The 57,671-nt window shown below is 28.4% G+C and carries 43 protein-coding genes (2 of these 43 cut by a window edge); 4 read left to right on the top strand and 39 right to left on the bottom strand.

All coding sequences use genetic code 11. The features are described from left to right. Positions 1-1,090: the 5' portion of a non-hydrolyzing UDP-N-acetylglucosamine 2-epimerase gene (wecB, locus tag LQE93_RS11205; protein ID WP_331000422.1), read on the bottom strand. 38 nt of this gene lie to the left of the window's left edge; the window shows 1,090 of its 1,128 coding nt (coding positions 1-1,090); the start codon lies at positions 1,088-1,090; its stop codon lies off the left edge, out of view. A 374-nt stretch (positions 1,091-1,464) separates the two neighbouring features. Here wecB and brnQ point away from each other — a divergent pair, with 374 nt between their 5' ends. Beyond that, the gene (gene brnQ, locus LQE93_RS11200; RefSeq protein WP_231073678.1) at positions 1,465-2,742 is read left to right on the top strand and encodes a branched-chain amino acid transport system II carrier protein; all 1,278 of its coding nucleotides are present in this window, start codon (positions 1,465-1,467) and stop codon (positions 2,740-2,742) included. A gap of 68 nt (positions 2,743-2,810) precedes the next feature. On the opposite strand, the gene LQE93_RS11195 is transcribed toward brnQ, so the two are convergent. The 5 genes from LQE93_RS11195 to LQE93_RS16895 all read right to left on the bottom strand — a co-directional run bounded on the left by LQE93_RS11195 (position 2,811) and on the right by LQE93_RS16895 (position 8,229). Continuing rightward, positions 2,811-5,108, bottom strand: coding sequence for a CotH kinase family protein (locus tag LQE93_RS11195; protein ID WP_231073676.1), 2,298 nt, complete (start codon positions 5,106-5,108; stop codon positions 2,811-2,813). 258 nt (positions 5,109-5,366) lie between these two features. Continuing rightward, a complete protein-coding gene (gene galU / locus LQE93_RS11190) occupies positions 5,367-6,245 on the bottom strand; it encodes a UTP--glucose-1-phosphate uridylyltransferase GalU (protein ID WP_231073674.1) in 879 nt (292 codons plus the stop codon). Between the two features lie 100 nt (positions 6,246-6,345). Next, on the bottom strand, positions 6,346-6,711 hold the full coding sequence (locus tag LQE93_RS11185) for a hypothetical protein (RefSeq protein WP_231073673.1): 366 nt from the start codon (positions 6,709-6,711) through the stop codon (positions 6,346-6,348). Positions 6,712-6,835: 124 nt separating this feature from the next. Next, positions 6,836-7,414, bottom strand: coding sequence for a toxin-antitoxin system YwqK family antitoxin (locus LQE93_RS11180; RefSeq protein ID WP_231073671.1), 579 nt, complete (start codon positions 7,412-7,414; stop codon positions 6,836-6,838). 155 nt (positions 7,415-7,569) lie between these two features. Then, entirely contained in the window at positions 7,570-8,229 is a 660-nt protein-coding gene (locus LQE93_RS16895) for a glucosaminidase domain-containing protein (protein ID WP_231073669.1), read from the bottom strand. A 183-nt stretch (positions 8,230-8,412) separates the two neighbouring features. On the opposite strand from LQE93_RS16895, the gene tpx reads away from it, so the two are divergent. Together tpx and LQE93_RS11165 are read left to right on the top strand one after the other, a co-directional pair. Continuing rightward, the gene (gene tpx, locus LQE93_RS11170; RefSeq protein WP_231073667.1) at positions 8,413-8,898 is read left to right on the top strand and encodes a thiol peroxidase; all 486 of its coding nucleotides are present in this window, start codon (positions 8,413-8,415) and stop codon (positions 8,896-8,898) included. A 212-nt stretch (positions 8,899-9,110) separates the two neighbouring features. Next, a complete protein-coding gene (locus LQE93_RS11165; RefSeq protein WP_231073665.1) occupies positions 9,111-9,248 on the top strand; it encodes a hypothetical protein in 138 nt (45 codons plus the stop codon). Positions 9,249-9,521: 273 nt separating this feature from the next. Here the strand turns inward: LQE93_RS11165 and LQE93_RS11160 are convergent, their stop codons facing one another. The 12 genes from LQE93_RS11160 to LQE93_RS11105 all read right to left on the bottom strand — a co-directional run bounded on the left by LQE93_RS11160 (position 9,522) and on the right by LQE93_RS11105 (position 33,074). Continuing rightward, a complete protein-coding gene (locus tag LQE93_RS11160) occupies positions 9,522-9,914 on the bottom strand; it encodes a hypothetical protein (RefSeq protein ID WP_231073663.1) in 393 nt (130 codons plus the stop codon). 128 nt (positions 9,915-10,042) lie between these two features. Beyond that, complete coding sequence (locus LQE93_RS11155) at positions 10,043-12,037, bottom strand: immunoglobulin-like domain-containing protein (RefSeq protein ID WP_231073661.1); 1,995 nt, start codon at positions 12,035-12,037, stop codon at positions 10,043-10,045. A 16-nt stretch (positions 12,038-12,053) separates the two neighbouring features. Next, positions 12,054-18,041: a fibronectin type III domain-containing protein gene (locus LQE93_RS11150; RefSeq protein WP_231073659.1), complete on the bottom strand. Its 5,988-nt coding sequence runs from the start codon at positions 18,039-18,041 to the stop codon at positions 12,054-12,056. Between the two features lie 365 nt (positions 18,042-18,406). Beyond that, positions 18,407-25,375, bottom strand: a complete 6,969-nt coding sequence (locus LQE93_RS11145; protein WP_231073658.1) for an immunoglobulin-like domain-containing protein — start codon at positions 25,373-25,375, stop codon at positions 18,407-18,409. 12 nt (positions 25,376-25,387) lie between these two features. Then, on the bottom strand, positions 25,388-28,024 hold the full coding sequence (locus LQE93_RS11140) for a hypothetical protein (RefSeq protein ID WP_231073656.1): 2,637 nt from the start codon (positions 28,022-28,024) through the stop codon (positions 25,388-25,390). Positions 28,025-28,268: 244 nt separating this feature from the next. After that, positions 28,269-28,817, bottom strand: a complete 549-nt coding sequence (locus LQE93_RS11135) for a DUF5011 domain-containing protein (RefSeq protein ID WP_231073655.1) — start codon at positions 28,815-28,817, stop codon at positions 28,269-28,271. 181 nt (positions 28,818-28,998) lie between these two features. Continuing rightward, positions 28,999-30,273 carry an RNA polymerase sigma factor gene (locus tag LQE93_RS11130; protein ID WP_231073653.1) on the bottom strand — a complete coding sequence of 425 codons (1,275 nt, stop codon included), beginning with the start codon at positions 30,271-30,273 and terminating at the stop codon, positions 28,999-29,001. 260 nt (positions 30,274-30,533) lie between these two features. Continuing rightward, the gene (locus LQE93_RS11125) at positions 30,534-31,337 is read right to left on the bottom strand and encodes a glucosaminidase domain-containing protein (RefSeq protein ID WP_231073651.1); all 804 of its coding nucleotides are present in this window, start codon (positions 31,335-31,337) and stop codon (positions 30,534-30,536) included. 582 nt (positions 31,338-31,919) lie between these two features. Continuing rightward, positions 31,920-32,315, bottom strand: a complete 396-nt coding sequence (locus tag LQE93_RS11120; protein WP_186838304.1) for a nucleotidyltransferase substrate binding protein — start codon at positions 32,313-32,315, stop codon at positions 31,920-31,922. Then, positions 32,302-32,592: a nucleotidyltransferase domain-containing protein gene (locus LQE93_RS11115; protein ID WP_231073649.1), complete on the bottom strand. Its 291-nt coding sequence runs from the start codon at positions 32,590-32,592 to the stop codon at positions 32,302-32,304. The genes LQE93_RS11120 and LQE93_RS11115 overlap by 14 nt, the downstream gene beginning before the upstream one ends. A 68-nt stretch (positions 32,593-32,660) precedes the next feature. Next, the gene (locus LQE93_RS11110; RefSeq protein ID WP_231073647.1) at positions 32,661-32,813 is read right to left on the bottom strand and encodes a hypothetical protein; all 153 of its coding nucleotides are present in this window, start codon (positions 32,811-32,813) and stop codon (positions 32,661-32,663) included. A 78-nt stretch (positions 32,814-32,891) separates the two neighbouring features. Next, entirely contained in the window at positions 32,892-33,074 is a 183-nt protein-coding gene (locus LQE93_RS11105; RefSeq protein ID WP_231073646.1) for a hypothetical protein, read from the bottom strand. Between the two features lie 299 nt (positions 33,075-33,373). Between LQE93_RS11105 and LQE93_RS11100 the strand changes: the two genes are divergently transcribed. After that, on the top strand, positions 33,374-33,607 hold the full coding sequence (locus tag LQE93_RS11100) for a hypothetical protein (RefSeq protein WP_186838305.1): 234 nt from the start codon (positions 33,374-33,376) through the stop codon (positions 33,605-33,607). A 154-nt stretch (positions 33,608-33,761) separates the two neighbouring features. On the opposite strand, the gene LQE93_RS11095 is transcribed toward LQE93_RS11100, so the two are convergent. From LQE93_RS11095 to LQE93_RS10995, 21 genes are all read right to left on the bottom strand, one after another. After that, a complete protein-coding gene (locus LQE93_RS11095; protein ID WP_055265420.1) occupies positions 33,762-33,977 on the bottom strand; it encodes a DUF2922 domain-containing protein in 216 nt (71 codons plus the stop codon). 172 nt (positions 33,978-34,149) lie between these two features. Beyond that, positions 34,150-34,374, bottom strand: coding sequence for a DUF1659 domain-containing protein (locus LQE93_RS11090; protein WP_231073644.1), 225 nt, complete (start codon positions 34,372-34,374; stop codon positions 34,150-34,152). Positions 34,375-34,440: 66 nt separating this feature from the next. After that, positions 34,441-34,632 carry a YvrJ family protein gene (locus LQE93_RS11085; RefSeq protein ID WP_055265424.1) on the bottom strand — a complete coding sequence of 64 codons (192 nt, stop codon included), beginning with the start codon at positions 34,630-34,632 and terminating at the stop codon, positions 34,441-34,443. Positions 34,633-34,941: 309 nt separating this feature from the next. Then, positions 34,942-40,365, bottom strand: a complete 5,424-nt coding sequence (locus LQE93_RS11080) for an Ig-like domain-containing protein (protein WP_231073642.1) — start codon at positions 40,363-40,365, stop codon at positions 34,942-34,944. Positions 40,366-40,395: 30 nt separating this feature from the next. Beyond that, positions 40,396-40,785, bottom strand: a complete 390-nt coding sequence (locus LQE93_RS11075) for a DUF3592 domain-containing protein (RefSeq protein ID WP_231073640.1) — start codon at positions 40,783-40,785, stop codon at positions 40,396-40,398. Between the two features lie 484 nt (positions 40,786-41,269). After that, positions 41,270-42,862: an LPXTG cell wall anchor domain-containing protein gene (locus LQE93_RS11070; RefSeq protein WP_231073638.1), complete on the bottom strand. Its 1,593-nt coding sequence runs from the start codon at positions 42,860-42,862 to the stop codon at positions 41,270-41,272. Positions 42,863-42,977: 115 nt separating this feature from the next. Continuing rightward, positions 42,978-44,300, bottom strand: a complete 1,323-nt coding sequence (locus tag LQE93_RS11065) for a replicative DNA helicase (protein WP_231073637.1) — start codon at positions 44,298-44,300, stop codon at positions 42,978-42,980. A 72-nt stretch (positions 44,301-44,372) separates the two neighbouring features. Continuing rightward, positions 44,373-45,248, bottom strand: coding sequence for a helix-turn-helix domain-containing protein (locus LQE93_RS11060; RefSeq protein ID WP_231073636.1), 876 nt, complete (start codon positions 45,246-45,248; stop codon positions 44,373-44,375). Between the two features lie 22 nt (positions 45,249-45,270). Further along, entirely contained in the window at positions 45,271-45,801 is a 531-nt protein-coding gene (locus LQE93_RS11055; protein ID WP_055265436.1) for a hypothetical protein, read from the bottom strand. A 199-nt stretch (positions 45,802-46,000) separates the two neighbouring features. Continuing rightward, complete coding sequence (locus tag LQE93_RS11050; RefSeq protein ID WP_055265438.1) at positions 46,001-46,339, bottom strand: winged helix-turn-helix domain-containing protein; 339 nt, start codon at positions 46,337-46,339, stop codon at positions 46,001-46,003. Between the two features lie 219 nt (positions 46,340-46,558). Further along, positions 46,559-47,026, bottom strand: coding sequence for a hypothetical protein (locus tag LQE93_RS11045; RefSeq protein ID WP_231073633.1), 468 nt, complete (start codon positions 47,024-47,026; stop codon positions 46,559-46,561). A gap of 2 nt (positions 47,027-47,028) precedes the next feature. After that, entirely contained in the window at positions 47,029-47,463 is a 435-nt protein-coding gene (locus LQE93_RS11040; RefSeq protein WP_231073632.1) for a hypothetical protein, read from the bottom strand. 13 nt (positions 47,464-47,476) lie between these two features. Beyond that, positions 47,477-47,821 carry a hypothetical protein gene (locus LQE93_RS11035; protein WP_231073630.1) on the bottom strand — a complete coding sequence of 115 codons (345 nt, stop codon included), beginning with the start codon at positions 47,819-47,821 and terminating at the stop codon, positions 47,477-47,479. Further along, positions 47,818-48,780 (bottom strand): ATP-binding protein, encoded by a 963-nt coding sequence (locus LQE93_RS11030; RefSeq protein WP_231073629.1) that lies wholly within the window; start codon positions 48,778-48,780, stop codon positions 47,818-47,820. The genes LQE93_RS11035 and LQE93_RS11030 overlap by 4 nt, the downstream gene beginning before the upstream one ends. Positions 48,781-49,440: 660 nt before the next feature. Further along, the gene (locus LQE93_RS11025; RefSeq protein WP_231073627.1) at positions 49,441-50,433 is read right to left on the bottom strand and encodes an acyltransferase family protein; all 993 of its coding nucleotides are present in this window, start codon (positions 50,431-50,433) and stop codon (positions 49,441-49,443) included. Positions 50,434-50,483: 50 nt separating this feature from the next. Further along, entirely contained in the window at positions 50,484-51,395 is a 912-nt protein-coding gene (locus tag LQE93_RS11020) for a hypothetical protein (RefSeq protein WP_231073626.1), read from the bottom strand. A 279-nt stretch (positions 51,396-51,674) separates the two neighbouring features. Continuing rightward, complete coding sequence (locus tag LQE93_RS11015; RefSeq protein ID WP_231073624.1) at positions 51,675-52,952, bottom strand: oligosaccharide flippase family protein; 1,278 nt, start codon at positions 52,950-52,952, stop codon at positions 51,675-51,677. Then, entirely contained in the window at positions 52,930-54,687 is a 1,758-nt protein-coding gene (locus LQE93_RS11010) for a hypothetical protein (protein ID WP_231073623.1), read from the bottom strand. Before LQE93_RS11010 ends, LQE93_RS11015 begins: the two co-directional genes overlap by 23 nt. A 14-nt stretch (positions 54,688-54,701) precedes the next feature. Next, positions 54,702-55,934, bottom strand: coding sequence for a glycosyltransferase (locus LQE93_RS11005; protein ID WP_231073621.1), 1,233 nt, complete (start codon positions 55,932-55,934; stop codon positions 54,702-54,704). An 18-nt stretch (positions 55,935-55,952) separates the two neighbouring features. Then, positions 55,953-57,104: a glycosyltransferase gene (locus LQE93_RS11000; protein WP_231073619.1), complete on the bottom strand. Its 1,152-nt coding sequence runs from the start codon at positions 57,102-57,104 to the stop codon at positions 55,953-55,955. Positions 57,105-57,154: 50 nt separating this feature from the next. Continuing rightward, positions 57,155-57,671: the 3' end of a glycosyltransferase family 4 protein gene (locus LQE93_RS10995; protein ID WP_231073617.1), read on the bottom strand. It continues 521 nt past the right edge of the window; the window shows 517 of its 1,038 coding nt (coding positions 522-1,038); the start codon falls outside the window, past its right edge; its stop codon occupies positions 57,155-57,157.

Here is a 57,671-nt window from a genome sequence, read left to right as displayed (position 1 = left end):
CGATTTTTGCACAAGCTTCTCCATCTCCATATGGATTCGCTGCATGAGCCATTTTTTCGTAAGCTTCTTTATCATTAATTAGTTCATTAGCTATATTAAATATTGTTTCTTTATTAATCCCTGCAAGTTTTACTGTACCTGCTTCTACAGCTTCTGGTCTTTCTGTTTCTGTTCTTAAAACCATAACAGGCTTACCTAGTGCTGGTGCTTCTTCTTGAATTCCACCTGAATCTGTCATTATTAAATAGCATTTTGACATGAGATTTGCAAAGTCTACATATTCTAAAGGCTCAATTAAGTGTATCTTCTCTTCAATGCCTTCAAAACTACTTTTTGCAAGTTCTCTTATCAATGGATTTCTATGCATTGGGAAAATTATTTGTACTTCTTCATTTTCTTCTGCAAGATGTCTAACAGCTGCAAATATATCTTTCATTGGTTCTCCCCAATTTTCACGTCTATGTGCTGTTAAAAGTACAACCTTATTATTTGTAAAATCTATATTATTTAACGTATCATCTTGGAATTCATGATTTTTATCTATTACGCTTAAAAGTGCATCTATTACAGTATTTCCTGTTATGTAAACATTCTTTGTAATATTTTCTTTTTCTAAATTTCTTCTATTACTTTCTGTAGGTGCAAAATGTAAAGTTGTTATTGCCCCTGTTAGTTTTCTGTTAGCTTCTTCTGGGAATGGAGAGTATATATCCCCTGTTCTTAATCCAGCTTCTACATGTCCTATAGGTACTTGATTATAAAAAGCAGCTAAGGCTCCATTTAAAGTAGTTGATGTATCTCCATGTACTAGCACTATATCTGGTTTACTTTCTTTTATTACTTTATCAACTCCAGTTAATACTTTATTTGCTACATCTATAATAGTTTGACCATGTGACATTATATTTAAGTCATATTGTGGCTTTACATTAAATATTTCTAAAACAGCATCTAACATTTCTCTATGTTGTGCTGTTACACATACTATTGACTCAAATCTATCATCTTTCTCTAATAACTTTACTAAAGGACACATTTTTATTGCCTCTGGTCTAGTTCCAAAGACACTTAATACTTTGATTCTTTCCACGGTATTTCCTCCACAAACTTCAATTTATTTTAATTATATCATTGTCTTAGTATTTTATATATAACTTAACTTCTATCCCCTACAGGTAATTTTATAATTTTTACATATATTATAATATTTTATCAACTTTCATATCTATTATATAATTTTATTTCTACTTAATTATTATATTATTTAATCAACCTGAAACCTATATTTATTGTTAACGTTTTTATATAACATAAGTTAATTTCTAACATTATTTAAACAGGTACCTATTTTATTATTACCATTGATGAAATCCATATATCATGATATTATTAACACAATTATGCTAAAAAACAAGCAATTATTTTTAATTATTAATCAATTTTTAAGAAAAGGATGTTATACAAATGAAAAAAAGCACAAAAGATTCAATTGTAATAGGTTTTGCGCTATTCTCTATGTTTTTTGGCGCAGGAAACCTAATTTTCCCTGGATTTTTAGGCAATGGCTTAGGTTCAGACTTTTTACTTGGAACTGTTGGCTTTGTAGTAACTGGAGTTGGACTTCCATTACTAGCAATAGTAGCTTGTTCTAAAGGTGATGGAACTCTAGAAAGTATAGGAAATAGAATAGATCGTAAATTTATATTAATATTCACTACTGTTCTTTTCTTAGCTATAGGTCCACTTATGGCGGTACCAAGAACAGCTGCAACAACATTCGAGCTTTCAGTTAATCCATTTTTACCTAGTGTTCCTGCAATAGTAGCAATCACTGTTTACTTTGCAATTAACTTATTCTTCGTATTAAAACAATCTTCAATTGTTGATACTATAGGTAAATTTTTAACACCAGCATTACTGATTTTATTAATAGTACTTATAGTTAAAGGAATCATTTCTCCAATAGGTGAAATAATAGATACTAATGCTATATCAGTCCTTTCATCTTCTTTAATTGAAGGATATCAAACTATGGATGCCTTAGGAGCACTTCTATTTGCATCAATAGTCACTACTTCTTTAAAAGATAAAGGTTATAAAGGTAAAGAAATGCCTAAGATGATACTTAAGTCAAGCTTAGTTGCAACTATCGGACTTGCTTTTATATATGGAGGATTAATATACATAGGAGCTCAAACTTCAGGTTTAGTATCTCAAGAAATTGGTACAACTGGACTTTTACTTCTTATATCTGAAAGTGTTCTAGGAAAAGTTGGTCCAGCTATAATCGGTTTAGCAATGGGATTAGCTTGTTTAAGTACATCAATAGGTCTTGTAAGTGTAGGAGCTTCATTCTTTGAGAAGATTTCAAACGGCAAGTTATCATATACTCTAAATGCTATAGTTATTACTATAATAAGCTTAGCTGTAGCAACACTTGGTGTTGACAAAATTGTAGCATTATCTGGACCAGTCCTTAACTTACTATATCCTGTTTCAATAACAATAATAGTTACAACACTTATGTCAAAATACTTAAAGAATATGAAGGCTGTAAGACTTGGTATATATACATCACTTATATTCTCATTGTTATTATTAATACCAGGACTAAACCTATCATTTTTACCTTTAGTAGACCTAGGTTTTGGATGGGTAATACCTACTATATTAGCAATAGTAATTGGGTTATTTATTTTTAAAGAAAAAAATGTAATATCAGAATATAAAAAAACTGCATAAAATAAGAGCCTCCTGAATCAAATGATATTTTAATCATTATTTCAGGGTGCTCTTATCTTTACTATATACTACTTAACTATTTCTAATAATCTTTGTATTCCATCTTCTAATATTCCTCCACCAACTTGTGTAATCCTTACAGTTGACATTGGTTGTAGCACTTGTTCTTGTTCATAACTTAAATTATTATCCATTAATATAACTGGCACACCATCTAATGCAGCAGTAACTCCAGATGTTAATCCATCTACTAGTGTTAATCCTTTTGCAAGGTACATTGAGTCCACATACCCATCAAAAAATCTATCAATAACTCTTGCATTAGTATCATATCTATCCTTACCACCTAATCTGTTATTACTTATATCTTCTTTAGTAATAGAATTAATTCTTGATAAAACACCTTCTGATACTACTCCATCTCCACCTATTATATATGCATTTTGCAGTTCTTTAGATTTAAGCCAATCATACATTTCATTATTGATCTTATCTTTTTCTACTAATAAAACTGGCATTCTATCTCTTCCAGAAACTGATGAAATAGACATTGCATCTGCTTCTCCTAATCCATTAGCAATAACAATATTACTTATGCTATAACAATTATTATCTATATATTTTGCTATTTCAAAAGATGTTAAGTATCTATTAACTCCTGCTAGTCTTTCAACATTTGAAATACCTATATTTCTTAATTGATTTGTTACGCTTTCAGATACAACTCCTGTTCCACCTGCGATAATTGCTTTAGTTGCTCCTAATCTTTGTATCTCTTTTACTGTTTCTTCTGGAATATTATCATTCCCAACTAACAATATTGGAGCCTTCATATAAGTAGCTAATGCTGTAACACTTAATCCATCCGCAATTGCTCCTCCGTTAACAATTATTACAGTTTCAGATTTTTCTATTTTACTTTCACTTAACATTGTAGCTGTTTGATATCTATCGCTTCCTATAATTCTAAATAGTTCTACTTCTTGTTCTACTGGCTCTTCTGGTTGTACCGGTTTCTCTGGTTGTACTGGCTCCTCTGGATCCTCTATCAATTCAAAGTTATTATAAATCCAACTAACTCTATCATTTAGAAAGTTTTTTAAATAATTTATTTCACCTTCGTAAGTATAATTATTAACATGAGGCCACAATGAGTTTGTCCCAATTATCTTCCATCTTTCAAAATTCTTAATTCTAGATTCTTCTATCGAATTAGAAATGCTATCTATTTTTGAATTTAAACTTCTTAATGTTCCTTCAACCTCTTTAAATCTTTCCTCAACTTTTTGTGCAAATATTGGATCCTTGAATAAGCAAGAATACCATTGCCCTTGTCTAATATACCAATTCGAAGGATCTTTGCATTCATTATCATCAGAATTTCCTCCGCTAAGATCAAAATCCCACACTGGCCCCATTCCAAGCTTTCCATTTCTATCTTTATATAAATATATACTTGAGAAAGATTGAGCATCTTTATTTTTCATTACTTCTTGTACTATATAAAAATTAATAAAAGAATCTACATCAATATATTCACTATAATGTTTACCATTGTATGAAAAATTATCAGAATTTATAGCTTTTTCAAATTCATCAATGTAGTTTGTTATATAATTATATTGAACATCATTAGGTACTTCAGGATTTTTAAATGATATGGGTACCTTCATCATATTAGTAGTCCAATTAGTTTCCTCATCTAATCGAGCATTTATCTCTAATAAATATCCTCCAGTAATGTTATTTTCATCACTTTCTTCAGATGTTAATTCTGGAATAGTTACACGTGAGTTTTTTGATATCTCTACTTGTTCACATAAAAGATAATTTCCTAAATATTCTCCATTTAATACAACATCAACGAACCTTGAATCTGGAGTATACTTAACACCAATCTCATTAGCTAAATCAAATGCCAATTTATTTCTAACTAAAGTTTTATCGTAATGATTAGCTAAAAGCACCCAATCTTTTTCAGCCTCCATACCAAGAATACTACTTTTTGAATCAAGCTTTATTCTATAAGGCTTCTTTTCTCCAATCCATGTAGAATTTCCTCTTCCTTTTATCTTCATAGATAATGATTGTACGTTTTCATATGAGTCAGTTATTATTATTTCCCCCTGTATATATGACTCTTTTGTTATAGTACCATTATCCTTAGTAGTTATCTCAACTAATGGAATCCCATTATTATTAAATTTTGTATCAATACCATCCTCTATAGGCACACTTTCTTCATTATCTAAATATTGTTCTTCTTTAATTTCATCATTTGCAGTTTCTAAAGTCAAAGTACTAGCATATGCTATGTTTTGATTTAGAAAACATAAAGTTAATACTGTAGTTAATAATTTTCTCATCTCTCACCCTCCTTAATTTATTTTACATGAAATACAATGTTTGAAACTTTCTTCCTCCTCACTCTTTATAGTTATTTTGATTATATAATAATATTTCAGCTCTTTACTGAATATTACACACAACCCAAATGTAAATAAATGGTTAAATTTTTACAAAATTATTATACATTGTTATTTTATTACATTTCAATACATAAAAAAGACTATTAATCTTTCTATATAAGATTAATAGTCTTTTTCAGGTAATTAGTAAGTTTTCTAAAACTCCTCCGATAGAGATCTTAAGTATTCAATAAATCCTTCTCTTAATTCAGGCTTTCTTAAAGCATATTCTACAGTTGCTTGTAAGAATCCTAACTTATCTCCAACGTCGTATCTTCTACCTTCGAAATCATAAGCATACATAGCCTCTTCTTTTACTAATTGAAGAAGTGCATCTGTAAGTTGGATTTCTCCACCTTTTCCTGGTTTAGTTTCTTCTAATATTTCAAATATTCTTGGTGTTATTATGTATCTTCCAAGAATAGCAACATTTGATGGCGCATCTTCTATAGATGGTTTTTCAACTAAATCTTTAACTTTATAAACTCTATCTTCTATATGGATTCCACCAACTATTCCATACTTATTTACATCTTTAGGATCTACAGTTTGAACACCAAGTACAGATGTCTTGTATTCTCCATAACAATCTATAAGTTGCTTTAAGCATGGCTTCTCATCATTATAAACAACATCATCTCCAAGAAGAACTGCAAACGGTTCATTCCCAACGAAAGTCTTTGCACAAAGAATTGCATGCCCTAATCCTCTTGGCTCTTTTTGTCTTATAAAGTGGATATTAACCATATCTGATATTTCTCTTACCATTTGAAGCATTTCTTGCTTTCCTGATTTTTCAAGCTCCATTTCAAGCTCTACAGATCTATCAAAGTGGTCTTCTATACTCTTTTTATTTCTTCCTGTTATTATAAGTATTTCCTCAATCCCTGATGCTACACATTCTTCTATTATGTACTGTAAAGTCGGCTTATCTACTATCGGTAGCATCTCTTTTGGTTGTGCCTTTGTAGCTGGTAAGAATCTTGTTCCTAATCCTGCTGCTGGTATAATGGCCTTTCTTATCTTATTACCCACGTTATTACCCCCTAAATTATATATTCTTTCTATTATGACAAATACTATTATATTATACTTGTTTATTTTTATAAATACTTATTTAATCTTCCAATTAATTTTATTGTAATATTTTAACTCTAGATATTATTGTAAATATTAGTAATGCTACTCCAAATACAATCAATACTAGTTTCCATTCTATAATATCATAATTATTATTAAGTAATAGCTCTTTATTATACTTTTCAAATTTATCTATATATTCATCAAGGACATTATTTTTTTCATTATTACTAATGTTTAAATCACTTTTAGTATCCAAGTTACTATCTATTTCATTATTAAATATATTTTCATTTATATTTGTATCATTTTCAGTATCACTTATCACAATTTCATTCTCATCTAAATTATTAATATCCTCAAATATCTCTGCAACATTTATAGTATAATTACTATCTTTATAATTTGAATATATTTGCATTAATGAATTAGCAACACCTTCATATAAAATATTATCAGTATTCTTATCAATTAATGATATACTTAAATCACTTAAATTAGCAACTAAAAAAGAAACCTAAAGGGAGTTACCCCTCTGGTTTCTTCTACTTCATATATTTTATAGGTTTACCCATCCAATCAAAATCTCCGCAGTGAATTAACTTTCCTTCTTTATCATAATACTTGCCGTATTTTATCCTTCCTCTTCTATCAACATATCCCAAGGAAGATTTCCATAGTTTAAAAACTTCTATTCCAACAACTGCTTGAAAGTTTCCTTTCCATCTCAACTGACCATTTTCGTAAAAATATTTTCCATATCCATGTGGGCTTCCATAAACAAAATTACCTTCATATTCTAATTTTCCATTGTCATAATAAGATCTACCATATCCATGTGCATACCATTTATCCGAATAACATCCCTTACCTTGAATATATTCTCCTTCATATATAAGTTCTCCATCTTCGTAAATTCTACCATTTAGTGATTCAGTATTAATATTTATAAGTCCTATATCCCTTTCAATTTGATATCTCAATTGCTTTTCAATTTTCCTACTTTTTAAAACATCAATCTCATAAAATGAATCTTCATCAGTTTTTATACTTTTCTTATCTACTTTAACCTTTTTTTCTATAGGATCCTTAAGTATGCTTTTTGGTGCAATTGATAATCCCATTGAAATCATCTCCATTCATTTTAAAAATAATTAAACAATCTCCGAACCGCTTGTCTATATTTAAATAATTAACACTTTTACTATTTTATAAACATTATTTTCAAAAAAATAAATTAATTTTAAACTTAAAAAATAGGCTCAAAATGAGCCTATTTTTAAAAGCTGTGCATTATCATAACATTTGTATTAGTATTTGTATTAGGCTCTACTTTTGCAAGTAATTCATCAGCTAAAACATTTAAGTTATCAGCCCAATTAGTACCCACGCAATACTTAACATTTACTCCGTAAATACTTGTACCATTATAATAACTACCTGTTTCTGATAAATACATTTCATCTATCAGATTAGCTATATATTCTAAGCAATGAGACCAGCTTTCGAAACTTGCATAGCCACCATTTCTTGACTTAATACCACCTAAGTTATTATTATATACTGCTAAAGAAGATCTTCCATGACCTGATTCTTCCATATTAAGTGCCATTAAAAATATAGCGTTAACATTATACTTTTGTTCCATCTCATAATAATCTTCTGCTAAGGCTTGAAGGTTGTTTCCTTCTAGCATTTTATAAATTTGCTCCTTAGATAAATTACTTATTTCTCTTAAGTTATCTGGATTATATGTTACTTCTTTTATTTTTTCTTTTATTATTATTTCTTCTGGGACTTTAATTTCATTTTGGAAATACCTTAAATAATCTTCATAATATCCTGGTATAATTTTCATAGCTGCTGATACTGATAATTCATTTATTCCTAAAAACATAATAGCTATGAACATACATGATAAACACTTTAATAATCTCACTATTTTCAATCCTTCCTTATATTATTATTCAATACCTATTTTTAAGTATTACCACCAATTTTAATATTAATCATTTCATTGTAAACTTTTTCCTAAAGTTTTTTAACTTATCATTAATTATTTATATCTATAATAGGAAATACTACTTTTTGAAACTAATCTAATTTTTATGGAGGTACAATTATGAAAATAACTTTTAATGGCGATCCAATCACCTTAGTTGGGAATCCCTTAAATGTAGGTGATGATGCTCCTGACTTTTTAGTAGTTGATAATACTTTGAAAAACGTAACTTTGAAAGATACCTCTGGAAAGAGAATATTTGTTGTAGTTCCTTCTATCGATACTTCAGTCTGTGATATGGAGGTTCGTAAATTTAATGAAAAGGCAGCAAGTCTTGACGATGTTACTGTATATGTAATATCTATGGATTTACCATTTGCTCAAGTTAGATGGTGTGGCGCTGCAGGAATAGATAGAGTTATAACTCTTTCTGATTATAAGCAAAAAAGCTTTGGTAAAAACTATGGAACATTAATAGAGGAATTTTGTTTCTTAACTAGAGCAATATTTGTAGTAGATGAAAATAATAAGATTACATATGTAGAATATTGTAAAGATGTTATAGATGAGCCTGATTACGAATCAGCTTTAAATGCAGTTAAATAACTTTTATATTTGATGTAATTATGAGTATCAAAGAAAAATTTCATGAATTTGAAGAACATCATCACAAAAAAAATTAGCCCATGAAATTGATAGGTCTATAAAAAAAGATTTAAAAGAAAGATAAAGACTTGCAGAAGCAGCTTTTCCTGATTTGAAAAAAGAAATAAAACATGATTACAAAGAAACTAAACATAAGTATAAAGATCTTAAGCATGAATATAAAGACGACGAAAAAGAAAACATGTGGTAAAGAAATAAATAAAGAAATACATCGCGCTGAAAAAGAAGAAAGAAGAGAAGAAAAAGCATTTGCTAAAGAACTAAAAAAACAAATGGAACACGAAGAATAGAAAGAAAGTGCGAAGCACTTTGGTGAAAAGTTTGACTTCGTCAAAGGAGAAAAGGTCACTCGCGTGACAATTAAAATATTGCCTATAGCAATAGTGAAAGGTGTTTATATCAATGCCTTTCACTTTAAATTTAGTTAAACTTTCACATAGATGGAGCAACAGTATCTGCATATGGCATAACTTTAACTTTAGTTAAAGTTTCACCACTACAATAGTAGCCTTTTAACTTCTACGTAGTCGACCTTTCACCTGTGAGCTTCGCTCATACTTTATTTATATTCCTAATCCAACTAGTTCATCATATAAGTGCTTATTTAATGTATTTTCATCAATTCTATATGTCATATACTCTGTTATACATGTACTAATATTCATTAATGCTGACTTTACTTTTACTATATCACTTGCTGGAATTTCATTGTGATTTATAGCTCTAAAAAGTGCATAATTAAAGATAGCTGCATTAGTCAATATCTCATTTTTCTCAATATCTGCTAATTCTTTAGCCTTATGATCTATTCTCATTAAATCATACTTAGTACATACATTAAGGTTAATATTAAAGTGAATTGCAGCAATTATAAAATCGTGTTTTATTTCATCTGGTACATTTTTTTCTAAAAAACCTTCTACTATTTTTTCTAAGTTCTCTGATAAATACTTCATATTTATACCCCTTTAAAATCATTATAAGTATATTATATACTTTGTTATCAAAAATAAAAATATGCCTTCGGAGTTATTTTTATCTTCCGAAGGCATATTCATATTGATGTATTTTTTATAAAATAGAATTATTTTTTCTTTTTAGAAAACATAAATATTCCACTACCAATTATTATAATCCCAATTATAATTGTTATTCCAAAATAAACACCTTGTCCTGTTGTTGGTAAATCATTCTTTCCACTATTGTCTAATCCATTTGATCCTTCTGATGGTTTTTCTGTGTTTTCAGATTGTCCTGGAATTTCTGGATTAACTGGTGTTCCTGGTTTATTTTCATCAACTGGTGGTTGTGAATCCACATTAATTTCATTTACAATAACTGTAATAACTAATTCTTTAGCTTTATTTCCACTTTCATCTTCAGCAGTATATGTTATTGTATATTTACCTGATTTAGTTGTATCTATCTTTTCTATAACTTTACCATTGCTATCCATTATAACAACTTTTACTGTTACATCTATATCTAAGTTATCTTTAGCAGTAACTTCTGGAACTTCAAAGTTTGCCCCATTTTCAAGTGTTATATTTAACTGTCCATTATACTCTATTACTGGTGCTTCTTTATCATCTTTATCTAATTTAGAGAATACATTATTAAATTCATCAGTATTAGGAACTATAATGTCAATATAGTAAGTATTTGTTCTTCCAAATAACCTAGCTATAATTCCCTTTTCCTCTAATCTAATAGAATACTTTTGTGTTCCATTAGCTAAGATTGTTCTACTTGTTACTACCGCTTTAAATTTATTTTGTGCTTGTTCAACAAACTTATTTAAAGATACTATATTTTCTGTTTCATATGTCATTGGTGATTCTTCTGTTCCATTACCACCAACATTAATTATATCATCTGGTAAAGATATTTCAGGCTTTTCTGGATTTTCCGGAACCTCTGGAACATCTGGCTCACTTGGATTCCCTGGATTTCCTGGGTTCTCTGGTTCACCTGGAATCTCTGGTTTTTCTGGTTCTACTGGCACTTCAGGTTTTTCCTCTACTACTAAAGTTGCTGTTACTTCATCTGCTTTATTACCAAATCTATCAGTAGCATTATATTGTATTGTGTAAGTTCCAGCTTTATTAAAGTCATAATCTCCACTTACTTCTACTTGAATTTCTCTACCTAAATAATCAAGAGCACTAACTCCCTCTAATAAATCAACCTCTTCACCAAGAGTAGTATTAATAGTTTTATTAGTTGCTTTTATTACTGGCTTTTGAACATCTGCCGTTGGTTTTGCCTCAACAATTACAGTTGTATCTAATGTTGCTACTTCACCTTCACTATCCTCTACTGAATAGCTTATATTATATGAACCAACTTTATCAGTCTTAACTTCATTCTTAGTTACATTAATTCTAGATTTATCTATTTCACCCTCTTCATCATCAGTTGCTATAACATAGTCAAGAGGTTCGAAGTTATCATCTTTAGATATTACTATCTTACCTTCAATAACAGATGGATGATTTGCAAGCACTAGTTTAGGTGCAGAATTTAAAGTTAATATATTATTATCTATATTTACTATATCATTGCCACTTACTTGCTTGTTAGTATCATTTAATAAATAACTATAAGCTATTCCATTTTCATCGCTACTAGGAGTGATTTTATATTTTAAAGATCCTCCTTCAACTTTATTCATATCAATTTCTAATATTTCTAATTTCCCAGCCTCTTTGTCTAAAGCTTCAGTAGAAACTACAAAAATATCCATAGATTTCTTATCGCTACTTATCTTAACATTACTCTTTAAATCTTTATCGTCAGAAGATACTAACCACTTTATAGTATCTTCCGCAAAAGTTACATCTCCATCAATCTTAACTCCCAGTTGTAATGATTTTACAACTGGTACTAAGTTATCTAATGAAATCTTAACTGTATCTTTATCAACTTTTTCAACATTCAGATTTACAGAAGCATTAGCCTGATCTTGATCAGAATTTGCATTTGCTAAACTACTTTTTGTATATATAAATGCTCCTATAACAGCAATAACTGCTACAAATAAAGATATAATCTTTTTCTTACTACTTATCTTTCTCATGCTATTCTCCTTATAATTATCTCTTATCTGTAATTCTATTTAATACAGCCTCATCAAGTTCTATTGCTCTCATATTTTTAGAAGTTAGTGTTCTCGTACTATTTCCACCACTTAAGCTTATTTCCGGTAATACATCTGGTACTTCTAATTTGAAGGTATCACTTACCAATCTTTGTCCACCTTCAGTTGCATCTGCACTATCAGTTCTGTAAAGTTCTGCAAATATCTTTTCATTATCATTCATAAATGTCGTTGCATCTTGTAGCTCTACCCAATAAATCCAAGTTCCTTCAGCTATTTCTTCTAAGTCACCATTATCAGGTACCTCAGCCATAAGTATTCCATTATAATTATCTGCAATATGCTCTTCATTTTGATTTAAAACTAAAGGCACATTAAATGCAGGATTTCCTCTATACTCACCAGTTATTATTATTGAACCTGCTGGTATTGATTTTTCTTCATTTTCATCAGTATCTGGATTATCAACTACATAAACAAATTTTTCTTTTAATATTCCAATACCATTTTCGTAATTAATGTTATCTTTAGATACTCCAATTTCTATGTTGTCCCCTGGAGGAGTTAGAAGTTCTAATTCAGCTGCAGATATATTCTTAGTTCCTAAAGCAGTAATCTTAACATATCTTGCATTATATGAATTAAGCTGATTTCCACCAGTAACCCCTTCTTTATCAAAGTATATTGTAGCTGTAGGGTTATCTACACTTAAGCTTAAAGTTCCTTCTTTAGCTGTTGTCCAGTTAACTCCATCTTTACTTACTTCAATCTTATATTTATTTAAAGCCGAATCTGCTATTGCATTTTTCTTAAATATGAAACCTGATGTAGTTGTAGGAGCTGTATATTTAATACCAACTAAAGTCTTAATTTCTGTAGTATCTAATATTAAATACGGATTGTTATTTGGATTCATTTCAACTCCGTGAACAGAATTATTATACTCTGATTTACTTAACATTCTACCTTCGTAAGCAGTAGTATTATCGTCATCTAAAGCAAGTCTTAAATCTTCATTTCCTTCACATGAATGAATATCATTATGTGCTTCATCTATACTTATAGTATTAGTAGTTAATATAGTATTAGACTTAGCAATTCCACCATCATGTCTTACCTTAACAGTTCCTAATTCTACAGTATTTGTTGGATTTAAGTTATAGTCATAAGCTATTGCTGAATAAGTAACTACTCTGTTATTAATATTATCAACAACATCAGTATAGATAGTTTCCTTATTATCTTTATCTCTTAGAATAAATCCACACGGTTTACCATTTCTATAAATTTCATATCCTAGAATATTATCATCACTCTTATCTACGGATAAGTTTATAGTAACATTTTTATCATTTACATAAGAACCATCTGTAATTAGATTGCCCTTAGAATCTGTTCCAAACTCTGCTGAAAGTGTAGTTCCTCGAGCCATATCTGCAGTTCCTGCCATTCTTCTTCTTCTAGCTTCATCATTAATATATTGAATCTTTCTAGTCTCTTTAGGGAATTGAGCTACATATTGTAAAGTTGTCGCATTTGCTACTATTCCATGAGCTTCATAGAAGTCAGTTAAATCTTTTCCTACAGCTTTTGAAGACATTCTTATTAACCATTGGTCTCTATCTCCATTGGCTCTTTCTTCTGGTGTCATTTCTCTGTATGCTCTATTTAATTTTGCATAGTATGAGTCATTACTTAAATCTGCATCATTATCTGTAAATAACATCTTATAAGTACTGTCATCCTCATATGCTAAATATGGTTGCCATAGCATGTTTACTACAACAGTTCTATCAGTAGATAATCCTAAAGTATTTGAAGTTACCTTTTTATATAAATCATCCATTGCTGAAGCATATGGACTATCTTCATCTAACATAGTTCCTGTTATTGCTGTCATTAAGTTATTACTTGTTTCTGGATAAAGTCTATCTCCAATATCCATACAGTGACCCATTTCATGGCCTATTAACCCTCCATAAAGCTTAGCTTCATCAGCATTTATAACATTTCCTGCATCATCAAATTTGTAAGGAACACCTTGAATATAGTGTGCTGAACCAAATCCAACACCGATATGATGGCTTGATGCATATGCCGCTGCCCCCATCATCATTCTTTGATATTTAATATTTAATCTTGTAAGTGGTGCTCTGTGCTTTCTGAAGTATGCTTTATCTTCCTCATCAATTGTGCCATTTCCATTGAAGTCCTGAACTTCTTCAAATACACCTTTCTTAGCAAAACCAACTTGTACTTCTTGTTCCCAAGCTAAAAGTGCATTGTAAACTCTCTCTACTTGAGCTTCTGTATTACCTTCTAAGCCACTTTCTATACCCTTTAATATTTCTGATGCCGGTAAAGTAAGAGTGAATCTATCTCCTTCAATATCTGTTGTGTTTAAAGGTGATGTTTGCTCATCATAAAGATATATATTCTTTACCTTATCTTCATCACTAACTTGTGTCGGATAAAGAGTCTTAATATCTGACATATATGTTTTTAATTCTGAAATATAAGTTCTAATTTTATCCTTAACTTCATTTTCTTTAGAAGTATCATTTATTAAGTTATTAACATTTAAATGAGGAATTTCAGTAACTCCACTTAAACGTATCTGTACATCTGCAGTTGTAGAACCTTGAGTAACTCTAGCCATAACTTGTCCACCTTTTTCTACATCAGCAGTACTAATTGTCGGAATAGTTATTTCAGTTCTACCTGGAGATATTGTGTATACCTTACTTATATATTCTCCTGGTTGTCCATAATTTTGTAAGAATACTATATCAACCTTTGTATTAGGGTCAGACGAACCCATGTATACTGTTATTTGCTTAGCTGTTCCATCATCATCAACTGAAGGTCTTGCAACACTTCCTAAAGATTGATAACTATTTTCCATTCCTAAAGATGGACCTTCATTATCAGTTCTAATACTTGCATCAAGTATTGTTATTTTTTCTGATACTCCCTTATCATTAAATAACTTTTGTGCAATATCTAATTCTTTTTCTAAAACAGACTTCTCTGGATGATATTCACCACATATAGGGTCTGGAGTATTTAATCTCTCTGCTAGCTCATCTAACATATCTTGAGTAACAGTGTCTTTAAGAACTAATCTTAAATCATCTTCGTATAAATCTTTTATATCATCTGCTAAACTATCATACTCATAGAATTTAAGTTCTGATATTCTTTGTATACTTCCAGCATATCCAGATGTATCTACCTTTATTTTATTTGTAGTTATTGGTTCTTTTAATTTTACAATATAATAATTATGTCCATTAGAAGACTTTTCAGTTACTGATTCTGTATAAACTACTTGTTTATCACCATTTTCATCCCAATAAGTAACCTTAACTTTATATAAGCCCATATAATTGCCTTTTTCTAAAGTTCGTCCTATTCCTATTGATCCTATTGTATAAGTATCATCAAATGTAATCTCTGAACCTCTATCAGCCCAATAGCTAGCTCCTGTATCCCAGTCATTAACTTTCCATTCAGTAGTAAAATCTCCATCAACTAATGCATACTCAGAATCATACTGTAAAGCTGAATCACTACTTGCCCATCCATCAGCATCTAGCTTATTACGTACATCAATAATATGAGTAGTACCAATTTCATTTTCATCTGTAGGTCTATTTATAAGCTTGTACCCTGTCATTTCTGGTGGAGTCGTAGTAACTGTACTTGCTATATATGTATCAGACATCTTACTAGTTCCTAAATGGTTTGTAGCCGTAACTCTCACTTCATAAGCTGTGTTATCTTCAAGTCCATTAATTACGTAACTATGACTTCTAACTAATTTACTTTTATCTGGATTAGTAACTTCAGGACTATTTTCTGTTACCTCTATTCTATCCTCATTTGCCTTTATCCAATTCTTATTTGTATCACCAACTTTTCTATAATAAATATCAAAGTCTCTAGCTTGAGGATGATTTTCCCATGATACAGTAAAAGATTTAAATCCTTGTTCTGTAGTTAAATTTCTTGGTTTTTCTGGTGCCTGTATAGGAACAACTCTTATCTCAGATACTGTACCTTTATCTCCATTGTAGTAACTATCAATTAGATTAAAATCAGCATCAACATTATCAGCTATTCCATCAAATGCAGGATGTCCTTGAGCTTCTGGTTTACCTGTTTCAGCTTCATAACCACTTTCCCAATCACCATTTAATGATTGGATACTAACTCTATATAAATCATAAGGCTTGATATCCTTATCTAATATATTCAAACTAGTTTTGTTAGTTTGTAATTTTTTAGTTTGAGTTACATTTCCATTTTCATCTAGTTTTTCATACTTAACCTCATATGAAGTTACATTTGGTTGTGGTTCCCATGTTAAAGTTATTCTTTCATCATGTAGGTTTGTACAAGTTTCAACAGTCTTTATTTGAGGTCTATTCATATCTGGCTTAGGTATTTCTTTATAAACATTATTTAAGAATTCTATCTTAGCAATCTCTGATATATTTTTATTTCCTCTGTTTTCTGTTACATTAATAGATATTTTCTTAACAGCAACTTGTTTTCCAAGATCTATGACTATATCTCCATTTTCTGAAGTAGTAGCTCTAGCTTGACTTTCTTCTATTCCATATGACGCTATCTGAACTTCATTATCTCCAAATGGTATTTGTTCCTCATTTCCATTAGCATCAATATAAGTAATCCAACCCTTAGACGGAGCTCCCGCATTTTCATTGTTAGAAACCTTAGGGGCTTTTATTACTACTTGCTCCATATCAATAGTGCCACTATTTCTAGAAACACTAGATAAATCAAAATCTAACTTTAATGGATTTTTCTCCGATATAGGCCCATTAGCACTTTCTATAGCTATAGGTTTATCAGTATCAACTAATATTTCTTTAATATCCCCACCATCTGGTAGTAAAATATTTTCTCCAGTTATTATTATATTTTCCGGATTTATTATCGCATCTGTATCTACAACTATTGCCGCTCCTTGAATAGCACCAATGTTTTCATTAACATAAGTTAAATCAGCAATGTCTATATAACCATCTTTATTTAAGTCATATACAGCTTTGGCATTTGAATCAGCTTTTCCTAGGTTTTCAAATACTAGATTATAGTCTCCCATATCTATTATTCCATCACCGTTTACATCACCAATTAAAAATACTCCATTATAACTTGAAGATGATTTGCTACCACTTCCTAAGATAACTCTCTTAGAGTAGTTAATTATCTCTATATTATCTACCTTAGTATCTATGTAACCTTCACCATTTATTTCTGCACTATAAACTCCTAGTTCTAAACCTTCTATTATTACATGTAAGAAATAAACATCATTTTGTCCATCCCCTAATGGTTGCTTTTTGGAGTTTAATTTTTCAATTTTATAAGATGCTCCATTATCAAATGTTCCATTTATATCATTTATTTTTGATATATTTCCAACTTTAGTTCCTTCTTTAAAGATAGTAAAACTAATGTCACTTTCTGTATTGGCCTTGATAGGCATTGGAAAATTAATATCAAATTCAATTTTCCCCAAAGATTTTGGAGTGCTTTTAGAAGCAACCTTCTCAGTAATTGTTTCATTTGACTCAACTGCTTTAATTTCCTCAACTAATTCATTTGACTCAACTGCTTTAATTTCCTCAACTAATTCATTTGACTCAACTGTTTCATCTGTTTCAATAACTGAAGTTTCTTCTTCTAGAGGAGTTACTATTTCTTCTAAAGAGTTTTCAATGTCTTGTTTTCCCTCTTCTTCTGTTATAGAATCTTCAAAGTTGGTATCTTCACCAATTACATCTGTTTCTTCAATAGTAACTTCAACTTGATTTTCAGCAGTAATATCAGCATTAACCGTATCAGCATTGTTATCAAATGCATGAACAGCTTGAGCAGATAAAGTAGCTAAATTGGTCGTTGCTAATGCAGTCGCAATAGTTTTAGATATTATCTTCTTCTTATTCATTATTTTCCCCATTCTCCTAAAATATACTAAAAAATTTATCGTATCATTTCATATTTTATAATTTTTTGATGTTATTCTCAATAATTTTCAGTAATTATTAGCTAAAATTATTATTTAATTAAATTTTTTCTTCAAACTTATCTTTTTATTTAAAATTAAATCTGTAAATAGTTTATATGTTTTTTTATTTTATTAAGTCCTTCAATATCATTCTACTTATAATACAAAGAGTAGATTTTTAGGTAAAAGTAGGGCCATTACTGACCCTAAACATTTATAAAATTTCTTTATAAAATATAAAAATGAAATTTAAATTATAAAATACAAAATTTTATTTTATAAATACTTAAGTAAATATATAACTTTTATTCTTTTTTACCTTTTCTATTTTTAACTAATCCTATTGCAGATGCCATAGCTATAAGTAAATATGATAACACACCTTTATCACCAGTATTAGGATTATCTACATTTCCTTCTGTCACTGGTCTTTGTACATTTTCTTCAACAACTTCATCTACTTCAACATCTGGTATTTCTATTTCAGATTTATTTGCTTTTTCTACTACTACTTTTCTCTTAATAGTAATTAAGTTTCCATCAATATCTACTACAGTATATTCTATGTCATGTTCTCCAACTGGCAGCTTACTTAAATCTACTGTTGGTATTATTACCTTATCTGTAATATCTCCATCTTCCATATCAGTTACAGTTACTCCAGCCATTAAATTAACTGTTTCACCTTCTTTTATTACTATATCATTTAGGCCTTCAATTACTGGTTCGTAGTTTGTTACTCTTACTACTCTATTTAATGTTATAGTATTTCCATCTGTATCTGTAACAGATATTAATAAGTTGAATCTCTTTTCTCGTCCAGTCGCTGGCTTACTTATCTTATCTACGATTTGTCCACTTTCTACATCTGTTATTACTACATCTATTGTAATATCCTCTAATGTATCATGGTCATCATTTATTTCTAAGTCAGCTATAGGATCAAAGTTTTCTATCTCTGATGGCTTTAAAGTTATATCTCCCCCACCTATTATTATAGGAGAATCATTTGTTACTACTTTTACTATTCTATTTAGTGTAGTTACGTTTCCTGCAGAATCTTTTACTGTATATGTTACTGTATACTCTCCTAGTGTATTTACATCAACTGTATCTCCACTTACTTCTACTGTTAGGTTAGTATCTTCTTTATCTTCTACAGTTACACCATCTAATAGATTAAATTGACTACCCTTTCTAATGATTAGATCTCCCTTAATATTTATTACTGGTGCCCCATCTACTATTACAACTCTTTCTACTGTAACTTCGTTTCCGGCACTATCTTTAACTGTATAAGTTACTTCGTACTTTCCTGCTGTATCATTATCTACATCCTGTCCACCAATTACAATACTGTTTATTAAATCCTTATCTTCTTCATCTTCTACAGTTACACCCTTTAAATAATCAATTGTGTCACCTTTTTTAACGATTAAGTCTCCTGCAATATTTATTACTGGCGCTCCATCTACTATTATAATTCTTTCCTTTTCAGCTTTATTTCCTGCAGCATCTTCAACTGTATATTTCATTCTATATCTTCCAGCTTTTTTTAGGTCTAATCCATCTAAGTCTTCTACTTTTATATCTTTTGTTAAGCTTATACCAAGACTATCTTCAGCACTTACTCCATATAACTTATCAAAATCACTACCTACTTTAAGTATTACTTCATCACTTGCAGTTATTGTAGGTGTTCCATATACCTTTACTATTCTTACCTTTTCAGCTACATTTCCAGCAGCATCTGTTACTGTATATTTTACTGGATACTCTCCTTGATTTTGTATATCTACCTTATCTGCACTTTCTACATTTATTTGTAGTTCTGTACCAAAACTATCTTTAGCAGTTGCTTCCTTTAATGCCTCAAATGTCTCTCCTACCTTAAGTATCACTTCATCTGTTGCATCTATTACTGGAGTTCCATATACCTTAATTACTCTCTCTTCTATAACCTTGTTTCCAGCAGCATCTTCAGCTATATACTTTATTGTATATTTCCCAGACTTTTGTAGATCTAATTTATCTAAGCCTTCTACTGTTATACCTTGTAGTAAGCTTACTCCAAAGCTATCTTCAGCATTTACTCCATCTAACTCATCAAAAGTGCCACCTACTTTAAGTATTACTTCATCAGTTCCGTCTATTACTGGAGTTCCATATACTTTTACAATTCTTTCTTTTGTAGCTTCATTTCCAGCGGCATCTCTTACTGTATATCTTACTGGATATTGCCCTGGCTTTTGTACATTTACCTTATCTGCATCTTCTACATTTATTTGTAGATTTGTATCAAAGCTATCTTTAGCAGTTACTTCCTTTAATGCATCAAACTTTTCTCCTACTTTAAGTATTAATTCATCTGTTGCATCTATTACTGGAGTTCCATATACCTTGATTACTCTCTCTTCTATAACCTTGTTTCCAGCAGCATCTTCAACTATATACTTTATTGTATATTTTCCAGACTTTTGTAGATCTAATTTATCTAAGCCTTCTACTGTTATACTTTGTAGTAAGCTTACTCCAAAGCTATCTTCAGCATTTACTCCATCTAGCTCATCAAAAGTGCCACCTACTTTAAGTATTTCTTCATCAATTCCGTCTATTACTGGTAATCCATATACTTTTACTATTCTTTCTACTGTAACTTCATTTCCATCATTATCTCTTACTGTATATGTTACTCTATATTGACCTGGCTTATTTACATCTACTTTATCTCCACCTACTACAATATTTGTTATAGGTCCATCTTCTTTATCTGTTGCTGTTACGTTGTCTAATGGTTCAAAGTTATCTCCAACCTTAATTGCTACATTATCAGCACCATTTATCTCTGGTACTCCATTAGTAACAACTATTACAGTTCTCTCTACTGTAACTTCGTTTCCTGCAGCATCTTTTACTGTATATGTTACTTTATATTGACCTGGATTATTTATATCTACATCATCTGCACCTGATACTTTTATGCTTGATGTTAAATCTACACCAAAACTATCTTTTGCTGTTACTCCATCTAACTTATTAAAAGTCTCACCTATTTTAAGTGTTAGTGTATTAGCTCCATCTATCACCGGAGTTCCATATACTTTAATCACTCTATATTCTATAGCTTTGTTTCCTGCAGCATCTTCAACTATATACTTTATTGTATATTTCCCAGCTTTTTGTAAGTTTAATTTATCTAAGCCTTCTACTGTTATACCTTGTGTTAAGCTTACACCAAAGCTATCCTTAGCAGTTACTCCTTTTAACTCATCAAATGTTGCACCTGCTTTAATTATTGCTTCATTAGTTCCATCTATTACTGGAGTTCCATATACTTTTACAATTCTTTCCTTAGTAACTTCGTTTCCAGCAGCATCTCTTACTGTATATCTTACTGGGTATTGCCCTACATTTTGTACATCTACCTTATCTGCATCTTTTACATCTATTGATAGACTTACGTTAAAGCTATCTTTAGCAGTTACTTCCTTCAATGGCTCAAATGTTTCTCCTACTTTAAGTATTACTTCATCTGTTGCATCTATTATAGGATCTCCATATACTTTTACAATTCTTTCTTTCGTAACTTCATTTCCAGCAGCATCTCTTGCTGTATATATTACTGGATATTGCCCTGGCTTTTGTACATTTACCTTGTCTGCATTTTTTACATTTATTTGTAGACTTGTACCAAAGCTGTCCTTAGCAATTACTTCTTTTAATGGCTCAAATGTTTCTCCTACCTTAAGTATCACTTCGTCAGTTCCATCTATTACAGGAGTTCCATATACCTTTACTACCCTGTTCTCTGTAGCTTCGTTTCCTGCTGCATCTCTTACTGTATACGTTACTGTATATTGCCCTGGATTACTTACATCTACCTTATCTGCATCTGTTACTTTTATGCTTGATGTTAAATCCTCACCTAAACTATCTTCAGCAGTTACCCCTTTTGACTCATCAAAAGTACCGCCTACTTTAAGTATTACTTCATCAGTTCCATCTATTACAGGAGTTCCATATACCTTTACAACTCTTTCCTTAGTAACTACATTTCCAGCATCATCTCTTACTGTATATATTACTGGATATTTTCCTGGATTTTGTACATCTACCTTATCTGCATCTTGTACATTTATTTGTAGATTTACATTAAAGCTATCCTTAGCTGTTACTTCCTTTAATGGCTCAAATGTTTCTCCTACTTTAAGTATTACTTCATCTGTTGCGTCTATTGTAGGGTTTCCATATACTTTTACAATTCTTTCCTTAGTAACTACATTTCCAGCATCATCTCTTGCTATGTATCTTACTGTATATTTTCCTGAGTTTTGTACATCTACCTTATCTGCATCTTCTACATCTATCGGTAAACTTACATTAAAGCTATCTTTAGCTGTTACTCCCTTTAGTTCTTCAAATGTTTCTCCTACTTTAAGTATTACTTCATCAGTTGCATCTATTGTAGGATCTCCATATACTTTTACAATTCTTTCTTTCGTAACTTCATTTCCTGCAGCATCTCTTACTGTATATCTTACTGGATATTGCCCTGGATTTTGTACATCTACCTTATCTGCATCTTGTACATTTATTTGTAGATTTACATTAAAGCTATCCTTAGCTGTTACTTCCTTTAATGCCTCAAAATTTTCTCCTACTTTAAGTATTACTTCATCTGTTGCATCTATTGTAGGATCTCCATATACTTTTACTATTCTTTCTTTCGTAGCTTCATTTCCAGCATCATCTCTTACTGTGTATATTACTGGATATTGACCTGGTTTTTGTACATTTACCTGGTCTGCATTTTTTACATCTATTTGTAGACTTGTACCAAAGCTATCCTCAGCAGTTACTTCCTTCAATGGCTCAAATGTTTCTCCTACTTTAAGTATCACTTCATCAGTTGCCTTTATTGTAGGTGCTTCATATACCTTTACTGTTCTTTCCTTTATAACTACATTTCCAGCAGCATCTTTCGCTATGTATCTTACTGTATATTTTCCTGGATTCTGTATATCTACCTTGTCTGCATCCTCTACATCTATTTGTAAACTTACATCAAAGCTATCTTTAGCAGTTACTTCCTTTAATGGCTCAAAATTTTCTCCTACCTTAAGTATCACTTCATCAGTTGCATCTATTGTAGGATTTCCATATACTTTTACAATTCTTTCTTTCGTAACTACATTTCCAGCATCATCTTTTACTGTATATATTACTGGATATTTTCCTGAGTTTTGTATATCTACCTTATCTGCATCTTTTACATCTATTGGTAGACTTACATTAAAGCTATCTTCAGCAGTTACTTCCTTTAATGGCTCAAATGTTTCTCCTATTTTAAGTATTACTTCATCAGTTGCATTTATTGTAGGTGCTTCATATACTTTTACTATTCTTTCTTTTGTAACTTCATTTCCAGCAGCATCTCTTACTGTATATTTTACTGGATATTTTCCTGCATTTTGTACATCTACCTTGTCTGCATCTTTTACATCTATTTGTAAATCTACATTAAAGCTATCCCTAGCAGTTACTCCCTTTAGTTCTTCAAATGTTTCTCCTGCTTTAAGTATTACTTCATCAGTTGCATTTATTGTAGGTAACCCATATACCTTTACTACTCTATCTACTGTAATTTCATTTCCAGCAACATCTCTTACTGTATATTTCACTATATATTTTCCAGCGCTATTAACATTTACTTTGTCTGCATCTGTTACGTTTATGCTTGAAGTTAAATCTACACCAAATGTATCCCTAGCAGTTACTCCTTGTGACTTATCAAATGTTCCGCCTTCTTTAATTATTACTTCATCAGTTCCTTCTATTATAGGAGCTCCATATACCTTTACTATTCTCTCTTTAGTAACTACGTTTCCTGCACTATCTGTTACAGTGTAAGTTACTCTATATTGCCCTGGTCTATCCTTATCTACTGTTTCTCCTCCAGTTACAATATTTGTTATAGTTATATCTTCTTTATCTGTTACATTTACACCATCTAAAAGATTAACTGTACTACCTTCTTTAATGATTAAGTCACCTGCAATATTTATTACTGGAGCTTCATCCCATACTGCATAAAGAGTTAAATCAGCAGCTTCCATTCTATCAGTATCTGTTATTTTTTCAGTTCCATCTTGCTTTTTAGCCCATCCTACAAATGAATAACCGTCTCTTGTTGGCTTCTCATCATCTGTTAATAAATCTAATGATTCCTTTATTAATCCATCAAAAAGTATAGTCTTTTCTACTGTACTTCCTGGATTACCTCCATTAGCATTAAGAGTTACCTTAAATAACTTCTTTTCAAAGTTAGCTTTTATAGTAATATTTGAATCTATTTGACTTGGGAAAGTAAATACTTTTCCAGTATCTTCATTTGTGTAATTAACAAATGTATATCCGGTATTTGCTACAACTTTTTCTGGCTCCTCTATATTAGTAAAAGGCCAAGCCTTATAGATTCCTGAATTTTTACCACTTACCGTTCCATTTCCATCATCTTTCACCTCAACAGTAACAGGCTCAACAAATCCAATATTCATATAATCATTCACATCATAAAAGTATGATGTAGTCGGTATACTAACAGATATCACACCATCTATATTGTTTGTACTTACAACATCTGAGTCATTTTTATATGACTCTCCCGAAAGTGCTGTCTGCTTTGTAAATCTTCTAGCCCCTGTTTTATTTATATCATAGCCTCCAGCCTCATTATTTATTCTTACCTCATATTCTCCATTATCTAAGCCTTCAAATTTATATTCACCTAGATTATTAGTAGTAGTATATATACTCTTATTTGTATTTTTATTATATAGTTCAACTTCTACCCCACTTAAAGGTTCATCTATTCCTTGCTTATATAATCCATCATTATCTTTATCTAAAAATGCTATTCCTTTAACTTGTCCTATAGCTAATCTAAGTCCTACATAATTTCCCTCTACCATTACTATAGATCCACCATCATATTTTCTACGGTAATAAGCATTAAAGACATTAAGAGAGCCTATCTCAACTTGAGATACATTACTTGCTGCTTTAAAAGTGAATTTTATCTCTCCAATAGTTCCTGATTCTATGTCTTCTTTGGCTCTAACTTTTATTACATCTTTATCATCAGTATATATATCATTAAATGAATTTAACCCCAAATTACTTGACCCATATGTAATTTCAAATAACTTAGTTGTATCTATTGGGTTTCCAGCATCATCACTAGCTGTAAGCTTAGGATTACCTTCTAATTCCATATCCCAATTAAATTAGCCAATTTGAACTTCAGGTCCCATATATACTCCCTTTTTAGGAATTGGTATATACACTTCAAAATCCTTTGCTGCCTTTGTATTATTATTCTCTATTCTAAGTATATAATCTATAAGAGTCCCTTTTGATACTTGTATAGCTGTACTTTCATCATCCTTATTATAAGGTTGCTTATCAATATCGCTTCCGTTCTCTCTAATATGTGTTGTTACAACAAGATCACTTGTTTTTATTATATCAAAGCTCTTACTCTTAGTTCTCACAAGAGCTCTAGGAGTTCCATTTAAAGTATCACCTTGAATTAAGTCAAAATTATCAATTGGAACTAATATTCCTGAGTTTGCATATATCTCATCTATATGAGAGCCTTTTTTACCTATGAATATCATTTCATTTAAGTCATAATTTCCACTAACAGTAGAATATGTATTAAATTCAAACTCTACATCAATTCCTGGATTTATCTTTAAAGTTTCAGGGTCAAATCCACCAATCTTAACATCCTTAGTTTGAAGTGTATATATCGTTGCTCCATCTACCCTACTTGTATGCTCAATAATAGTACAGTCTTTTTTAACACCTTCTTGAGTTAATTTTATAGTTCCTTTTGATAAATAGAATCCTTCTGGCATTCTTATAATTATCTCAGGATCTTCTAAATAATTTGATAAATTATATTTTCTAGTAAACCCTTTATTAGCGTCAAATGTAGTTTTTGCTCTTAATACCTTTTGTGTAGTTGAACTTAATACATCTGTTCCAAATTCATTCTTCAATGATGTATTTCCTGATGATACAGCTATGTTCTCTGGTTTAGATTCTCTTCTTATTTGATTAACTATCGGTTTTGCTACACTTGGATTTCCCTTTGGATATATAGAAATAGTTGTACTTCCATCAATTGCCCCAGGTTTTAATTCACCAAAACTTATAGCAAATTCATTGTGTCTTCCCTTCTTAGAATACTCAAATCCTGCTGGTATATTTTCTACTTCAAAAATTACCTCTTCAAAAAACTCACCTTCTGGCACCCCTAATGCATCTGCATCTATTAATCTTTTCTCATTTTGAAAAATAGCAATTTTACTATCATCTACATCATATTCTTTTGAATCTCCAAAAAGCTTATATTTTATATTTGTTATACCAGTCATACCATATGGCAATAAAACCTTTCTGGTATTCCAATTCGAGAATTTATACTCAAATATTTGGTTTTTGTAATCTACAATAGTTTTATTTTTTAAATATATATATCCACCTATTGATAGACTTTTCCCAGCATAATCATAATAATGACCTGTATCTACAGACATTTCTATATAAGCTTGTTCCAACTTAGGATCCACTACTTCTACACTATCTATTATACTTGTTGTTAACTCCTTAATCGTACCATCATAAAATTCAACTTTCATAATATTTTGTTTTGGTGCTTCTTTAGTTCCAAATTGAGCATTTTCATTTACCTTATAAGATAAACTAATATTACTATTATTAATAGTTGCACTAGGCATCTTTATTACAACTTTATTGTCTAATGGAAAATGTTCACATACAGCATCACTTGGTGCATTATTAACTTCAACAAATGTTGTGTCTTCAAGATAATACATTGTTAGTTCTGCATTTTTTATATATGTAAAACTTCTTATTCCGTTATCATCATCTTGTGCATCTGATGTTGTATTTCTAAAATAACTATATGTCTTACCAATTCCTCCTGGCTGTAATTTAGCTGTTCTTTCTGTTCCACTATAATTTAATGAATTATTTTTTTCACCTAATTTCTTATTATTTACAGCTTCTACATTTCTTACAGCTAAACCGCTTTCTACATTATCCTCTTTTACCGTGACTTTAATAGCATCACTTATTTCTTTTGGCCCATAATATTTATATCTATCTACAGATACCTTAATTACAATATTTCCTACTTGTACTCCTTTTTTAAGCTCATATACTAATTTTCCAGTATACTTACCTGTAATTTTATCTTTACTAGGTCTCTCCAAAACTTTCTCTATTACTGCTAAATCTGCCTCTGTACCTCCATATTCTACTGAGTGAACTGGAGTTCCTACTACTGGATATCTATCAAATGCCATACCTTCTGCTAATTCTATTTCTATAGTCTTTGTGCTATTTCTATTATCAAATTCTACAAACACTGCAACTTCATTACTGGTATCATATCCCCAGTCAAACTGCCCTGTATTAGGTTTAATTTCTAATTTATTTACTGCAGCAGTTGAAATATCATAATTTTCTTCCGTAACATTTTCCTGTTCTAAATTAGAGCTAACTTCGGTTTCTTCACTAATAGTTTCATTTTCTGTTTTTAAATTACCTTCTGATACTGAATCATTTTCTGTCTTCTCTTTCGGCTCTTCATTTTCTGTTTCCAAACCACTTTCTGGTACTAAATCATCTTCGGTTTCCTCTTCTGGTACTGAAGAACCTTCTTCTTCCTCTTCCGAACCTTTATTTTCTTCTTCTAAATTCACAGTATTTACTATTTCATCATTGACTGTATCTCTGTCAATTTCATTAGCTAGAGCATTCAATGTTGGCGAAACACTATTTGTAGCAAAAACTGCTGCAACTATTAATGCTTTTACCCTATTGTGCATATATTATTTCCTCCTATAAATTGTGCATAATTTCACTCTTATACTTCTAAGATATCTTTAGTATAAAAATGGTTCATTTTTAATTAAATTTTTTAAAAATTTTTGCCAATAAAATTATATTAATTACCATTCTGGCATAATATAAATTAATTCAAAAAAATAGAAGGAATTGAATATTCAATTTCTTCTATTCTTACTTATCTGAATTAATTCTTAAAGTCTAATTTATATATCTATATAAACCTTAACTTTTCTTATTAAATATCCTTTTCTTAATAATCAGTAATATTAATATAAATATTATTAGAATTATCAGGATTAAAATAATATTATTGCATTTATTATCTTCCGCGAAATATGCTCCAGAAAACACCTTTTCTAGTACATATTTTTTTTCTTTTGTATCTAAATAACTATTATCTTCTTGTAAATAATTATCTTTATCATCAGTTTTATTGCCACTATTAAATAACTCATTTATAGTTACCTTATAGTTATTAGAATTATCATCCGCTTCTACTACTTCATCCTTTGGTAATATAGTTACTTTTCTCTTTTGAACAACCCTATTCCCATCATTATCTGTGACTATATACTCTATCTCATATGTCCCTGGCTTAAGCTTAGATAAATCAATATTTGACTGCTCTATGTTATTTTGCAAACTAATATTAGAATTATTTGCTTCTATAATCCCAAGAACTTCATCTGCATTTGCTTTTATCTCTAATATTGAACATAATATAATAATTATAGTTACTACTATAAATTTACTATAAACCTTCTTATTCACTAAAAATGCTTCCTTACTATAATACTTATCTTAATTTACTTATTGGCATTTATTAAATTTACACCTTATAATAACAAAAAAAGATATTTTTTCTATATTTCATATTTCCATATATGTTAATCGAAACCATGGAAAACTATTGATTTTTCTTAATATATCAAATTATGTAATTCTTATCCTATTACTCCTGCTCTATATTAATATCATATACAGTATAATTTCCAACAAGGTCCATTACTTTTATATTATAAGATCCTTCCTCTAAATATATAGAAATCTTATTCTGTGACTTATCTACTTCAATATTATTAATATTATCATACTTATTTAAACCCTCTATTGTACTTTTATAATCAATACCAGATAGGTTGTCCTCTAAGAAAATATCTAATTTTCCGTTATTAAGCTCACCATTTAATATTACTAGAGCTTCTTTATCTATATTAGTTATATTAATTTCTTTTAAAATTTCAAAATTATTATTATCTCTACTACAAACTACTTTATATGTACCATTTTTATTTACAGTAAATACAGCTTTATTATTACTAAGATACTGTAGACTAATTAACTCATTATTTTGTGATATTACTTGTAAATCCTTACGCCCACTAAATACTAATTCAACCTCAATATCATCTTTTGAGAATCCTTTTTCATACTGTACTGATTCTATAACTATTGGCTCTTTCAATTCGTTAACTTCATTAATTATAATAACAGATGACGTAACTATTGTTCCTGATGCAATTCCACCAACAAAATAGCTTTTTAATGAACCACTTTTTAAAACTTCATTCTTGCTAATTAAATTTATAGTGGATGCATACGTTGTTTTAACTAATACATTTGTAGTTAATACCCCAAACAATAATGTTGTTAATACTCTACCATATCTCTTTGATAGTTTATTCTTTAATAATATCTTTCCATTATGTAATCTACTCTTTACTGTTCCTTCAGCACAGCCTAATATTTCTCCTATTTCCTTGAGCTTATAGCTTCTAAAGTATTTTAAAATTATAACGGTTCTATATTTTTCATCTAAGTCCAATATATCATTCATTATTTCTTTACTTTTCTCATTATTTAAATACTTAGTAAGAGGATTATCTTCCTCTATCAATTTTGAACTTATCTCCTCATCACTCATAGAAATTGGTCTTTTATTTGCTTTTTGCAACTCTCTTATACTTTCATTGTAAGTAATTCTGTTTATCCATGATATAAACATCTTATCATCTTTTAATGAATTAATGTTTTTATGAACTAAAACATATACATTTTGCACAACATCATGTACTATATCCTCATCTTTAATAATACTTAATGCAAAAAAATATACCTTTTTATAAGTAATTTTATAAATTGTATTAAATGAATAATCTATACCATTTTTAACATCATCTATAGCTTTAAGCAATTCCTTGCTCTCAAACCCTATCTCGTCTCTCACAATACACCTCATCAATTATGTTAATACAACCATTTATTTAAGTTATTCACATAATAAAAGTATTATATTTATAAATATTCCATTAAATTATATATAAAAAACTATTTTGTTTCAAACATATATAATTTTATAAATTACAAATTAACTGAATCTTTATTTACAATTTTTTTATATGAGATAATATTTTTTGCGTATGCTAGAAATTAATAATTTTAATTATTATCAAAAAAAGTATTGTGTAACCACACAATACTTTTTTGTTAAAGTTTTTGTATATAATTATCTTTTATAGAGTTAGCCCTTTCTAGTAACTCCATAGCTATTGTATTTAGATTAAATGCCCATTGATTACCCTCACAGTATCTAATATTTACATCATAGATACTCGACCCATTGTAATATGCTCCATCTTCAGATAAATACATTTCATCTATAAGACTTGCTATATATTCTAGAGAATGATTCCAATCATCAAATGTCTCCCATCCTCCACTAGCTGATTTAACCCCTCCAATATTATTATTTAATACAGCTAAATCAGAAGTTCCATGACCTGATTCTTCAATGTTCAGAGCCATTAAGAATATAGCATTTACATTATGCTTATTTTCCATCTCATAATAAGAGCTAGCTAATACCTGTAATTTCGATCCTTCTAGCAAATTATATATTTGCTCTATTGATAAATTACTTTTTTCTCTTAAATTATTTGGATTATATGTTATCTCTCTTTTTACATCTTTGCTTGCATATAATTCCTTAAACGAATTATCTCTATCACTAATACTTAATTTCAGATTATCTATCATTTCAAATAATCTGTATGCTTCATTAATTCCGTTAATATTCTGTATCCTAGTGTCAGTATTAGTCTCTACCTCTTCTGGTATATCTATAATTACGCTAGCTTTAGTTGTCCCATCCTCAACAAAACCTTCATATACCTTTAAAGAATCATTATACCTAGTCTTACTTTCTAATGTGAGATTCCTAATCCCTGTTACTGGTTCTAACGTACTTTCTATAGTGCTTCCTGTTCCTGCCCCTGATAATAAAGTCACCATGTATATTGCACATAGAAATTTTGATACAACTATAATAAATAACACTCCTTTTCTAGAATAAAAGTTAATCTAAATACTGTCTTATTTATCGCAGTTGTTATTTTAAACACATATAAAAACATTTGTCAAACTGACATAACTGAAATTATCAAGAAATAATGATTATCCATAAATTGTTGATTACTACTTCATAACTACTATAAGAAGCCTTAGAAGTTAGATAATATTTTGACAATCAACTTTGTGAACTTTTTGTGAACGATCTATAAAATTGTTCATTTACTATATATAAAATTCATCTTATACAACCAATAAACATCAATAATATGTAAATTTATGGGTTGTGTAAAATAGAAAATATGAGTAAGTAGAAGAAACTATCTCTATATTACTTCAGACTAAATATCTTCATGAAAAAGAGATTCTAAGGTTAAAAAGACTTAAAGATAGACTCCATAAGGAATCTATAAATAAAAAAGCTAAAAAATTAAGTAAAGCTGTAACTAAAAAAATGAGTTGTATCAAAATAGTTTCTGATACAACCCACTAATAATTAAATTATTTAAAAATATAACTGTATTACTATAATAATTTTTCTAAATTATCTACTAATTCGCCAATAGCATCAACATAATATTTTACAATTCTATCAGCTACTTCATCAGCTAAGTTTTCATTATATATATGAGATGTTGAATTTCTATCTTCTAAAAGATTAATCCATACCTTATCATCAGATATTAAATTATTAACATAAGCCTTTTTAAATATAGTTCTTGGAAAGGAATTTTCTAAAGTTACTCCAAGATATTTCATAAATTCTCCAAGTGTCTTATGTGTAAGCTCATAAGTAAATTCAAATCTTTGAATTAAACTATCCCTTATTATATCATCTTTTCCATCATATAAATCACTAACTTCTTTTAGCCTACTATATGCTTTTTTTAAGTTCATATATTTAAAATCAATACTTCTCATATATAATAATCCCTTCCTTATTGACCTGATTTATAAATAATTCATCACTAACAGATTTCATATCTGAAAAATCAAATTCTAATAATGTGGTGGTATTATTCTCTATATCTTCTATAAATTCTGATATAGATGCTTCACTATATATAGCTAAATCTATATCGCTTCTATCTCCATTATCTTTCCTAGCTCTTGAACCAAATAAAATGACTTTATTTATTTCACTATGTTTTTTCGAAATCTCTACTATTTCTTCTAATATTGCTTTATCTAAATTCATAATTAGCACCTACCACTACATACTTTATCTCTATTATATATCAGCGATACTTAATTATAAATGAGTTTTTAATTCATCATTATATAGAATTTAATTCTTTCTTCTAACATATCTAAATATACATTAGAATTTCTACCTTCTCCAAATACTGTTGTTTTTTTATATTCATTATTAAATTTATTATATGTATCTTTAATCTTCAAAAATATTTTGTTCTTCATAGCTATATCAACTCCTTCAACTGAAATTATTGACACAACTTTTAAGTTCAAATCACTCTTATATATTTTTAATATATACTACACTTCATTTTCTTTTTTCTTTGCATTATTAAAAAGTTCAATTATTTGCATTCTATCTCTTATGCTATACTCTTTAACTAAGAAACTCTCTTCATTTTCCCCTATAATAACTTCTTTACCACACTTAGAACAAAACTTGATAGTAAAATCTAACTCTTTGCCACATCTTACACAATTCATACTTTTTTATTTCCCCCATTAAATTAACTATTACTTCTAAATTAGACTGTTTAATATTTAACTTTGTTCCATCATTATACGTATAATTCAAAGAAATACCTTTCATAAAAATCATACTTTATATTATTCATTTACCAGTGAAATATATGATTAATATGAATTTATTTATATTTTTCTTAAATTTAAATAGTAAAATTTTTAACTTCCATCATATTTATTAAGTGAGAGTAAAAATTAATAATTTCCACTAATATATTATAACTATATATTCTGTATGGAAACAAATTAGGAGGTTAAAAATGAATAATATTATTTTTGAAAAAGAAAGATTTGATGGAAACTTTAACGGGACAACTCCTCCAATTGATGGTGAATACTTTACTATCAAAAGAGGATATAAGCTAAGACCATCCACATTAAGAAGATTACATGAAATAAAGGCAGGTCATAGTGACATAAATATTTATATGAATACTATAATTGATAATGCCATAAATCATTACTATGAAGATGTATTTTTGAAAAAATATTAGATACAAAATAATGATGAATATAAATTAATAGTTAAGATTACTAAAAAACCTCTATTAGATTTTTGTGTCTAATAGAGGTTTTTTCTTTCAAATACTTATACCTGGTAATATTCTGGACCTCAGAGGTCCAGAATATTTCATGTCCATCTATACCTTAAATATCAAAAGAAGTAACTTGTCTTTCAGTTATCTTAGCTGCATACTTGCTGACTATAGAACCTTTTTTACTTATAAAAATATCATTTTCTAAAATAATATCCATTAAAGCAGATACCTCTTCACTATTAAGATTTGTTCTAACACCAGATATAGATAACGAATATTTTTCGTCAGTTTCAGTTAAAAAAGTCATTGATAAAGTATATTCCATAATTTATTCCCCCTTAAGCAATATTTAAAATTTTAATTTTGTTTAGTAGAAGTTAAGTGAAAGTCCAAATATCTGATTTGGTAACTTGAACTTACACTGTATGTGTACACCTACGAACGCATGTGAATAGATGTTTCCTTGATAATCCCTCTAATGTCCAGTTATTTGGAAATTAGTTACTTTGTATTATTGATGTTTCATTTAAGTAATAAGCAACAGCGTCATCTCTAAGGACTGTCTTTATAGCTTCCGCTACAGCAAAAATAGCTTCAGCAGAAGTGCTACCTTTTACATTTGCAAAAGATTTTATCTTATAAAGCGTATTCCCTTCATCGTCAATTCCGTTTTCAAGTTTAAAAGCTAATGATACTTTTTGTAATTCTTTTTTGGCTGCCATTTAGCATTCCCCCTTTTTTCTTTCTTCACTTAATAAATATGATGTAATATAAATGTTTTACTGAATTTAATAAATTCTTTTATTTAATTCTTCATTTTCTATTACTATACCCAGCTTAGTAGAAACTATAGTGTTGAGCTTATTAATAGAGTAAGTTAAAGTCATTATCTGCTTTTCAAGTCTAATTAATAAATATGCACTTATAGCTACTGGAAAGCCAACATTAGCAATTAGATTTAATAAATCATTAATTTCCATAAGATAAACCTCCTTAATTATTCTGTTAAGTAAAGCTATTGATGTGTAATAATCTCTAACAGAAACTTAATTTTAAATTTGTTTCTACTTATTAAATATGATATTTAAAGATATAATTACTGAATCTTATTAAATTTTATAAATAAAAAGCCCTGTGCATTACATGCACAGAGCTTTCTTGAAAAATTCATAATTTATACTGATATTTAATATCTTCCTAAATAAAAAATTATTACTTTTCTTTAAGTTTTAGATTATAAAAACAGTATACATATTTAATGAAAGTCATTTAAATTTATATACCTCTAATTATATTTTCTTCTTTTTCTTATATATTGTTAATCCGGCACCTACTGCTATAAGTATAATTGCTATTAACCACATATAATTCTCTTGTCCTGTAGTTGGTATACTATTACTTTCATTGTTTTGATTATTACTTCCATTTTGATTATTAGAAGAATTATTGTTATTTTCACCTGGTTTTACAATTATAGTGTTATCATCACCTTGCTCGTTATTATCTCCGCTTGGCGTATCAGTTTCTGTATCACCACTACCTGGCTTGCTATTATCTCCACCTGGTGTATCCGTTCCTGTGTTACCATCACCTGGCTTGTTATTATCTCCGCTTGGTGTATCAGTTCCTGCGTTACCATCACCTGGCTTGTTATTATCTCCGCTTGGTGTATCAGTTTCTGTATCACCATCACCTGGTTTGTTATTATCTCCGCTTGGCGTATCAGTTTCTGTATCACCATTACCTGGCTTGTTATTATCTCCACCCGGTGTATCAGGCTCTGTATTACCCTCATCTGGATTGTTATTATCTCCACCTGGTGTATCTGGATCTGTATTACCCTCACCTGGATTGTTATTATCTCCACCTGGTGTATCTGGATCTGTATTACCCTCACCTGGATTGTTATTATCTCCACCTGGTGTATCTGGATCTGTATTACCCTCACCTGGATTGTTATTATCTCCACCTGGTGTATCTGGATCTGTATTACCCTCACCTGGATTGTTATTATCTCCACCTGGTGTATCTGGATCTGTATTACCCTCACCTGGATTGTTATTATCTCCACCTGGTTCATTATTTTCTGATTCAACTACAGTCACCTTACAAATATCTGTAAATTCGCCATCACGAGTTATAACCTTAATCTCTGTTGTTCCTGGTCCTTTAGCCTCAACATTTCCATTTTGATCAACTATAGCTACTTTATTATCCGCACATTGCCATATAACACCTTTATTACTAGCATTCTCTGGATAAACATTGGCTTCTAGTTTATATGTCTTAGAATCTGCTAAATTTAAAGTTATATCTTTACTTGGAGTTATTTCAACACCTGTTACTTTAATGATTGTAATATCTGGTCCTGGTTCTCCATCATAAGATTCAAATTCTTTAGAATCAATAACTACTGACTCTACATTATTTGCTTTGATTCTTTCCTCTTCAAGACAATCTACCTTAATATAGTAAGATTTATATCTCTCACCATTATAATTGATATTATTTTTATCTACTGAATATCTATATAAATAATCTTCTTCACTAGTAATTAAGCCAATATTCTTCATATCTAACACTATTCCATCTTCTCTATCTTCAATTATACTTATAGCTGCATTTGCAGGAATAGCACTAGCATTAGATACAGTTGCATCAATAATAATTTGATCTCCTATTTCATAAGTTTTTACTTTAACTTTAACATCAGTATATCCTATAGTTGTTTCTCTTGAATTATCATCTAAATTCTTTTCACCTTCAGCCTCAACCTTTATAACTAAATCTTTTTTACCAGTAATATCTCCTACATTAACAATATCAGATATTTCTGTGCTTTCACCAACAGCTATATTACATTCAACATTCTTTTCACTTATAAGTACGTTTGATGTATCATACACTGCAAGCTTAAAGTTAGTTATATCCTTTAATCCATTATTCTTTACAAGTATATCGATTGGCTGATTAACTCCATCTCTAATAGTTTCATCACAGTTAACAGCCTCTAAAGCTATATCATTATTAAATCCATCAATATAAGCTACTAACTTATGAATTTCATCTTCATCACTTTCGTTTACAAGGTTCATAACTATATTCCACTTTCCATCAGCACTTACACATCCATCATAATTTGTTATGGCTTCTGTAGCTTCATATACCTTTACTGGTTTGCTCCATCCATCATCTTGTCTTACACTTGCTCTTATTGAATCTAACTCTTCAGTTACAGAATCAAGCCATATTACAATTTCTCTACCATCATGATTTATGATATTATAGTTTTGAGTAATATATTTTATACCTTCTGCTAAAATAGTCTTTTTTGCAAAATCATAACTCATTAGATCATTATTTGAGTACCAGTATAATTTTCCATCATAGAAAATTGGATTAAATTCAGCAGCTTCATTACTTGTAATCTGAGTAATATTATCATCAGTAGCTAACATTATTTCAATATCATCATAAGTAGAAATGTTATTATCAGTATCTACCCCATATGCAACATTTAGCTTATTATTAACTATTGAACTATCAATGCTTGAAATATTGCTATTAACATCAACAAGAACCTCTGGCTTTGACCATACATTGTTCTTTTTACTTGAGGTATATACTATTTCATTATCTATTGAATCTTCAAAAATATTACTATCGCTACTTACCCAAGATACATAAATTTCATCATTATCTATAGCTATAGAAGGAGACATATCAAGTCTTTCATTATTAGTTAAATATTTAAAATCAACAAAACTATTTGTATTATTATCCCATCTAGCAAATGCTATTTCAGATAATTCCAATGCTTTATTAATTTGATTTTCTAAATCATCTCCATCATTAGGCAATTCTTTAGCTGCCTTTTGCCATACTAAATATAATTCATCATTATAAGCTTTTAAAACAGCATCAAAATCAGGAGCTCCATTATTCCATACATCCTTAGCTTCACTCCATACCCCTTCTTCACATACAGAGTAAACTAATTTAGTTCTGTTATTATCATTTCTACTAGGATCATCTACTTGATATACTGCTATCTGCTTATCCCCAATAGTTTCAATATTTTGAGAACTACTAGGTAGCAATACATTTTCTAATACTAATAAATTTTCATCAGATATATCATTTAGACTTACTGCTCCATCCTTCTCTAAATAACTTCTATCAAGCTTAACAAAATTTTCTGAATTATAAACTGCTGCCGATGGATTTCCTTCCAATATTTTCTTGCGTCCATAATAATTATCTACTACTACCCATGTCCCTTTTATAGATGGTGTTTCAGCAGTAAATACAAACATTAAAGATGCTTTTAGCTTAGCAGACCCTATAAGTTGACCACCAAAATGCTCATTTGTAAAATCTATCTTTAATGGTAACTCAACATTACCTTCAGCTCCAACTGAAATAGCCCCATTAATTCCAGCTCCACCACCAATAGTAAATTTAGGTGTTATAGTTAATGCTAAATCTAAAACTAGATTCTGTGGCTCTACAGTTACTTTGCTAACACCAGAAGCAAGCTCAACCTTACCTCCACCACCAATTTCAAAATATACAGGCACAGGTCCTACAACAAATTGCTGATTATATTTATACTCAATTCCAGCATCTCCTACTAAAGATCCCTTAACCTTTGTTAGATTTCCATCATCATCAACAACTCCTTCTGCATATCCAATAAGGTTAAACTCTGGTTCAGAAAATCCTTTTTTCAAAGTAAAGCCACCGCTTTTTGCTCCAAAAGTCTTCATTACTTCCTTTAATTTTTTAATTCTATCCTTAGTTTCCTTAAGATCATCAACCTTATCTTTTAAATCGTCGTACCACTTTTCTACACCATTACCTGGTTCTATACCAAAAGCAATTTTTACCTTATTCTCTTCCTGAATAACTGTAAATGGTATAAAATCTAAAGATAATTTAATTGTTGACCCCGCGATAATAGGTAAACCGCTCTCAATCTTAAAACCATTATCCTTAAATAAAGTAAATAAAGCATCGTCAGACTCTATTTCCCATTTAGACTTATCATTAACTGTAAGTAATATCTCTCTTGGTTTAGACTTAACCTTACCGTCAGCACTAACCATAATTACATATATTTTTTTACCTGCATCAAATGTCTTACCTGGTGCAAAATCAATTACTCCAGTTTCAGTAGATATAGACTGATCTTCTTGATATATAATATATTTTCCTGGAGTAGCTCCATTCCATTCACCATCTAACTTAATAGAGCATTCTATTTCTGATCCATCAAAGAAGTATTCTCTTTCATGTAATAAATCGGTTCCACTATTTTTAGATAATACCATTGTTATATAAGGAGTTCCATTATTGCTAACCTTATCTAGATAAAAAGCTCTTAAAGTACCTGGATTTACATTATATATAAATTTAGACCTTTTATATCCCTCTGCTGTTACTTCAACAGTACATTCCCCAGATATTCCAACAAAAGTTGCTATACCATTTTTATCCGTCTTTACAGTTTGTCCATTAATCTTAACCTCTGCATCTTTAATAGCTGCAAATCCGTCCTTATCTCCAACAAAAATATTGTGTTCACAATTATTTATCCAGTACTCCTTTAATGGTTCTATGTCAGTAACATCTATTTTACTTACACGTATTGCATAAGTGAACAAATCATCCATTGCCTTTTTAGCAAATTGACCTCTATTGCCACCATTAGGATGATGTTCTCCACCATGTACATAGTTATACTCCCAAGTTAATCCAGAAGCTATTACCCTTCCTTTTCCAAGTGGATATTCAACTAAAGTTGGATTACCCTCTTCATTAGTTAATATAATCTTAGAACCAGCAGGTAAAGAGCTTTCATTAAAGCTTACATGGCTTGCCCAGTTCTCATATAAGTCTTCATCTAAAAGAACTTGATTATCAGTTAACTCACCAGTTACAATTGGATGATTATTATCTGCAACATAATTCCTAAAAGAATTATTATTTGTTTTTTTAACCTCACCTGGCAAAGCTTCTGATAATACACCTTCAGCCCATCCTGAATCACAGGCACCAAAAACTATTACCCCACCAATACTCGCAAACTTTTCTAAGTATTCCTTAAAGTTTTTATAATTTTCATACATTTGAAAAGACTGGTCATTTGCAAATACAACAACTCCATACTTAGACAAATCTACGCTTAAAAAATCCTCTGTACTAACAAGATCATACTCAGTTATTCCAGATAGAACAACTTGGTTTGTATTTGTATTCCAAGGAAGGTTATCTTCAATTAATAATACACGTTTACTTTCTTCAACACTAAATGTTCTTGGTGTATCATACTCTATATATTCACTTTTGCTTAATGTATATCCTTCACTAGGTTTATCAGATGAACTTATTGAAGAATCAGTTCCGTCATTATTTATATCATCATCATCTTCAACTGTTTCTACTTCCTTTTCTCCATCATCTTTACGCTCTTCTTCATTGCTTATTTCTTCATCATTACTTATCTCATTATCTTGAGATATTTCTTCATTGCTATTCTCATCTTCTACTAAAGTTTCATTGTTATCAAGTAATTCCTCCTGCTGTTCTACATTGGCTCCACCTTCACCATCATATACCTCAGCTGTAGCATTACTGAATGTAAAATTACTTATCATAAAAATCGTCATCAAAGCCGCTATCAATGCTTTATGTTTTCTAAGTTTCCCCATTAATTCTTTCACCCCAAAACCATTAAACTATCAGCTTACTAGGAATCCAATTCCCATAATCATTAACCATACACCTACACAACCAAAGAATAGCCCCATTATATAAAGCATAAAATTCTCTAAAAGAATAATTTGCTTTGGATTATCTCTTCTATACAATATAGTTAATTGCTTCCCTATATGTTTTTCATATATACGCACACTTCCAATATCATGTACAATAGTGTATTCACTACCTTCCGCCACATACTTTAATATATAATTATTATTATTTCTGTCTCCAATATATCTCTTAATACCTACTACAGTAGCTTTAGTTTTACCGCAATTAAGTAACACGTAGAAAAATTTCTTAAATAAAGCTATACACATAACAATTAACATTATTCCAAATGCAAAGAATGGTAATGATCTTAACATACTTTTCCCTCCTTTCCTTCCTAGTAATATCTCCATTACTTAACATATTCATTTTGTCTAATGTATATAACATAATATTCAAAAATTTTATTCATCATTTTTTAACAAATTTCTAATACGTGTTCTATCTATAAAAAATACCTTAGAAGTGCATTAACAATATAAATACATTTCTAAGGTATTTTGATTATCTCTTAAAATATCTCAAACTTATTACAAACCAAAAGTATCATAATAATAAATACGTATAATATTAAAAATTTCAATAACTTTTTTATCTTAATTGTCTATCATAAGTTTTTTCGTCTTTTCTTATATACTGCTTATTAAATTTTAAAAATAAATTTAAGTAATAACTTCTAGAAGGGCTTTCTATTAAAATTTATATTATAAATATCTTTAATATTATAAAAAGGCTGTGCATTTGCATCAGCCTTTCAATGTATTAAAAGATTAGAAACAAAAAATCTTATATTAACCTAATCTATTGCTTCTGAAAATATTCTTTTTTATTTAAAATTACAACCCCTGCTAATACTAAAGTCATTGCTAACATTATTGTTATATTGCTATTAACTCCACCTGTTTCAGGTAATTTACCCTTATCATAATTGCTTCCGTTATTAGTTTCTGATGGTCTTACTGTAACAATTTTATCATTCTCTGATTCTGATGGCTCTACTGGTTGTACAGGAACTATTGGTTCTTCTGGTTCTATTACTACTACTTCCTGGTCTAAGTTATCTTTATCAGAAATAAAGTAAGTATTACAATGATCAATCTCAAAAGTTACATATTCATCCCCATATACATACTCAATATATAATGATTCTTTTATTTTTTCAGGTTTTCCAGTTTCTTTATTATAATAATATAATGTAACTTCTTTATTTGATAAAGGAGATTTATATCCTATATATGCTTTAACTTCTGCTTTTCCTGGAAGATTGCCATTATGTGCAAAATCTATAATAGCTGCATTTTCATCAATCTCTAATATTTCATTTTCATATTCTGATATATAGCTAATACTTAAATTTACATCTCTAATGTCTTCATCATTAATATTATTACCATCAAAAGACCAGCTTTGATCATAACTTAATAAAAATGAAACTGTTTTTCCTGAATCTTTGATAGCTTTAAAGATTGATGAATCTACAGTTCTACTATCATTGTTTAGTTGTATCATAATATTATTATCTGCTGATTCTAATATATAGCTTATGACTTCTTCGTTAGATGTTTCGTTATTCATTTCAAATATAACTGAAAAATTATACTCTTCAGTACTTATTGAACCATCTGCTCCGGTAGCCTTTATAAATAAATTATAATTTCCAAACTCAGTTATAGGTTGTCCATCATAATTTTCCCCATTTAATAACATTTCTATAGTTCCGTGGTCAGTGTATACTTTTGGTACAAATGGAGCTGTATAACTTCCATAAGCATTTGAACTAATATTAGGATACCATTGTTCATCCAAGTTATTTTTTACTAATATATTTCCTGTTCTAACTAAATTTACATGATTATCAATGCCAGCTGAATAAGTAATCATATTCCCACTTATATCCATTAAATCAACATATTCTAACCTATAAATCCCCTCTGAAGCAGATTCAGGAATTTGGATTTCACCTCTAAATACGTTTTCTGATTCATAATATGGTAGTTCGTAATTTTCCATAAACCCATTACATGCGTAAGTTACTATAGCTACATTTGCTCCATTATCCTCTGTAACAAATCCTGATTCATCAGTGGCTTCAATAGTAAGCTGAACTGTTCCCCCTGGCATTATTACTGCATTATCAAGTTTAGTTGATATTAATTCTGGTGGAGTTACATCTCCATCATTCTCTGATGTTAATTCAATATTTTCTTCTTCTGAAACAAGATTACCATCAACTTGTATGTTTCCATCATCTTCTGTACTTATAGTTACTTCTGTTGTTACATCCTCTAGTTCATCTGCTAAAACTTTAGTTGTTACATTTGATGCTATTAATGTACATGAAAATATGCACATCAATACTTTACTCATTTGTTTGGTAATTTTCTTGTTTTTCATTTTCTCCCCTCCACAAAATTTTTTCACCAATATTTTACTATCAATTTATATTTTTGTAAATATTTTACTATTAGTTCATTATCATATTTATCTTTATAAAAATATCATTTTACATTTACATATTGCTTATTTTGCAAATATTTCCGTCCCATCTTAAAGCTTTAATCCCTCTTCCACCATGTCTATTTTTTAGTATTATCGCATTTATGCAGTTAGGATTTTCTTTTGCATCTTTTGAATCGTAATCTACTTTCCCTTCACGGAACTTATTGTCTTTATATGCTCTATCATCAAATCTCTTATCTCTGTAAAGACCTATTATTTGATCGCTATCTTGCTCAATTCTTGCGCTGTCTTGAATATCCGCTTCTGTTAGTATTTCATAAACTTCACCATTATTTCTATCAACACTTCTATTAGCTTGAGCTACTAAAACTACACATATATTTTCTTCTATAGCAAGTGTCTTAAGCCTTGATGTTATCTCCCCTAATTTCTCTGTAAGTTTAGCAGAGGAACTTGGATCTACATACTTATTTATATAATCAAGAAAGATGATATCTAGGTTATTTTTAAGCTTGTACACCTTTATTTCATTAATAAATTTATCTATACTAGTTTCAGTGCTTATATAAAGCATACTACTTAAAAGCTTAGAACAAAATTCAGAAACTTTATCCTTTTCTTCATCTGTAAGTAAATCTTTTTCAAACCTATTATTATCAATATTAAATTGACTGGCAGCCATTCTGTTTAACACTTCATCATCACTCATCTCTGCACTACCATAAATTACATTATGTCCACTAAGTGCCATGTTCTTAGCTACTTGTATTGAAAAAATACTTTTACCAACTCCACTTCTAGCAAATACAGTAATAAGTCTCCCCCTTCTAAAATTCCCTAAAACATCATCAATCTTAGTTAATCCACTTTTAACTCCCATATCCTTATTAATCTCATATAAATTTTTTAAATAATTATCATAAATATCTTCAATATTTAAATCTTTTTTAAGAGTACAATTATACAAATTAATTAAAGTGTTGCTTAACTTATTTTCCATATCTTCAATAGTCATCTCATCACTTACATGAGAACACAAGTTAAGTACAAGCCTCTTTTTATAAGCTTTAATCAATAGCTCTAGCTTTGTCTCAAAAGCAACATCAGTTGAGCTGCAGCTATAAACTTCACTAACATAGCTAACTCCACCCATCAGCTTAATTATCTCCTTATAATTTTCTAAGAAGTTAATTAAATCAATCTCCTTTTTATCATCAGCCATCTTTATAATTCCTTCATAAATCATGCTGTGATTCTCAACCTGAAACATATACTTTTTTATATTTTCATTAGCTTTAGGTATCAATCCTGGATTTACAAACATAGTCCCTAAAATACTTTGCTCTAGCTCAATATGCTGACTAGTTAACACAATATCCTCTCCTTTCTGCATATTTACTTAATCCTAAGTTACTTTCTAAATTGCCATCTAAGGTATAGCAAATTAGTCGATGTACTCTGAAGCTTTTACTTTCACTTTTTCTTTTTGCATATTTAAATAACTTTTCCAAATATGACCTTCAGGTATAAACTTATAAATTCCATTTGGCTTTATCAAAAAGCTTTTTAAATCCCATAGGTAATCATAATAAAACTTACTGTGATAAACCTCTGCATAATTATCTATAGCCTGCAATATCTGCTCTATGGTAAATACCCTTAATACACTTTCAATACAACTTGCTATATTTTTAGTTAAGGTTAATTCATTGCTGATGTTCTTCTCATTCCATTTATCAAAAATCCTTATATATATTTCTTTTTTGTTTTTATATTGTTTTATTAGAGTATCGGTTGTGATACTACTACTCGTATCACTTGAGTTACTACTTCTAGTATCACTTAAGTTACTACTGGTATTTAACTTAACTTCAGTAGTATCACTTCTGTTACTATTACTAGTATCACTTACGTTACTATTACTAGTATCGCTTGAGTTACTACTGGTATTTAACTTAACTTCAGTAGTATCACATTCGTTACTATTTATCTCACTAGTACTAGATAGATTATTAGTTATTATGTCATTATTTTTTACCTCACCAGATAAATAATCCTTAATAAACTTATAACAATTAGCTCTATTCTTCTTCATTGTTATAATATAATTTTTCTCCTTAAGAGATTTGATAAGACTAGCTATAGTATTTCTATTCTTAGTTCCAAACAAAGCCATTAAAGATTCATAAGTTGGATAGACTTCTCCAATATTTTTATAATCAAAGCTTTTAAGAGCAATTATAAAATACTTCTCATAAATATTTAACTCACTGTCATTTAAAATCATATTGCTCACTCTTGTAAAACCATTACTACTCATATATATTTAACTATCCCCCTTATTAAAATAACAGCTTGTCAAATGCATCTAATACATCATCAACATTAGCTGTACCACTTGATGACGTAAGTAAATTGGGCTGTATTACTGTTAAATCTATAGAATTAGAGCTTGTCTCACATAAGTATTCATCTACAGCTTTATATGCAATTTCCATCATCTCTTCATATTCATCAACTTCAATAAAATCACACTCCATAGACACTATCTTCATAGCATGTATATTCTTCTTACTCACCATAATAACATCACAAAACCTATTTCCATTCTTGTCTGTTGGATTTAATATGATTTTGCCTTCTTTATATCCATCCCCCTTTTCCATCTCAATTCCAACAAGGCAACAAATCTGTGCACAAGCTACATCTGATGCCTTTTCAACATAATCAGAAAAACCACTCTTCCTTGAAACTCGATCATAAAATATATTATATTTATCCTCACTTATAAGCTCCATCTCCAAAGCAGCCTTACTTGTAGATAATCCTCCAATAAGCTCTTCCTTTAACTTAATTCCAAAATCACATTTCATAATAATTAAACTTCCTTTCATATTTAATTTTTGACTCTATAATTATTTTAACAACCAATTATTTGCTGAAAATTTATTGAATATTTGTTCTATATTTATTTTATTTGTTTTATTTGCTAGATATTTGTATAAAATTTGCTTATTTATTTAGAAAATAAAAAAGCCCTATGCATCATGCACAAGACTTATAATTAGCCACTTATTGGACTCTTAAATTTAATTTATATCCTACAGACCTTATTGATATAAGTTCTGATTTAGTTAAACCTAGCTTCTTCCTTAAAAGCCATACTTGAAAATCTACATTCCTATCATTAATTAAACGTTCTTCTCCCCAAATTCTCTCTTTAATAATTTCTCTAGTTAATACCTTTCCTTTTGATGATAAAAATAGCTTTAATAACTCAATATTTAAATGAGTCAATTCATCACCTATATCGTCTACCCAAAACGTATATGTGGAAAAATCAATTTTTATATTCTTATATTTCCATACCTCATCTTCTATAATGCTTTCATCAACTCTCTCAACTACCATCTTAAAACCACCTCATAATTCAACTTTTCTTCTTTACCCTTAGCTAAATATTTAAAAGAACTTAACTTTTTATATGTATATTTATTACTATATATATAGAATACACTATGAACATGAGTTCGACAAGTGCTAATTTGTAATTTTTATACATTTTTATAACAAAAGAGATAAATCTCATGATTATACATAAAACTTATCTCTTAAAATATGCCTATAAAATTAATCTAATACTATTTCTTCTGATTCATAATTAGTATTTTTCAAATTATTATTAGAGCTTAAAAACTTATATAAATATGTACCTTCTTTTTCATCATTATTAAGCTTTATCGCTTCAATCATTCCTAAAGAAACCAATACTTTTATTTCTTCTTCTACTTTTTCAGTATCTGTTATGATAGCTTTAGCAATTTGCTCTGCATCTGCCATACCAAATACTTCTAATGTATTAATTATTTCATTTCTTAAGGCTTTCTTTTTACTCTTTCCAATTGTATTATCGTAAATATTTATTATTATTCCTAATGCAATTAATAATCCTACTACCTTAATTACTAATCCAAAATGATTAAATAATAAATAAATTCCTAGTAAACCTACCCCGATTACAATTATATAAGGTAATAATTCCTTAAAAATACTAAAAGCTATTATTGCTATAATTATATACATCAATATCTGAAACATAATTATCTCCTTTTAGGTTCTTCAATATCAAATTTTAATTGCTTATTTTCAATTAATTCATTAAGCGAATTTATCTTAAACCTAGTATCCTCAATAGAATTTTTACTATTTTTCATTACCCATTTACCATTTATATCCATAAAGTAACATTCGGTTTTAAATTCAACCTTATTATTTATATGTGAAATAGTAAGCTTTCCACCTATATACTTTAAGTTTTCTTGCTCACTACTTGTAATAATTACATTATCAATTGCATCACTATAGGCACTTAACATTTCATTAAAATCTAATTTAAAAACTGTTTTCTTCAATAAATTACTAACAACACTTTCTAATTCATTAAAAGTATTAGCAATAATATTACATATGTTATCAATATCATTCATAGTATTATTTATATTATTTAAGTTATTATCAAATCTATTATAATCCATAATTACCCTCACTTTATGCTAATTGTAATTCTAACTCTTCAGTAATATCTATTTCCTGATTCATTTGTAACGCCTTAGCTCTTATCTCTGGTGGCACTTCACTTTCAGGAATTTCTCTTGTTACAATGGTTTCTTTCCATCTTCCTATTTCTTCTTGTGAATAATGCCTTGAGATTTCTTTTATAGCTTCTTTAATTTTTTTTATGAATACCTTTGTTCCATATACAATATGACCTATAACTTCTTTAACTTTATTTATACCTCGTTTTAACCATGCTAGCATACTGTTCCAATAATTAGCTAACATACTTGTCCCAGCAATTACTGCAACACCTAATATAATCGTTGATAAAATCATATTTTACTCTCCTCCCTAGTACTTAATTGAGCCTTTACATACTCTTCTGTAACATATCTTTCTTTTATGCTTTCTTTGATAGTTACCTTTTGGTTATCTTGTTTACTTAAAAGTATTTGTCTTATAGCGTAATCAAAATTTTCATGCTTTACAAGATTGTCCCCTTCCCTTGCTGACTTAAAAGCTGCTATTCTAACAGCATTACAAATATCACTTCCGCTAACACCACTATACTTCTCTGAAATTAATTCTATATTTAAATTATTAGGCATTTTATTTGGTATATATTTTTTCCATAAAACTTCACGAACTTCTCTATTAGGTAATTCAAACTTAATATGATACTGAATACGTCTCATAAAAGCTTCGTCAAAATTATTTATAAAATTAGTCGTAAAAATTATTACGTCATCATAATCATTCATTAACATAAGTAATACAGATCGTGTTTGATTCACACTCACATCAGTGGCATTATTCATATTATTAACTCTTTTAGATAGCAATGCATCTGCTTCATCAAAAAATAAAATCAAGTTATTTTCCTTGCTATATTTAAACAAATTGCTTAAATTCTTAGCTGTTTCACCAACATATTTAGATTCTATATCTGCATAATTTACGCATAATAAATCTCTATTAAGCTCATTTGCTATAACATGAGCTGCCATAGTTTTTCCAGTTCCTGGAGGTCCATAAAGGTTTACAGCTAAATAATTATTTTTTATTACTTCATTTAACCCCCATTCTTCAAAAACCATCTTGCTATGTCTTTTAAAACTCATTAAATCAAGTAACTGACTCCTTATCGGCTCTGATAAAATAATATCATCGATCGAATATTTAGGCTTTACTGCTTCAAAATAAATACCTTTTTGAAGGCTACTTTTAGATGATTTAACTATCTTACTATCTTCTAACTTTTTATCTACGTTGTAACTTTCTCTAGTTATCGGCATGTTTCCTCCCAAAATATTTGTATTTATTAGTTATAAATATATATTATTATAAATTATAACATATTTTGATAACTTTAGAAGTATTGAGCAGTATTATTCTATAATAAAAAATCATACTAAGACTTCTTTTCTATGAGAAATTATGATAATAAAGTAAATCTTCATGCCTGCAATAGCCTTGATGGGACGAATTTACTCTATTGCTATTGATAGAAATTATTTTTCTGTAAAAAATAACTATCAGTAAATAACACAAAATTTATTTACTGATAGTTATTACACTTAATAATTACTACTACAAAAGTTCTTCCCTTAAACTTTTGCAATGTATTTTTATCCGTTATCTTACATCTTAAATAATTCTAAATTCATACAATAAGAGTTACTTTAAAATTTAATTTCCCCACCAACAAAGATTATATCAATATTTTTCATTTATTCAATGACATATTTTTCAAGTAAAATTTCTATTTTTTTCTTTATTTTAATAAATCAATTACTATTAAATTTATTTATTAATATCTATGTATTACTTCATATTTTTGTAATTTTTTATTTTACTTAATCAATTTACTTGTCGAATTTTATCTATATTTTTCTAACGCTTTATGTAATAAAATTTTATATATATATTAATTCTTATATTATTTTTACATAAATCTAAATTATATTTTTTAATATAATTTGTCCATATTTAATTCTTCTTAATAAAGTAAATGTAATAATAATTTCTACTATTACACATATCCATAATATTAATGAATCTAATTGAATCTTCATTAATTTATTTATTAAAATAGTATTCATAAAAATAAACCCATATTGAGAACAAAATATAAATGTACTCAATTCTCGCAATTCCCTTGAATACTTTAATTTAATATTGCTTTTAATTATTAATAGACACATAAACATAATTACTAAAGGCATTGTAAAATACATTGAACAATCTTCATTTTTACCTAAATTAGATTGTACTAAATATACTTCTATCAAATATATACTGAAGAAAAAACTAAAAAAACATAAGCTTTTAGTTTTATCAAATTTATCTTCAATTTTATTTATTAACATTCCAATGAAAATAAATATTGGTGAAAAAAATATTCCATTCCTAGTTGTTAAAAAAATTCTTAAATATCCATCAAAAACACTATCCAATTTTAAAATATGAATATATGTATTCCCACAACAACCTATAATATAAAGCAATATAAAGATAAACATAACAATTCCAGTTTTTAATTTAAACTTACTCCAAATATAAACATTAATTAATATTCCAACAGCTAAAGCTACAGTATACCATTGAAATGCTGGAGCTTTAAATAATAGCTCTTGAAAAAATAACATTATATTATTATCTTTAATTATCCCTTTAATAAATATCGGCATATATATAATTATCCATATTAAATATAATTTTATTAACCTTTTAATAGCATTATTTACTACATTTAACGGCCTGCTATTATTATTAAATTTTTTTAAAAACAGATATCCAGAAATAGTGAAGAAAAATGGTACTCCCATTCTTGCTATATATTGAGCTATAATATTCACAAATCCATTGTTATTACCAACATGTAAAAAAACAATTAAAAGTGCAAAAATCAATTTACTTAAATCTATTGAATCATTTTGATATTTCATCTTTACCTACCATACTAAAAATTAATTTAAACTAATATTAATAATTAAAATCAGCTTATTTCTTTACTCCTTCTTGACTGATATCCGAACATATATATTATTACTATATATATTGGTAATGTAGATGTCCATAATGAGTTATCAAATAATAATGGTAAAATAACTACTCCTGTATTAATAAATGAAACAATCTTGTTATTATAATTAAATATAGAAAATATTACTATAGAAATTATTAATATACTATATAATATTCCAACAATATTTGAGAACTGAAGCATTTCATTTAAAAAGACATTATGAAAATTATTCACATAAAAATCTAATCCAACATCAAATGTAATATTTTGAAAATTAGTTCCTATTCCCTTGGAATTTTCAATTAAATAATTAAATGCGTATTTCCAAATAACACTTCTTGATCCTAATGTAGATAAATCTCTTACATTTGATATAAGTAATATAACGATTATACCAATTGAACAAATAGCTAAACCTGAAAATATAGTTAATGCTATCTTGATATACTTATTACATCTTTGCCAATACTGTGCATATATATATGTTACTAAAATTATAGTCGCACATCCTATACTAATCATAGAATTTGTTAGTACCAAGGTTAATATGATACCTATTAATATTACTTTTCTATATCTACTTTTAAAATAATATAGTACATACATAAAAAATACTAATAAAATTAACCCATATTCACTTTTATGATTAAAAATATATGTTAGTCTTTTATCTGAAAAACTTCCTTGGTATCTAATATACATATTATGATTATAAAATTTAATTGCATCTCCACCAATTATTCTAAATATAATACTTATTATTATTGAAATAAAAAATATTATAATAACTCTATTCATAATTTTATCTAAGTCTTTTTTATAATTACATATACGAGTTGCAAATAAATACAAGAAAATAAATGCATTTATTTGATTTATCATAGAATACCAACATTTTAAAGTTAAGTTACTAACACAAAAAAAACTAGCAAATAGAATTAAACTTATCTTAAAAAAAACTTCTTTTTTCTTACTGTTAAAAATTACTTCTTTTTTCTTATATTTAAAAAGAAGTATGTTACATATCATTAGAACAAAGCTAGATAAAATAAAGGCTTCACTATATGAATTACTATAAGTCGTATAATATGGAATAAAAAATAATATAAAAAAATATAAACATAACATCAAATGAACAATTGAAATTTTTATACTTTTCATTTATCTATCACCTTTGGCTTTCAATCTATAAATTAAATATGCAACATTCAAAATACTTGTTAATATGACAACTAATAATGTTGCTATTGCTGCTCCATTTGCCCCCCATAGTTTTATAAAATAAAAATCAACTACTATATTTACTAAACCTGAAAAAATAGCAACAAACATATTAAATTTCAACTCTTTTTGTGTTACTAAAATATTACCTGCTATTACTCTAAAAGTTCCAGAAAAGAAATAACTTACAGTCAATATCCTAAATGAAGTTATAGCATCTAAATACTCCGGTCCAAATAATATAGTAATAATCCATGGTGCAAATACAAATAATACTGCTGATATTATTAAGTTGAATATTCCAAAATAAAGTGTTAACATATTATACTTACTTAGGCACCATTTTTTATCCTTATACTTTTGTGCAAAATATGGATATATAAATGTAACCAATGATAATGGAATAAAGCTTAATGCCGAAGGAATCATAGTTGCAATTTTATATGATGCAATTGTAGATTCACTAGAAATAACTAATCCAATTACAAAAATATCAAATAAATATAATACTTGTGATAATCCTGAATTAATCATACTGGTAAATGAAATGTTCTTTATTTCATTTTTCAACTTAGTATTTATATCAAGCTCTTTTACTCTATCAGTACCTTTTTTTATAAATTTAGCACTATATATAATAGTTATAAAATATGCTATATATCTTCCATAAATAAGTCCAAACTCTTTAAATATGTACGCTCCTATTACGGAAAATAAAAATATCAGAAATGTATTCAACATAGATATTTTAGAAAATTCTATGGAAAGTTTATTTGCACGCAAATAAGAAGATTGCATTTCAAATATTAAAATAAATATAGGCATAATACATAGTAATCCTAATACATAATTAGCATTATGTATTGGTAAAGGTATAAATAATGCTATGCATATTATTAGAATTGCTATTATCATATCAATACTTATTCCAAATTTTTGTCCCCATTTAAATATTTTATAATTTAAATCATAATCTTCACTTTTCTCACTACATATTTGTAGAATCCCATAGCTAATTCCAAAGCCATTCAGTAGTAATATAAAGCTAAAAATATTCCAAGCATATGTGAAAACTCCATACTCTTCTTTAGTTATAATTCTAACTAATATTGCACTACTCATAAAACCTATAATCTTATTCAAAACTCCACTTCCAAATATATAAAAAAAACCTTTCTTATGTAAGCTTTGAATTTTATCTATTATTTTTTGATTCATTTACTTTATTTTTTTCCTCCAATTCATAATAAAAACATTTAATACTTGATAAAACACTTACTACTATTAATTTATCAACAACTTTTCCTGATTCTAATAATTTATTTATATTTCTTTCAATTTTAGAAAATCCTACGCATAACTTATAGTTTTCTTTGCAATAATTATTTATATAAGTATTAAACTCTTTATTATTATCATACCAATATTGTACATCTGACATGTTTATTGGTTCTTTTTTAAATTTTCTTTTCACCTTAAATTTCAATCTATTATATTTTCTTAAAAACTCACCATAAAATTTAATAGATGAATTTACAGAAACTCCTGTATTACCATATTTAATCTTTGCAGCATTAGGGTATTTCTTTATTAACCATCTACGTAAAGTATGCTGCTTAACTCTCATCTCCCAAGGGATACTCAAATAATTCTTTAAAAATTCTTTATCTCCAAAAGGAGTTGCAACTTCTGTGAAATTTTGTCTTATAAAATATGATGTCATTCCAAATATCATACCTCTAGTATAAAACCAATATAGCTCATTTCTATATTTCTTAAACCTATTTGCTATACTTAAGTCTACTGTAAAATCTTTTCCATATTCCAAAGTGTTAGAATATCTAAATCTTAAGTAATTATTATCAGGCTGACCATCACATCTATCAATTACCATGCTTCCGTCATAGATATCTCCTAACAATCCAGTTGTTTCAACCCCATAAATATAAGGATTCATCATTTCTAACATATCCTTACCACCAGTAATTCCATAATATACTGTTGCACCATTATTCATTAAAATATTCTCATCTATATTTAACATGCACTTAGCATTATCAATTGATCTAAATACATAATCATAATTCAAATTCTTTGCTATTTTTTTAGAGATAATATCATCCTTCGCACCTGATTGTGAATAACAATCTAGTAATACATTTTCTTCATTTAATTCTTTAGCTGAATAGCAAATCATTCTACTATCTAATCCACCACTAACATCTAATAAGTTGATAAAATTATACTCTTTATTTTTATTAAATATCTTTTTTAATGAATTTTTAAAGCTTCTATCTAAATTTTCTATAGCGTCATCTATGCTTATCTCCTTTTGCTCGTAATCACAAATAAAATATTTATGTATACTAGAAGAATCATTAGATATTTTAATATATTCACCAGGATATAACCTTAATATTTCTTTAATACTTGTAGACTTATCTAAAAAATAACCATAAGCCATAAATTGACTTAGCGATTCTTCATTTAGTGATATTTTTACATTATTAACTTTTAATGTATCTGTAATATAATTTAACTGCGAGCCAATTATATACTTATTATTTTTTTGATAATAATATATTGCTTTTTCTCCTAAAGGTGATGTGAAAATATACCATTCATTATCATCCTTGTAGTAAATTGCCCCTGAAAAGCTACCTTCAAACTGTGAAAAAAATGTCTTATCTTCTTTAGAAATAATCTCTACTAATTTATCTAAAGTATTACAATTATATCTACTTAATAGTTCTGATTTATTTAATATAATACCGTCTATGATAACTATAATTTTATTATTTTGAAAAAACACTTTATCATCTAAGAATTTTTTCAAAACATTTCTTCTTATATGCCATTTACTATACTCTAAATTATCTTGAATACAATTTTGATTATTATAATTGTTTAGTACTATCCTATTACTTAAATTACTTATACAAAATCCAGGCATAATCTTCCTCCTATTTAAATCTCATCTATCCACTTAAAAAAGCATCTATAATTAATTGATGCATCAAAATTTTTGCTCCATATTTGTCTAGATCTTTTTTTCATAATAATTTTCTCTTCATCTGGTAGCTCTTTATATTTAATTAGAATTTCAGCCAATTCTTCCTCTTTAAAGTTCTTGTCTAATAAAAAGCCATTAAACTTATCTGTAATTATTTCAGATGTACCTCCAACATCAGTAGCTATTACTACAATGCCTTTTGATTGAGCTTCCATAATTGATACTGGTAAGCCTTCTGCTAAACTAACATTTATAAATAAATCAAAATTCTGAATTTCATATTGCTTTAGTATTTCTTCATTATCGACTTGCCCCTTAAATATATATCTTATATTATCTGGAAGTATTTTACACAACTCTAGTATCTCTTCTTTATTTTTTCCATCTCCATAATGTGTCCATTCCACTTCGAAGTCTGTAATATACATTAAGGATTTTACTATTAAATCTATTCTTTTTACGTCTACTATATTTGAACAGCTTACTATTTTAAATTTATCATCTTGAATTCTTAAATTATATCCATAATCCTTTGTTCCTAAAAATGATATCTTTAACTTATTTCTATCTATATCTCTATACCTAGATACAATATAGTCATATCCATTTTTGCATATAGGCAATATATAATCAGTATTATTAAAAATTTGATTTCTAAATGGTATATAGCCTAATTCGCTTCTATATTCATATAAGTCATATCCATGACATCTAGAAATTATCTTTATTTCTTTAAATCTACTACTTAATTTTGAAGCTATATATGCATGCTCTGCCATCCAGTACGAATAAATCACTAATTGTGTTAAATCTATTTGACTTTTATCAATGTAATCTTCTATTTGAACATATAATTTTATAGTTCTACTCCAAAACCATATCATTTTCTTAATTTTTTTGATAACATTCTTTTTCGATTTTAAGATATAATTTATTTCTCTCCAAATATCCTTATCACAAAAAAAAGTTAAATATTGTTTAAATAACTTGTTTAATTTGATATCTTCAAATTCAATAGTTTTTATATTAACTTTATCGTTATTTATCTCTCTTTTTTTATTCATAGTAGTAAATAAAGGTACAATATAAATATTATTAATACATTCACATGCTTCTATCTCATTTAATAAGTAAGTTTCTTTTGACCCAAATGGAAATTCACTTGTAAATAGCATTATATCTTTCATAACTAAATCCCCTATTTTCTATAGTTTATCTAAAATATATTTCATTATTGAATCCCAACTATATTTTTCTGCAGCTAAATTTCTCATATTTTTATGTAAGTTAGTATCATTTCTTACTTTTATAGCAAAATCGATAGCTTTATTTATATCTATAGGAGAATTATCATTTTTAAACTGTAGCGCAAATTCACAATCTGAACTCAGTTCTTTTTCTTCATAAGCATATATAAATGGTAATCCTGATGCACAGTATTCTTTCTCTTTAAGTGTTGATACTTTCGAAAGTCCAAGTCTATAGAGCCCTAATGAGGCTACTCCAATATCAGCCTTAGACTTTATATCTTCTAGTTCATTACCTACTTTTGTTCCTAAGAACTTAACACTATCTTTTAAATTATATTTATCAACTAATTTCTTTAACTCTTCTAGTTCTGTTCCACTTCCTACTATCCATAATTCAGGCTTTATGTTCAAAGTCGTATCATATTCCCTTAAACCTTCTATAAACCTATCTATGCCATGCCATGGACTTAAATTTGCAACTATCATAAATATAACTTTTTCATTGCTACTTTTATGGTTCCTTACTGGAATAGATTTTAAATCTACACCATTATCAACTTCTATTGCATTTACTCCCCATAGTCTTTTACTTACCGGATTATATGTAACAATTAAATCAAGTACTTTATAAGCTCTTTTTATATTTAAATCCTCATCAATTAATAACGCTCTTTTTATTATATATTTAAGATATTTTTTTTCATTTAAAATATCTTTATTAGCTAATACTTGTTCTTTTCTATATGGATATGTTGGAATTTCTAAAATAATCTTAACTTTTATTTTTTTTAAATTTTTAAATAACCTATATGTTTGTGTATCAAAATAATTATATCTTGAATACAAAATATTTATATTGTTTAATTTACACCATTTTTCTATAAATTTATATTTGTCTATTCTAAATTTAATTTTATTTGTAATATTAATTTTATCTATAATATTATTATCTATATCATAAATGATAAATCCGTTCTTATTTTCGAATGTATAAAATACATTGTATCCCAGATTACTCAAAGCTTTACATTGAGCAATAATTTTTTTTGATGTGCCAATTCCCTTTGGTAAATCTTCTCTTACATGTGAAAAAAATAGTAAATTCATTTTACCTCCATTGTTTTTATATTAAATAATTATGTAATTCTTTTGCGTAATCAAATTGATTTATATACATTTCTAAAGTTATTGTTATAATTATCAATGCTAAACTTACATTTTATTGTATTATAAGCATTCTTACTTAGTTCAGTTCTTATTTGTTTATTTGAAATTAAATAATCTATAATTTTGGATAACTCTTCTAAATCCCCTGGTGATATTAGCATTCCATTGTAATTATGTTTTATAACATTAGGGATTCCTCCTATATTCGTAGATATATTAGGGATTCCTCTTGCCATAGTTTCTAAAATTGCCATTGGCATACCTTCATTATATGACGGTAGAATATTGATAATAGAATTATTTAATATTTCTTCTTTCTCTTCTTTATTGATCCATCCTGTAACAATAATCCTATTTTCTAGTTTTTTTTCTAATATTATTCTTTTTACATTTTCAATTTCTCCATCACCACATAAATATAATTGAATATTTTTGTGTTTTTCCAAAATATTATCTACTACTTTTAAAAGATCATATATACCTTTTCTTTTGCCTAATCTTCCAAAA

Source organism: Clostridium sp. NSJ-145 (assembly GCF_021044725.1).
GTDB lineage: Bacteria > Bacillota > Clostridia > Clostridiales > Clostridiaceae > Clostridium > Clostridium disporicum_B.
Note: the sequence above shows the minus strand (reverse complement) of the source record. Positions and strands in the feature narration are given on the sequence as shown.

Coding starts and splice junctions, on each gene's coding strand:
- brnQ (WP_231073678.1), top strand. CDS start 1,465: ATGAAAAAAAGCACAAAAGATTCAATTGTAATAGGTTTTGCGCTATTC.
- LQE93_RS11195 (WP_231073676.1), bottom strand. CDS start 5,108: ATGAGAAAATTATTAACTACAGTATTAACTTTATGTTTTCTAAATCAA.
- LQE93_RS11185 (WP_231073673.1), bottom strand. CDS start 6,711: ATGCAAATATATTCAAATTATAAAGATAGTAATTATACTATAAATGTT.
- LQE93_RS11180 (WP_231073671.1), bottom strand. CDS start 7,414: ATGGGATTATCAATTGCACCAAAAAGCATACTTAAGGATCCTATAGAA.
- tpx (WP_231073667.1), top strand. CDS start 8,413: ATGAAAATAACTTTTAATGGCGATCCAATCACCTTAGTTGGGAATCCC.
- LQE93_RS11165 (WP_231073665.1), top strand. CDS start 9,111: ATGAATATAAAGACGACGAAAAAGAAAACATGTGGTAAAGAAATAAAT.
- LQE93_RS11160 (WP_231073663.1), bottom strand. CDS start 9,914: ATGAAGTATTTATCAGAGAACTTAGAAAAAATAGTAGAAGGTTTTTTA.
- LQE93_RS11155 (WP_231073661.1), bottom strand. CDS start 12,037: ATGAGAAAGATAAGTAGTAAGAAAAAGATTATATCTTTATTTGTAGCA.
- LQE93_RS11150 (WP_231073659.1), bottom strand. CDS start 18,041: ATGAATAAGAAGAAGATAATATCTAAAACTATTGCGACTGCATTAGCA.
- LQE93_RS11145 (WP_231073658.1), bottom strand. CDS start 25,375: ATGGAATTAGAAGGTAATCCTAAGCTTACAGCTAGTGATGATGCTGGA.
- LQE93_RS11140 (WP_231073656.1), bottom strand. CDS start 28,024: ATGCACAATAGGGTAAAAGCATTAATAGTTGCAGCAGTTTTTGCTACA.
- LQE93_RS11125 (WP_231073651.1), bottom strand. CDS start 31,337: ATGGTGACTTTATTATCAGGGGCAGGAACAGGAAGCACTATAGAAAGT.
- LQE93_RS11120 (WP_186838304.1), bottom strand. CDS start 32,315: ATGAGAAGTATTGATTTTAAATATATGAACTTAAAAAAAGCATATAGT.
- LQE93_RS11115 (WP_231073649.1), bottom strand. CDS start 32,592: ATGAATTTAGATAAAGCAATATTAGAAGAAATAGTAGAGATTTCGAAA.
- LQE93_RS11110 (WP_231073647.1), bottom strand. CDS start 32,813: ATGAAGAACAAAATATTTTTGAAGATTAAAGATACATATAATAAATTT.
- LQE93_RS11105 (WP_231073646.1), bottom strand. CDS start 33,074: ATGAATTGTGTAAGATGTGGCAAAGAGTTAGATTTTACTATCAAGTTT.
- LQE93_RS11100 (WP_186838305.1), top strand. CDS start 33,374: ATGAATAATATTATTTTTGAAAAAGAAAGATTTGATGGAAACTTTAAC.
- LQE93_RS11095 (WP_055265420.1), bottom strand. CDS start 33,977: ATGGAATATACTTTATCAATGACTTTTTTAACTGAAACTGACGAAAAA.
- LQE93_RS11090 (WP_231073644.1), bottom strand. CDS start 34,374: ATGGCAGCCAAAAAAGAATTACAAAAAGTATCATTAGCTTTTAAACTT.
- LQE93_RS11085 (WP_055265424.1), bottom strand. CDS start 34,632: ATGGAAATTAATGATTTATTAAATCTAATTGCTAATGTTGGCTTTCCA.
- LQE93_RS11080 (WP_231073642.1), bottom strand. CDS start 40,365: ATGGGGAAACTTAGAAAACATAAAGCATTGATAGCGGCTTTGATGACG.
- LQE93_RS11075 (WP_231073640.1), bottom strand. CDS start 40,785: ATGTTAAGATCATTACCATTCTTTGCATTTGGAATAATGTTAATTGTT.
- LQE93_RS11070 (WP_231073638.1), bottom strand. CDS start 42,862: ATGAAAAACAAGAAAATTACCAAACAAATGAGTAAAGTATTGATGTGC.
- LQE93_RS11060 (WP_231073636.1), bottom strand. CDS start 45,248: ATGAGTAGTAATGGTTTTACAAGAGTGAGCAATATGATTTTAAATGAC.
- LQE93_RS11055 (WP_055265436.1), bottom strand. CDS start 45,801: ATGAAATGTGATTTTGGAATTAAGTTAAAGGAAGAGCTTATTGGAGGA.
- LQE93_RS11050 (WP_055265438.1), bottom strand. CDS start 46,339: ATGGTAGTTGAGAGAGTTGATGAAAGCATTATAGAAGATGAGGTATGG.
- LQE93_RS11045 (WP_231073633.1), bottom strand. CDS start 47,026: ATGTTTCAGATATTGATGTATATAATTATAGCAATAATAGCTTTTAGT.
- LQE93_RS11040 (WP_231073632.1), bottom strand. CDS start 47,463: ATGGATTATAATAGATTTGATAATAACTTAAATAATATAAATAATACT.
- LQE93_RS11035 (WP_231073630.1), bottom strand. CDS start 47,821: ATGATTTTATCAACGATTATATTAGGTGTTGCAGTAATTGCTGGGACA.
- LQE93_RS11030 (WP_231073629.1), bottom strand. CDS start 48,780: ATGCCGATAACTAGAGAAAGTTACAACGTAGATAAAAAGTTAGAAGAT.
- LQE93_RS11025 (WP_231073627.1), bottom strand. CDS start 50,433: ATGAAATATCAAAATGATTCAATAGATTTAAGTAAATTGATTTTTGCA.
- LQE93_RS11020 (WP_231073626.1), bottom strand. CDS start 51,395: ATGATAAATCAAATAAATGCATTTATTTTCTTGTATTTATTTGCAACT.
- LQE93_RS11015 (WP_231073624.1), bottom strand. CDS start 52,952: ATGAATCAAAAAATAATAGATAAAATTCAAAGCTTACATAAGAAAGGT.
- LQE93_RS11010 (WP_231073623.1), bottom strand. CDS start 54,687: ATGCCTGGATTTTGTATAAGTAATTTAAGTAATAGGATAGTACTAAAC.
- LQE93_RS11005 (WP_231073621.1), bottom strand. CDS start 55,934: ATGAAAGATATAATGCTATTTACAAGTGAATTTCCATTTGGGTCAAAA.
- LQE93_RS11000 (WP_231073619.1), bottom strand. CDS start 57,104: ATGAATTTACTATTTTTTTCACATGTAAGAGAAGATTTACCAAAGGGA.